At 40.5% G+C, this 52,622-nt stretch carries 46 protein-coding genes (1 of these 46 running past the window's edge); 22 read left to right on the top strand and 24 right to left on the bottom strand.

Features of this window, described 5'->3' with window-relative positions:
* Positions 1 to 86: IS3 family transposase (locus tag WA325_RS13435; protein WP_134980913.1), on the top strand; the 86-nt coding region annotated here is incomplete at its 5' end.
* Positions 87 to 193: 107 nt separating this feature from the next.
* On the opposite strand, the gene WA325_RS13430 is transcribed toward WA325_RS13435, so the two are convergent.
* Both WA325_RS13430 and cotG read right to left on the bottom strand, forming a co-directional pair.
* Positions 194 to 814, bottom strand: coding sequence for a flavin reductase family protein (locus tag WA325_RS13430; RefSeq protein WP_229044135.1), 621 nt, complete (start codon positions 812 to 814; stop codon positions 194 to 196).
* A 163-nt stretch (positions 815 to 977) separates the two neighbouring features.
* Positions 978 to 1,604 carry a spore coat protein CotG gene (gene cotG / locus WA325_RS13425; RefSeq protein ID WP_336183773.1) on the bottom strand — a complete coding sequence of 209 codons (627 nt, stop codon included), beginning with the start codon at positions 1,602 to 1,604 and terminating at the stop codon, positions 978 to 980.
* A 138-nt stretch (positions 1,605 to 1,742) separates the two neighbouring features.
* On the opposite strand from cotG, the gene cotH reads away from it, so the two are divergent.
* From cotH to WA325_RS13410, 3 genes are all read left to right on the top strand, one after another.
* A complete protein-coding gene (gene cotH / locus WA325_RS13420; protein WP_105990850.1) occupies positions 1,743 to 2,831 on the top strand; it encodes a spore coat protein CotH in 1,089 nt (362 codons plus the stop codon).
* A gap of 127 nt (positions 2,832 to 2,958) precedes the next feature.
* Positions 2,959 to 4,284 carry a spore coat protein CotH gene (locus WA325_RS13415; RefSeq protein ID WP_326327073.1) on the top strand — a complete coding sequence of 442 codons (1,326 nt, stop codon included), beginning with the start codon at positions 2,959 to 2,961 and terminating at the stop codon, positions 4,282 to 4,284.
* 62 nt (positions 4,285 to 4,346) lie between these two features.
* Positions 4,347 to 5,024 (top strand): DUF2642 domain-containing protein, encoded by a 678-nt coding sequence (locus WA325_RS13410; RefSeq protein WP_336183771.1) that lies wholly within the window; start codon positions 4,347 to 4,349, stop codon positions 5,022 to 5,024.
* Between the two features lie 66 nt (positions 5,025 to 5,090).
* Here the strand turns inward: WA325_RS13410 and WA325_RS13405 are convergent, their stop codons facing one another.
* Both WA325_RS13405 and alsR read right to left on the bottom strand, forming a co-directional pair.
* Positions 5,091 to 6,419, bottom strand: a complete 1,329-nt coding sequence (locus WA325_RS13405) for an arsenic transporter (protein WP_101864992.1) — start codon at positions 6,417 to 6,419, stop codon at positions 5,091 to 5,093.
* A gap of 210 nt (positions 6,420 to 6,629) precedes the next feature.
* Positions 6,630 to 7,538, bottom strand: coding sequence for an acetoin biosynthesis transcriptional regulator AlsR (gene alsR / locus WA325_RS13400; protein ID WP_059292399.1), 909 nt, complete (start codon positions 7,536 to 7,538; stop codon positions 6,630 to 6,632).
* Between the two features lie 158 nt (positions 7,539 to 7,696).
* Between alsR and alsS the strand changes: the two genes are divergently transcribed.
* The 3 genes from alsS to WA325_RS13385 all read left to right on the top strand — a co-directional run bounded on the left by alsS (position 7,697) and on the right by WA325_RS13385 (position 10,864).
* Positions 7,697 to 9,409 carry an acetolactate synthase AlsS gene (gene alsS, locus WA325_RS13395; protein WP_059292400.1) on the top strand — a complete coding sequence of 571 codons (1,713 nt, stop codon included), beginning with the start codon at positions 7,697 to 7,699 and terminating at the stop codon, positions 9,407 to 9,409.
* A gap of 62 nt (positions 9,410 to 9,471) precedes the next feature.
* A complete protein-coding gene (gene budA, locus WA325_RS13390; RefSeq protein WP_227598616.1) occupies positions 9,472 to 10,239 on the top strand; it encodes an acetolactate decarboxylase in 768 nt (255 codons plus the stop codon).
* A gap of 97 nt (positions 10,240 to 10,336) precedes the next feature.
* Entirely contained in the window at positions 10,337 to 10,864 is a 528-nt protein-coding gene (locus WA325_RS13385; RefSeq protein ID WP_336183770.1) for an NAD(P)H-dependent oxidoreductase, read from the top strand.
* Between the two features lie 41 nt (positions 10,865 to 10,905).
* Here WA325_RS13385 and WA325_RS13380 read toward each other — a convergent pair whose 3' ends face one another.
* From WA325_RS13380 to WA325_RS13345, 8 genes are all read right to left on the bottom strand, one after another.
* Positions 10,906 to 11,202 (bottom strand): DUF3892 domain-containing protein, encoded by a 297-nt coding sequence (locus WA325_RS13380; protein ID WP_105990854.1) that lies wholly within the window; start codon positions 11,200 to 11,202, stop codon positions 10,906 to 10,908.
* Positions 11,203 to 11,367: 165 nt separating this feature from the next.
* Positions 11,368 to 11,904: an SH3 domain-containing protein gene (locus tag WA325_RS13375; protein WP_024123075.1), complete on the bottom strand. Its 537-nt coding sequence runs from the start codon at positions 11,902 to 11,904 to the stop codon at positions 11,368 to 11,370.
* Positions 11,905 to 12,012: 108 nt separating this feature from the next.
* Positions 12,013 to 12,930: a ribose ABC transporter substrate-binding protein RbsB gene (gene rbsB / locus WA325_RS13370; RefSeq protein WP_336183769.1), complete on the bottom strand. Its 918-nt coding sequence runs from the start codon at positions 12,928 to 12,930 to the stop codon at positions 12,013 to 12,015.
* Between the two features lie 11 nt (positions 12,931 to 12,941).
* Positions 12,942 to 13,913, bottom strand: a complete 972-nt coding sequence (rbsC, locus tag WA325_RS13365) for a ribose ABC transporter permease RbsC (RefSeq protein WP_336183768.1) — start codon at positions 13,911 to 13,913, stop codon at positions 12,942 to 12,944.
* Between the two features lies 1 nt (position 13,914).
* Positions 13,915 to 15,396 (bottom strand): ribose ABC transporter ATP-binding protein RbsA, encoded by a 1,482-nt coding sequence (gene rbsA / locus WA325_RS13360; protein WP_095712872.1) that lies wholly within the window; start codon positions 15,394 to 15,396, stop codon positions 13,915 to 13,917.
* Between the two features lie 14 nt (positions 15,397 to 15,410).
* Positions 15,411 to 15,806, bottom strand: a complete 396-nt coding sequence (gene rbsD / locus WA325_RS13355; RefSeq protein ID WP_336183767.1) for a D-ribose pyranase — start codon at positions 15,804 to 15,806, stop codon at positions 15,411 to 15,413.
* Complete coding sequence (rbsK, locus tag WA325_RS13350) at positions 15,803 to 16,684, bottom strand: ribokinase (RefSeq protein ID WP_336183766.1); 882 nt, start codon at positions 16,682 to 16,684, stop codon at positions 15,803 to 15,805. Before rbsK ends, rbsD begins: the two co-directional genes overlap by 4 nt.
* Positions 16,677 to 17,666, bottom strand: a complete 990-nt coding sequence (locus tag WA325_RS13345; protein ID WP_105954049.1) for a LacI family DNA-binding transcriptional regulator — start codon at positions 17,664 to 17,666, stop codon at positions 16,677 to 16,679. Before WA325_RS13345 ends, rbsK begins: the two co-directional genes overlap by 8 nt.
* A 798-nt stretch (positions 17,667 to 18,464) precedes the next feature.
* Here WA325_RS13345 and pgsB point away from each other — a divergent pair.
* The 5 genes from pgsB (at position 18,465) to WA325_RS13320 (ending at position 22,853) form a co-directional block, all read left to right on the top strand.
* Positions 18,465 to 19,646 carry a poly-gamma-glutamate synthase PgsB gene (gene pgsB, locus WA325_RS13340; RefSeq protein ID WP_019715925.1) on the top strand — a complete coding sequence of 394 codons (1,182 nt, stop codon included), beginning with the start codon at positions 18,465 to 18,467 and terminating at the stop codon, positions 19,644 to 19,646.
* A 14-nt stretch (positions 19,647 to 19,660) separates the two neighbouring features.
* Positions 19,661 to 20,110, top strand: a complete 450-nt coding sequence (pgsC, locus tag WA325_RS13335) for a poly-gamma-glutamate biosynthesis protein PgsC (protein ID WP_010332116.1) — start codon at positions 19,661 to 19,663, stop codon at positions 20,108 to 20,110.
* An 18-nt stretch (positions 20,111 to 20,128) separates the two neighbouring features.
* A complete protein-coding gene (pgsA, locus tag WA325_RS13330; RefSeq protein ID WP_101865001.1) occupies positions 20,129 to 21,271 on the top strand; it encodes a capsular polyglutamate synthetase PgsA in 1,143 nt (380 codons plus the stop codon).
* A gap of 14 nt (positions 21,272 to 21,285) precedes the next feature.
* Positions 21,286 to 21,453 (top strand): extrachromosomal elements maintenance protein EdmS, encoded by a 168-nt coding sequence (gene edmS, locus WA325_RS13325; RefSeq protein WP_010332114.1) that lies wholly within the window; start codon positions 21,286 to 21,288, stop codon positions 21,451 to 21,453.
* Between the two features lie 158 nt (positions 21,454 to 21,611).
* Complete coding sequence (locus WA325_RS13320) at positions 21,612 to 22,853, top strand: C40 family peptidase (protein ID WP_227598620.1); 1,242 nt, start codon at positions 21,612 to 21,614, stop codon at positions 22,851 to 22,853.
* A gap of 35 nt (positions 22,854 to 22,888) precedes the next feature.
* Here the strand turns inward: WA325_RS13320 and WA325_RS13315 are convergent, their stop codons facing one another.
* Both WA325_RS13315 and WA325_RS13310 read right to left on the bottom strand, forming a co-directional pair.
* Complete coding sequence (locus tag WA325_RS13315) at positions 22,889 to 23,749, bottom strand: Cof-type HAD-IIB family hydrolase (protein ID WP_202853587.1); 861 nt, start codon at positions 23,747 to 23,749, stop codon at positions 22,889 to 22,891.
* 155 nt (positions 23,750 to 23,904) lie between these two features.
* Positions 23,905 to 24,873, bottom strand: coding sequence for an LCP family protein (locus WA325_RS13310; RefSeq protein ID WP_105954047.1), 969 nt, complete (start codon positions 24,871 to 24,873; stop codon positions 23,905 to 23,907).
* 330 nt (positions 24,874 to 25,203) lie between these two features.
* On the opposite strand from WA325_RS13310, the gene WA325_RS13305 reads away from it, so the two are divergent.
* Complete coding sequence (locus tag WA325_RS13305) at positions 25,204 to 26,577, top strand: sugar porter family MFS transporter (protein ID WP_044159562.1); 1,374 nt, start codon at positions 25,204 to 25,206, stop codon at positions 26,575 to 26,577.
* Between the two features lie 46 nt (positions 26,578 to 26,623).
* Here WA325_RS13305 and WA325_RS13300 read toward each other — a convergent pair whose 3' ends face one another.
* Genes WA325_RS13300 through WA325_RS13290 form a run of 3 tightly spaced genes read right to left on the bottom strand, consistent with a single transcriptional unit; the run spans position 26,624 to position 30,308 of the window.
* Positions 26,624 to 27,748 carry a Ger(x)C family spore germination protein gene (locus tag WA325_RS13300; RefSeq protein WP_336183763.1) on the bottom strand — a complete coding sequence of 375 codons (1,125 nt, stop codon included), beginning with the start codon at positions 27,746 to 27,748 and terminating at the stop codon, positions 26,624 to 26,626.
* Entirely contained in the window at positions 27,745 to 28,851 is a 1,107-nt protein-coding gene (locus WA325_RS13295; RefSeq protein WP_336183762.1) for a spore germination protein, read from the bottom strand. Before WA325_RS13295 ends, WA325_RS13300 begins: the two co-directional genes overlap by 4 nt.
* A gap of 5 nt (positions 28,852 to 28,856) precedes the next feature.
* The gene (locus WA325_RS13290; RefSeq protein ID WP_336183761.1) at positions 28,857 to 30,308 is read right to left on the bottom strand and encodes a spore germination protein; all 1,452 of its coding nucleotides are present in this window, start codon (positions 30,306 to 30,308) and stop codon (positions 28,857 to 28,859) included.
* A gap of 267 nt (positions 30,309 to 30,575) precedes the next feature.
* Here WA325_RS13290 and manA point away from each other — a divergent pair, with 267 nt between their 5' ends.
* On the top strand, positions 30,576 to 31,526 hold the full coding sequence (gene manA, locus WA325_RS13285) for a mannose-6-phosphate isomerase, class I (RefSeq protein WP_336183760.1): 951 nt from the start codon (positions 30,576 to 30,578) through the stop codon (positions 31,524 to 31,526).
* Positions 31,527 to 31,656: 130 nt separating this feature from the next.
* Positions 31,657 to 34,299 (top strand): glucosaminidase domain-containing protein, encoded by a 2,643-nt coding sequence (locus WA325_RS13280; RefSeq protein WP_336183759.1) that lies wholly within the window; start codon positions 31,657 to 31,659, stop codon positions 34,297 to 34,299.
* A 42-nt stretch (positions 34,300 to 34,341) separates the two neighbouring features.
* Here the strand turns inward: WA325_RS13280 and WA325_RS13275 are convergent, their stop codons facing one another.
* The 6 genes from WA325_RS13275 to WA325_RS13250 all read right to left on the bottom strand — a co-directional run bounded on the left by WA325_RS13275 (position 34,342) and on the right by WA325_RS13250 (position 41,243).
* Positions 34,342 to 36,201, bottom strand: coding sequence for a CDP-glycerol glycerophosphotransferase family protein (locus WA325_RS13275; protein ID WP_105990864.1), 1,860 nt, complete (start codon positions 36,199 to 36,201; stop codon positions 34,342 to 34,344).
* 18 nt (positions 36,202 to 36,219) lie between these two features.
* Complete coding sequence (locus WA325_RS13270) at positions 36,220 to 37,389, bottom strand: CDP-glycerol glycerophosphotransferase family protein (RefSeq protein ID WP_336183758.1); 1,170 nt, start codon at positions 37,387 to 37,389, stop codon at positions 36,220 to 36,222.
* A 3-nt stretch (positions 37,390 to 37,392) separates the two neighbouring features.
* Complete coding sequence (locus WA325_RS13265) at positions 37,393 to 38,418, bottom strand: ribitol-5-phosphate dehydrogenase (protein ID WP_059353651.1); 1,026 nt, start codon at positions 38,416 to 38,418, stop codon at positions 37,393 to 37,395.
* Entirely contained in the window at positions 38,415 to 39,128 is a 714-nt protein-coding gene (locus WA325_RS13260) for an IspD/TarI family cytidylyltransferase (protein WP_059353650.1), read from the bottom strand. The genes WA325_RS13265 and WA325_RS13260 overlap by 4 nt, the downstream gene beginning before the upstream one ends.
* A gap of 88 nt (positions 39,129 to 39,216) precedes the next feature.
* A complete protein-coding gene (locus tag WA325_RS13255) occupies positions 39,217 to 40,374 on the bottom strand; it encodes a CDP-glycerol glycerophosphotransferase family protein (protein WP_336183757.1) in 1,158 nt (385 codons plus the stop codon).
* A gap of 95 nt (positions 40,375 to 40,469) precedes the next feature.
* Positions 40,470 to 41,243 (bottom strand): WecB/TagA/CpsF family glycosyltransferase, encoded by a 774-nt coding sequence (locus WA325_RS13250; RefSeq protein ID WP_105990867.1) that lies wholly within the window; start codon positions 41,241 to 41,243, stop codon positions 40,470 to 40,472.
* Positions 41,244 to 41,760: 517 nt separating this feature from the next.
* Between WA325_RS13250 and tagD the strand changes: the two genes are divergently transcribed.
* The 6 genes from tagD to tagH all read left to right on the top strand — a co-directional run bounded on the left by tagD (position 41,761) and on the right by tagH (position 50,241).
* The gene (gene tagD, locus WA325_RS13245) at positions 41,761 to 42,150 is read left to right on the top strand and encodes a glycerol-3-phosphate cytidylyltransferase (RefSeq protein WP_059353647.1); all 390 of its coding nucleotides are present in this window, start codon (positions 41,761 to 41,763) and stop codon (positions 42,148 to 42,150) included.
* A gap of 95 nt (positions 42,151 to 42,245) precedes the next feature.
* Positions 42,246 to 43,430, top strand: coding sequence for a CDP-glycerol glycerophosphotransferase family protein (locus WA325_RS13240; RefSeq protein WP_105954036.1), 1,185 nt, complete (start codon positions 42,246 to 42,248; stop codon positions 43,428 to 43,430).
* Positions 43,431 to 43,455: 25 nt separating this feature from the next.
* Positions 43,456 to 44,796 carry a glycosyltransferase family 2 protein gene (locus WA325_RS13235; protein ID WP_336183756.1) on the top strand — a complete coding sequence of 447 codons (1,341 nt, stop codon included), beginning with the start codon at positions 43,456 to 43,458 and terminating at the stop codon, positions 44,794 to 44,796.
* 136 nt (positions 44,797 to 44,932) lie between these two features.
* Positions 44,933 to 47,635: a bifunctional glycosyltransferase/CDP-glycerol:glycerophosphate glycerophosphotransferase gene (locus tag WA325_RS13230; RefSeq protein ID WP_105954034.1), complete on the top strand. Its 2,703-nt coding sequence runs from the start codon at positions 44,933 to 44,935 to the stop codon at positions 47,633 to 47,635.
* Positions 47,636 to 47,810: 175 nt separating this feature from the next.
* Positions 47,811 to 48,638: a teichoic acids export ABC transporter permease subunit TagG gene (gene tagG, locus WA325_RS13225; protein ID WP_059353643.1), complete on the top strand. Its 828-nt coding sequence runs from the start codon at positions 47,811 to 47,813 to the stop codon at positions 48,636 to 48,638.
* A gap of 19 nt (positions 48,639 to 48,657) precedes the next feature.
* A complete protein-coding gene (tagH, locus tag WA325_RS13220; RefSeq protein ID WP_105990873.1) occupies positions 48,658 to 50,241 on the top strand; it encodes a teichoic acids export ABC transporter ATP-binding subunit TagH in 1,584 nt (527 codons plus the stop codon).
* A gap of 39 nt (positions 50,242 to 50,280) precedes the next feature.
* Here tagH and galU read toward each other — a convergent pair whose 3' ends face one another.
* Positions 50,281 to 51,159 carry a UTP--glucose-1-phosphate uridylyltransferase GalU gene (galU, locus tag WA325_RS13215; protein WP_044159515.1) on the bottom strand — a complete coding sequence of 293 codons (879 nt, stop codon included), beginning with the start codon at positions 51,157 to 51,159 and terminating at the stop codon, positions 50,281 to 50,283.
* Positions 51,160 to 51,518: 359 nt separating this feature from the next.
* Between galU and WA325_RS13210 the strand changes: the two genes are divergently transcribed.
* Positions 51,519 to 52,622, top strand: the 5' portion of a protein-coding gene (locus WA325_RS13210) for an alpha-glucosyltransferase N-terminal domain-containing protein (protein ID WP_336183777.1). 267 nt of this gene lie beyond the right edge of the window; only the first 1,104 of its 1,371 coding nucleotides appear in the window; the start codon lies at positions 51,519 to 51,521; its stop codon lies beyond the right edge, outside the window.

Raw genomic sequence — 52,622 nt, 5'->3', positions numbered from 1 at the left:
AATACATTTATTATTATAACAACATTCGTATTCAAACGAAACTAAACAGCCAATCACCGATAAGCTATCGGCAATTGGCTGTATAAAAGGTGTTTTGATCCCTGTCTCAAAAACAGGGGTCAGTCCCCATGCTGTGCCGGCTTTTAAAAAAACAGTGTCTTTTTGACTAGTTTCTTCTATATAAATAGTCCTTTTATGAACTCGGACGAATCAATGTAAATTCTTCACCGAGCTTTGCATAATGGTTTCCGGCTAATCTGGAAGCCGGCTTTAATTCGTCCGTCAAAATATACCCTTTTTCTGCGTCATACACCTTCTCATCGAGGTGAAAACAGACAACTCTGCCAATAAGCAGATCAGCCGTGGTCACACCATGATCATTGTCGAAGGTGATATGCCGTTCGAGCTTGCATTCAAAACGAATGCGGGCTTCTTGGATGCCGGGCACTGAAACAGCCGTGCTCTCTACAGAATGGAGAGAGGTGCGTGTCATTTCACTTTCGTCCGGCCCTAAACTTGCCGCCGTTTCATTGATGTCTTCAATGATGGCTTCATCACTGACATGGACGACAAATTCACCGTTTTTTATCGCGTTTCTGGCTGTGTCTTTTTGCCGGCCTTCTGATCGGTTAACAGAAATACTGAGTAGCGGAGGATCTGAGCTGACCACGTTATAGAAACTGAAAGGTGCCGCATTGATTGCCCCGCCTGAAGAAAGTGTTGTAACAAATGCGATCGGGCGCGGAATAACGGCTCCTGACAGCAGCTTATACGTCTCTTTGGCACTAAGCTCTTCAGCTTGAAATATGTACACAACAACACCGCCTTTATTGTAAGAGTACCATGATTATAACGAAATCCATTCAAGGAAACCAAATGATGCGGGTTGCATATGCTATGTCATGACATATAACTGATATAGGGGAATTAGAAAATAGGCTACCGTACGTATGCCGGAGCCTATGATGACAGTTTCATTATTTATATTTCTTTTTGACTACCCAGCAATTGCCGTCTTTCCAGAACTCTTTTTTGCTGTCGTAATCATCTTTTTTGCGATGATGATCATTTTTCCAGTGTTTTTTGCGAGAGCGGTACGACTTTTTGTAGCTGCGAGATTTTCTGTGTGAACAGAATGATTTTTTGTAGCTGCGAGATTTTCTGTGCGAACAGAATGATTTTTTGTAGCTGCGAGATTTTCTGTGCGAACAGAATGATTTTTTGTAGCTGCGAGATTTCTTGTGTGAGCAGTAGGATTTTTTGTAGCTGCGAGATTTCTTGTGTGAGCAGTAGGATTTTTTGTAGCTGCGAGATTTCTTGTGTGAGCAGTAAGATTTTTTATGGCTGCGAGATTTCTTGTGTGAGCAGTAAGATTTTTTATGGCTGCGAGATTTCTTGTGTGAACAGTAAGATTTTTTATGGCTGCGAGATTTTTTGTGTGAGCAGTAAGATTTTTTATGGCTGCGAGATTTCTTGTGTGAGCGGTGCGACTTTTTATGACTGCGTTTTTTTCCACGAGGCTCTTGGTATAAATAAGTTTTTAAACCTTCTTTTTTTGCGGATTTCACCGCTTCTTTGATATCAGAATGGGAATAGTGGCCCAATTGAAATCCTCCTTTTTTTAATTTGTTTAAGGATGAAGATCCTTACTACACACATAGTACGCACGATTGTAAAAAGTGTATAAGTGTTCCGCTGAGATCTCACAAAAATAAAAGCCTAATTTTGAAGGGGGACTACGGATGAAGAATCAATCAAATTTGCCTCTTTATCAGCTGTTTATTCATCCAAAAGACTTACGGGAATTAAAAAAGGATATATGGGACGATGAACCGGTTCCGGCTGTGTTGAAAGTGAATCAGAAAAGATTTGATATCGACATTGCTTATCGCGGATCTCATATTAGGGATTTCAAAAAGAAGTCGTACCATATTTCCTACTATCAGCCGAAAACATTTCGCGGCGCCCGCGAGGTTCACTTGAATGCGGAATATAAAGATCCTTCCATGATAAGAAACAAATTGTCTCTCGATTTTTTCTCAGAGCTGGGGACGCTGTCTCCAAGGGCAGAATTTGTGTTTTTAAAGGTAAATGGAAAGAATGAAGGAGTGTATCTTGAGCTTGAATCCGTGGATGAATATTATTTAAGGAAAAGGAAGCTGGCGGACGGAGCGATTTTTTACGCGGTTGATGATGATGCTAATTTTTCTCTTGTGAGTGATTTGGAGAGGGAAACGAAGAAGTCGCTTGAGCATGGGTATGAAAAGAAGACAGGGACCGAGGAAGACGATTTTTATTTACAGGATATGATTTTTAAAATTAATACTGTCCCTAAAGCCCAATTTAAAACAGAAGTGACAAAACACGTGAATATCGATAAGTATTTGCGCTGGCTGGCCGGCATTGTGTTCACCTCAAACTATGACGGGTTTGTCCATAATTACGCTTTGTACAGAAGCGGGGAAACCGGATTATTTGAAGTGATTCCTTGGGACTATGATGCCACCTGGGGCAGGGATATCCATGGAGAGCGGATGGCTGCAGATTACGTAAGAATTCAAGGATTTAATACATTGACCGCCCGCATTTTGGATGAAACCGAATTTCGCAAATCCTATAAGCATCTCCTAGAAAAAACACTCCAATCTCTCTTTACAATTGAATATATGAAACCAAAAATATTGGCGCTTTATGATCAAATCAGGCCGTTTGTCCTGATGGACCCATATAAAAAGAGTGATATTGAACGTTTTGACCGTGAGCCGGAAGTGATTTTTGAGTATATTAAAAATCGTTCACAATACATCAAAAGCAATTTAAGTATTTTGTGAATCCATGATTATAGGTATTCGCTGAAAATCAGACAATTAGGCTATTGAATTAGTTCAAGAAATAACTGTGACACGTATAAATGCAATATATTTATCATCTATGTATAAATGACTAGGAGGGTAATGAATGAGCAAGAGGAGAACTAAAAATTATTCAAATCATGATATATCTTACTATCATTTTTTGCATTCAATGCAAGATAAAATTGTCACTGTATATCGAGGAGGTCCCGAATCTAAAAAAGGAAAATTGGTAGCTGTAAAATCAGATTATATCGCTTTACAAACTGAAAAAAAAACCATTTATTATCAATTGGATCATGTAAAAAGTATTACAGAGGATACCAATAATAGCACAACAACAATTGAGACGGCAGAAATGGCTGATGCTGATGATTTTCACAGCTTAATCGGACAATTAATGAACCAATCCGTTCAATTAAATCAAGGCGGTCCGGAATCTAAAAAAGGAAGTTTGGTGTGGCTAGGAGATGATTACGCTGCGTTAAACACAAGTGAGGATGGAGTAGTTTATTTTAATATTCATCACATCAAAAGCATAAGTAAACATGAGTCCGCTTTAAATAAAGAAGGACATACGCCAAGTGTCTTGGAAGCTGATAACCTAAACGAAGTTTTTAAGAGTTTAACTCATAAATGGGTTTCGATTAATCGAGGAGGACCAGAAGCAATTGAAGGTATCCTCGTAGATAATGCGGATGGTCATTATACTTTAGTGAAAAATCAAGAAGTGCTTCGCATATATCCTTTTCATATCAAGAGCATCAGCTTAGGCCCAAAAGGCTCTTACAAAAAAGGTGATCAAAAGAAAGAACATGATGATAAAGAAGAAAGCAAAAATGATATAGACCAAAAACAAGAAAAAGAGGGGGACAGTAGCTCGTTAACATATTCAAAATCACATAGCTCATCAAGTTCGTCCAAATCAAATAAACGGTCACCGAAATCTTCAGATTATCAATCGTCAACATATGATCGTTCGTCAGATACCAGCAGTTCGTCCAAATCATATCGGTCACCAAGATCTTCAGATTATCAATCGTCAAAATATGATCGTTCATCAGACACCAAAAGTTCGTCCAAATCATATCGGTCACCAAGATCTTCAGATTATCAATCGTCAAAATATGATCATTCATCAGACACCAAAAGTTCGTCCAAATCATATCGGTCATCAAGATCTTCAGATTATCAATCGTCAAAATATGATCGTTCATCAGACACCAAAAGTTCGTCCAAATCATATCGGTCATCAAGATCTTCAGATTATCAATCGTCAAAATATGATCGTTCATCAGACATCAAAAGTTCGTCCGAATCATATCGGTCACCAAGATCTTCAGATTATCATAGCACCGGAAGCCAAAAGGAAGATTATAGCTATGAAACGATTGTCAAAACGATAGACTATCATTGGAAGCGCAAATTTTAATAGATAATGAAGGTGCATCAATAAAGTGATGCCCTTTTTCATTCAATTAAAGGGGGAGAATGGTGAAAGGTTTGAATCAATTTCTTGACACAGATGTTGATGTTGTCATTTCAGGAGATACAAGATTTGTTGGCACACTTATAGATATTGGACAGGATATTTTTGTTATATTTAATGGCTGCAATTATCTTTATATTCCCTTGCTGCATCTCCATCAAATGAACAAAGCAATAATAAATACGAATACTGGGAAACCAATTTTAAGAGATCCGGAAGATACAATAATGCAGGCGGAACATAATAGTTTTTCTTACAGAAACACATTAAACAATGTGAAAGGCAAATTTATTGAAGTTTATGTAACTGGGGATCGGTCGATACATGGATATGTTACCAGTGTTTTAAATGATTATATTGTATTTTTTTCACCTGTATTTAAAACACTTTTCATATCTATGCATCACTTAAAATGGTTTACCCCTTATTCAACAGAGCAAACGCCGTACACTCTTGACAACTCTCAATTGCCTGTCGTACCTTCCAGTGTTTCACTTGTACGTAATTTTGAGGAGCAGATCAAAAAATATGTTGGCCAATTGGTTATATTTGATATGGGGGAAGTGCCAGAAAAAGTCGGTCTATTAAAAGATGTATCTAATAATATCATTGAGCTTATTAACGCAAGTGGAAAGTCAATCATTTGGAAGTTAAATCATCTAAAGACAATGCATCTCCCCTAGCGTAGCCTCTACTGAAAATAAACTGCCCTCGAATAGCAGAAGGCAGTTTTTTTATTTCATACACTGCTAAAGAAATAACCAACTGATCCAAAAATATAAACATGTTAACGTAAAAAGAACAGTCAGCGGAATGATTAAAATGGTTGTTTTTAAATATTCACCCCAAGAAATACTTTCATCATGCTGTTTTAAAATATGCATCCAAATAAGTGTTGCTAATGTTCCTATAGGTAATAATAAGGAACCAATATCACTGCCAATAATATTTGCCAAGTAGATGATTTTTGCTGTTGAAGGATTCAGGCTCATTTCTGTTAAAGTAAAAGTACTGATCATTAAAGCCGGATGGTTGTTGAATAGATTCGAAAAAACAGAGGTAGAGATACCTGATACAAAAGTAGCGTAGGAGAGGCTTCCAGAAACTATCGGTTTGAAATGATTTACAATTAATTCAGTAAATCCTATATTGTGCAGTCCATAAATGAGGACATACATAGTAAAAGCAAAAATAAAAATGTGCCAAGGTGCCTTGAAGAACAAGTCTCTGGGAGAGGTTTTGAAATAAACCCATCTCCAGGCCAAAAGGATAATTGATCCGATGACAGCGACAAGAGGAACGGAGATACCGGTATATGACGCGGCAAATAAGCTGATTCTGACGAGAAAAACAAATGCGAGTACAAATAACATTATCTTTGTTTGATTTCGTTCCGGTATCGGAGCTGATGGCGAATGAAGGGGATGGTACCTTCTGTGTCGCAGAGACTGAAAATGGTTCGGTATATCCGGCAGGCTTTTAGGAAGACGTTTATAAAAGAAAATAAACAGTAGACAAGCCATAAAAATGAGTCCCATCATACTAGGGACAAACATCATGGCAGTGTGCAAATATAAATCCATTCCAATCATTTTGAGAGAAATTAAATTTACAATATTACTTACGCCGATCGGTGCGCTGGAGGCTGTAGCTATTAAAACGCCGCTTATGAGATAAGGGGTTTTTTGATGTTTTTTCAAACCTAAATATTTTAAAACCAGCAAAAGGATGGGGGTTGTGATCAAAACGCTCCCATCATTATTTAGGAAAATGGTCATTAAAAAGCAAAGTGAATTGGTTAACCAAAAAAGCTTGATGCCTGATCCCCTGGATTGTTGGAGCAGCTTTGCAGCCACCCAATAAAAGAACCCAAAACTTTCTAATGCAATGGCCATGATCATAGTGGCAAGAATTGTGACCGATGCACCCGTGACTTTTGATCCTATTTCTCCTAAGTCGGTCAATGACACACTTCCGCATAATAACACCATTAAAGCGCCTATTGTCGCGGGGATAGCTTCATTTAATCCTTTCGGTCTCCAGAAAATAAAAATCATTGTTATGAAAAAAGCGAGCAATGTTAATATACTCGTGAACTGTGTAATATATTTCACCTCTCTATCTATCATTCTAAAATCAAACGATTGTCATACGCTTACTAGTATCCTTGCCAACTATTTGTACTGTATGTATACGTATACTGATATGAAGTTGTACTAAGCGATTATATTATATTAATTAAAATTCCATGAGAATCCCAAAAGAAAAAAGAGTTTGCAAGTATCATTTCAGGTACTTGCATCACTCTCTTTAGTTCTTAACTGCTGACAATTTGAAATATTAATAAATTGCTTCAAAAGCGGATTTTGATTGTCTTTGCGATAGGCGATAACCCATTCGGCATTCAGCTGTATTTTATCTATTGTTCGATAAGTCACATCCAAGTTAAATAATTTTTTAGCTGAGGAAGGTACAAATGTAATCCCGATGCCGGCGCTGACTAATCCAATGACCATTTGATATTCAGTTGCTTCTTGTACAATGTTTGGCTTAAAGCCAGCCTGCTCACAAAATTGGATGAAATCAACGTATAAAGTAGGCCATGCTTCCTTGGCTACAGTAATAATCGGTTCATCTCTCAAATCTTCAATTGTAATGGCTTCCTTAGATGTTAACGGGTGTTGTTTAGGCAAAGCTAAAACACAAGGGCTGCTTTGGGCGATTTCAGTATGCAATGCTGTGTGCTGTAAAGGAGGATGAAGTATACCAATATCAATGTTGCCCTTTAGCAGCTCCTCTTGCTGCCTAAACGAGGATATTTCACGTAATTCTATTTTTACTGATGGGAATTTTTTACGATATTCCCGGACAATCGGCGGCAGAAATTCATATGTAGCTGATCCGACAAAACCGATAACGAGATGGCCGTGCTCGCCGCGAGCCGTCCGCTGTGCCAATTCAATCGCTTGATCAATTTGCATCAAAGCCGTGCGGCAGTGATTTAAAAATATTTCTCCGGCTGCGGTTAGTTCCACAAATCGTTTTGTCCTCTTCAGAAGCGTCACCCCGACTTCTTTTTCCAGCTGTTTGATCTGCTGGCTGAGAGGAGGCTGTGTCATGTTCAGCCGAAGCGCAGCTTTCCCGAAATGAAGCTCTTCGGCAACTGCGATAAAGTATTGAAGGTGGCGAAGCTCCATCAATCATGCATTCCTTTCTTAGGTTAATTATTCGTAATACATATTAATCATAAGTCGAATTGATATTGGAGGTCAATTTCCAAAGAGTGTATAGTGAAACGTATCACAAGATTTATTTAAATTTTTATGTTTAAAATGCATAATAAGGAGTGAGGGTGTTGACAAAAGCAACAAAAGAACAAAAATCCCTTGTGAAAAACAGAGGGGCGGAGCTTGTTGTTGATTGCTTAGTGGAGCAAGGTGTCACACATGTATTTGGCATTCCAGGTGCAAAAATTGATGCGGTATTTGACGCTTTACAAGATAAAGGGCCTGAGATCATTGTTGCACGGCATGAACAAAATGCGGCATTTATGGCGCAGGCTGTAGGCCGTTTAACTGGAAAACCGGGAGTCGTTTTAGTCACATCAGGACCGGGTGCTTCTAACTTGGCAACGGGACTGCTGACTGCAAACACTGAAGGTGACCCTGTCGTTGCGCTTGCTGGGAACGTTATCCGTGCCGATCGTTTAAAACGGACTCATCAATCATTGGATAATGCGGCGTTATTTCAGTCGATTACAAAATACAGTGTAGAGGTTCAAGACGTAAAAAACATACCGGAAGCTGTTACAAATGCATTTAGAGCAGCGTCAGCAGGTCAGGCTGGGGCCGCTTTTGTGAGCTTTCCGCAAGATGTTGTGAATGAAGTCACAAACACCAAAAACGTGCGTGCAGTGGCATCGCCAAAACTTGGCCCTGCACCAGATGATGCAATCAGTGCGGCTATCGCAAAAATCCAAACAGCAAAACTTCCTGTTGTTTTAGTCGGAATGAAAGGCGGAAGGCCTGAAGCGATTAAAGCGGTTCGCAAGCTTTTGAAAAAGGTTCAGCTTCCATTCGTAGAAACATATCAGGCTGCCGGGACTCTTACAAGAGAGTTAGAGGATCAATATTTCGGCCGTATCGGTTTATTCCGCAACCAGCCAGGCGATCTGCTGCTTGAGCAGGCTGATGTTGTTCTGACAATCGGCTATGACCCAATTGAATACGACCCGAAATTCTGGAATGTCAATGGAGACCGGACGATTATCCATCTGGATGAGATTCTGGCTGACATTGATCATGCTTACCAGCCTGAGCTTGAATTGATCGGGGATATCCCATCTACTTTGGATCATATCGAACATGATGCCGTAAAAGTGGATTTTGCGGAACGTGAGCAAAAAATCCTTTCTGATCTAAAAGAATATATGCATGAGGGAGAGCAGGTGCCTGCAGATTGGAAATCAGACAGACTGCATCCTCTTGAAATCGTTAAAGCATTACGAAATGCAGTCGATGATAACGTCACAGTGACATGCGATATCGGTTCACACGCGATTTGGATGTCCCGTTATTTCCGCAGCTATGAGCCGTTAACATTAATGATCAGTAACGGTATGCAAACACTTGGTGTTGCGCTTCCGTGGGCAATCGGTGCTTCATTGGTGAAACCGGGAGAAAAAGTCGTTTCTGTCTCTGGTGACGGCGGTTTCTTATTCTCGGCAATGGAGTTAGAGACAGCGGTGCGCTTAAAAGCTCCAATTGTACACCTTGTATGGAACGACAGCACATATGACATGGTTGCATTCCAGCAATTGAAAAAATACAATCGTACATCTGCAGTCGAGTTCGGAAACATCGATATCGTGAAATATGCGGAAAGCTTCGGGGCAACCGGTTTGCGTGTCGAATCACCAGACCAGCTGGAAGATGTTCTGCGTCAAGCCATGAATGCTGAAGGCCCTGTTATCATTGATGTCCCAGTTGACTACAGTGATAACGTTAATTTAGCGAGTGACAAGCTCCCAAAAGAATTTGGAGAACTGATGAAAACAAAAGCTCTCTAGCACTCTGCGCACCAAGACACTGTTTTCGAAGAACAGCACATTACTAAAGGAGTGAAGGGAATATGAAACAAGAAAGCAACATTCAAATGCTGAGCCGCGGCAAAAAAGAACAGCCCGTTAGCCAAGTTTATCAAGTATCAACAATGACTTCTCTTTTAGACGGGGTATATGACGGCGATTTTGAACTGTCAGATATTCCGAAATACGGAGACTTCGGTATCGGGACTTTTAACAAGCTTGATGGAGAGCTGATTGGATTTGACGGCGAATTTTACCGTCTTCGTTCCGATGGCACTGCGACGCCTGTGCAAAGCGGAGACCGCTCTCCGTTTTGCTCATTTACGTTCTTTACACCGGATATGACGCACAAAATTGATGCGAAAATGACACGTGAAGAATTTGAAAAAGAAATCAACAGCATTCTGCCAAGTAAAAACCTATTTTATGCCATCCGGATTGACGGATTGTTTAAAAAAGTGCAGACAAGAACGGTGGAACTGCAAGAAAAACCATATGTGCCAATGATTGAAGCGGTTAAAACACAGCCGATTTTCAACTTCGACAACATCAGAGGCACAATCGTTGGTTTCTTGACTCCTGCTTATGCGAACGGAATCGCCGTTTCTGGCTATCACCTGCACTTTATTGACGAAGGACGAAATTCAGGCGGACACGTCTTTGATTATGTGCTTGAGGATTGCACGGTTACGATTTCTCAAAAAATGAACATGAATCTCAGACTTCCAAATACAGCAGATTTCTTTAATGCCAATCTGGATAACCCGGATTTCGCCAAAGATATCGAAACGACTGAAGGAAGCCCAGAATAAAAAAGCAAGCCCGCACATGTGCAGGGCTTGCTTTTTATTTGGCACTTTACCTGATTTTAGTTAAAATAACATTAAAATGATAAAGGTGTGGGTCTCATTGAAAATACTGGTTTTGGCTGTTCATCCTCAAATGGAAACCTCAGTCGTCAATAAGGCGTGGGCAGAGGAATTAAGTAAACATGACAATATCACTGTACGGGAGCTTTATAAGGAATATCCGGATGAAGGCATTGATGTTGCCAAAGAGCAGCAGCTATGCGAGCAATACGATCGGATTGTTTTCCAATTCCCGCTTTATTGGTACAGCTCACCGCCGCTTCTTAAAAAATGGCAGGATCTTGTGCTGACATACGGCTGGGCCTTCGGGTCAGAAGGGAAAGCTCTGCATGGCAAAGAGCTGATGCTGGCTGTTTCCACAGGAAGCGAAGCGGAAAAGTATCAGGCGGGCGGAGGGAATCATTATTCGATCAGTGAGCTCCTGAAGCCGTTTCAGGCGACAAGCAATCTGATTGGCATGACATATCTCCCGCCATATGTGTTTTATGGCGTGAAATACGCAAATGCTGAGGATATTGCGATCAGTGCAAAACGGTTAGCTGATTATATTCAGCAGCCTTTTTCTTAAAAAAGAAACGCCCTGTCCGGATTGGGACAGGGCTTTCTCTATTAAAAATCGGGTAATTCAGATAGGTTATTATCCTTTATGCCGTCTGGTTCACTTCGTAAAATGTCACGTCCGTATTTATGAAATACATCAACGTGAGCGATCTTTCCCGCTTTTGCTTCTGATAGCGCAGTGGGATAGTCCAGTTCTCTTCCTGTGTTCGTTTTCACCGCAATAATATTGTCTTCCTCATTTCTTCTGACCGCGATAATTTCTTCTTTTCCGGACGTATCGACTAGCTGATCGATATTTGTTTGCTTGGATTTATACGATTCATAAGCAGCTTCAAATTGATCCATTTTTCCACCTCCATCCTTTAACGTAAACAAAAATGCTGTTGATCATGTATAGGTTTCGACACGGCATACGACAATATTTCCTGAGAAATATTTTGAATGCGACAATTCAATCCATAATTAGCGAAGAAAATAGGGATTCCGTTCTGTAAACGGAATCCCTTTCGGTTATTTTGTCATCTGCAGGTCCTTTGTTTTGATATAACCTGTCTTACCGCCGTAATCTGCATAGACCCAATCAAAGTCAAAGCCGCCTTTTTTTGTTTTACTCCAGCCTAAAAAAGATACGCTTGTGTTAGCCGGGAGTGTCTTGATGCTTTTTCCTTCAGCGGATGTATATGCTTTCGTCTTTGTTTTGGTTTTTACTGTTGTTGCTGCCTTTACAATGTAATGAGTGGAGACAAAGCCTGTCTTTCCGTTTTTGTAATGAACCTTTGCCCAATCAGCGTTTGAAAACGAAATGAGCTTTAAGCTGTCGCCCAGATGAAGGGTGTCGGCTTTAGCGCTTGAAGCGGAGGCCTTTGTTCTGACATTCAGAGCCTCTGCTGAAACCAAGTAGGAATCAATCGGATAGCTGTATAAATCATCAATGCTTACGTTTGTTTCTGGCTGTTGTGCATGAATTGTGTTTGCGCCGCCGGCAGAAGCCGCAGTTATTCCGGCTGCAAGTGCAAGTGTAGACAGTATTTTCGTGGGTTTGTTCATTGCGTTCCTCTCCTCACATAAGAGAAATAATCATTTCTATTATTCCTTTCACGTTTTGGCCGGTTGCTAAACATAAAAAAGGATCAGATAAAGATCTGATCCTTTGCATTATTTTTTCGTTTCCAGTTTCAGAGGCGCTGATATTGTTTTCTTTACTTTCTTTCCATGTAAAATCTGATCCGCTGCTTCCGTTGCCAGTTTACCGATCAATTCAGGCTGCTGAGCGACAGTGGCTGAGAGCTTACCGTCATTAATCGAAGAAATGGCATCCTTATTTCCGTCAAAACCGACGACTAAAATATCTTTGCCGGAGCTGTTAATCGCTTCGAGAGCTCCAAGCGCCATTTCATCATTATGAGCGAAAACCGCTTGGATATCCGGGTGTCCTTGGAGCAGGTTTTCCATGACAGTCAGGCCTTTAGTGCGGTCAAAGTCAGCTGATTGTTTTGTGACAACGTCCAGCTTTTGATCTGCGATTTTGTGAAAGCCTGAACCGCGTTCCCGTGTAGCGGAGGCACCCGGAACACCTTCAAGCTCCGCCACCTTAGCACCTTTTCCAAGCTTGTCTGCGATGAACTCTGCGGCCATTTCTCCGCCTTTTACATTGTCTGAAGCCACGAGGGTTTCTATTTTGCCTTGTTCAGCGGACCGATCGATGGAGACGACAGGCACACCGATCGAATTTGCAGACTCTACTGCCGTTGAAATAGCCGAAGAATCAGTTGGATTAATTAACAGGGCATCAACGCCTTGCTGAATTAAGTCCTCCACATCACTTGTCTGCTTGGAGGAATCATTTTGTGCATCGACGATGATGACCTTCATTCCGCGCTTTTCCGCTTCTTTTTCAATTCCCTTTTTTAAAGAAACAAAAAAGGGATTGTTAAGCGTTGAGATCGACAAGCCGATGGTAAATTCCTTTTTCTTATCTGAGTTTGATGGCTTCGCCCATTGGGGAGGCTGGAGCGAACAGGCGCTCAATACAAACAGTGACAGTGCCAAAATGACGGATACAGCCTTTTTCATGTAAAACCCTCCTATGCTGACTTTTTGCGGTCTAATAATACCGCGATTAAAATGACAATCCCTTTAACAACCAGCTGATAAAATGATGAGACGCCAAGCAGGTTGAGTCCGTTATTGAGTGTGCCGATAATCAGCACCCCGATTAACGTTCCGACAATGCGCCCGCGGCCCCCGGAAAGACTCGTTCCGCCTAAGACAACCGCCGCGATGGCATCCAGTTCATATGATTCTCCAGCTGTCGGCTGTGCTGAGTGGAGACGGGAAGTCAAAATCGCGCCGGCAAGGGCGGATAACAGACCGGCTAAAGCATAAATCATGACTTTTACACGTGTGACTTTTATGCCTGAGATGAGTGCCGCTTTTTCATTGCCGCCAATTGCGTATGTCCGGCGCCCGAACGGCGTTTTGTGTAGCAGCACCCAAAGGATAACAAAGGCGAGAACCATTGTAATTGCAGGTACTGGAATCCCTAAGAAATAACCGCGGCCGAACAGCTGAAAGGCATAGTTAGTGCCAAGCCCTGTGATCGGGTTTCCGTCTGTATACACAAGGGTAAGTCCGCGGAAGACAGTCATGGTCGCAAGCGTCGCGATAAAAGGGGCCATTTTCCCTTTTGTGATTAACAGTCCGTTGATCATCCCGAGAAGAGCGCCAATCAGACAGCCTATGATGATGGCGAGAATCGGGTCGACACCAGATACAATCATACCCGCGACTAAGGCGCTGGACAGGGCGAGAATAGCCCCGACAGAAAGATCAATGCCGCCAGTTAAAATAACGAAGGTCATGCCGAATGCGATCAATCCGTTAATCGCTACCTGCCGAAGCAGGTTTAAAATATTCAGAGGCTCCAGGAAGCTCGGGTTTAAAATCGATACGATCATAACGAGAATAAATAAACCGAGAAACGGGCCGAGCTTCTGCATGACGCCATCGAAGTGAATCTGTTTTTGTTTTGTTTGCTTCAGTTGTTCCGTTTTCATGTTACCGCCCTCCCGTGGCAAGTGTCATAATTCGTTCTTGCGTCGCTTCACGCGCTTCGATGTCTCCGCTGATTCTGCCTTCATGGACGACGATGATTCTGTCACTCATCCCAAGTATTTCCGGCAGCTCTGATGACACCATAATGATGCCGACACCGCGTTCAGTGAGCTCGTTCATCAGCGTATAGATTTCCCGTTTCGCACCCACATCCACGCCTCTTGTCGGCTCATCCAATATGAGCACTTTTGGGCCGATACCGATCCATTTGGCAATCACGACCTTTTGCTGGTTGCCGCCGGACAAATGGCGCGCGTGCGTTTCTGGTGAAGCCGTTTTGATGGTCAGGCGTTTTATGAGAAGGTCTACAAACTCTGCTTCCCGCTTGTGATCAATGATGCCCTTTGGAGAAAAACTGGCCAAATTGGGCAGCGCAATATTTTCCCGAATCGATGTGTCGAGCAGCAGTCCTTCATCCTTACGGTTTTCCGTAATAAAACCGAGCCCTTTTTTCACAGCATCATACGGATTTTTAATAGCAGTCTTTTTTCCTGCAATCCAAATCTCACCCGAATCGAGCCGGTCAATGCCGAACAGTCCTCTCATCATTTCGGTTCGTCCGGCTCCCATTAAACCGGAAACGCCGACAATTTCACCGGAACGGACATAAAAGCTGATATCTTCAAAGCTTCCTTTTGAGGAGGCGTTTTTCACCTCAAATATTTTGTCTCCGAGTGAAGGGACGCGTTTAGGATACCGTTCCGTCAGCTCACGTCCGACCATTTTTTTCACGACCTCGTCAAAATTGGTTTCTGAAATGTTTGTTGTATCAACGGTTTTTCCGTCACGCATAATGGTGATTCTGTCGCAAATCGTAAAAATTTCTTCCATTCGATGTGAGATGTATACAATGGAAACACCGTTCTTTTTTAAAGCTGTAATGACGTCAAACAGCTTGCTGATTTCCCGTTCAGTCAAAGCCGCGGTAGGTTCATCCATAATGATTACCTCGGCATTTGTCATGAGCGCTTTTGCGATTTCAATCATCTGCTGCTGTCCGACGGAGCATTCACCCGCTTCTTGATCAAGTGAAAGAGAGACGGATAGTTTATCAAATTGTTCTTTTGCTAGCGCTTTCATTTTTCTGGTTTGTAAAATACCAAATTTCGTTGACATTTCTTTTCCGATAAATAGATTCTCAAGTACGGACATGTCCGGCCAGATATTCAGTTCTTGATGGATGAAGGCGATTCCGTGCTGCTCGGCTTCCTTTGGGTTGGAGAAATACGTCTCGTTACCATTTATGGTGATCCGTCCTTTGTCCAGTTTGTGCAGACCAGTCAGAATGTTCATCAGGGTGGACTTGCCGGCGCCGTTTTCTCCCATCAGTGCGTGAACTTCGCCGGGCTTGAGCTGAAAGGACACACCTGAAAGCACCTGGTTTTTTCCGAATGCTTTATGAATGTCATTCATTTCGATTTGCATATCGGTCCTCCTTTCTAGAAAAGCACACCCGCCTGCAGGATGCAGTTGGCGTATGGTGTGAATTCTCCTGTTCGTATGACAGCTTTAGCTTCTTTAGTCAGCTCCTTAAATTCCTCGTGGGGAAGGCAGTCAACCGCCTCTTCAGAAAAAAGGGTTTCTATAAAACTCGCATTCTCTGGATTGGATACCTTTATTTCGGATGCGACAATTACTTTTTCAACCGCCATTTCATCTGCCAGCACTGCGGCTACATCCCGGAAAGCCGGGAAACCCGGCTTCAGTGAGAGATCAATTTTCAGGACGCCGTCAGGAACGGGCAGCCCTGGATCAGCGATGACAATTTTGTCAGTATGGCCAAGGTCAGCCAATAGCTTGGCAAGATGACTGTTCAGTATACCGTGTCTTTTCATGACAGCAGCTCCTCTACTTCTTTTCTGGACGGCATCCCGCCTTGAGCGCCGAAAGAACATACAGATAGGGAGGCGGCGCGGTTTGCGAACCGTAATGCAGCTTCAATATCTTTTCCCTCCGCCAGGGTCACTGCAAGAGCCGCGTTAAACGTATCACCCGCCCCGGTTGTATCGACAGGCTCAACAGGGAAGGAAGGGATGATCCGCTCTTTGCTGCCGGATGAATAGCGCACGCCTTGTTTGCCTTCAGTGATAAAGAGCTTCGCCGGATAAAGCGCCAATGCTTCAGAAACCGTCAGCTCCGGAAATAAGATCGCCGCCTCATGTTCATTCGGCGTAAGATAGGTGGCATGGTCAATGGTTTCCTGCTTCAGCGGGCGGGCCGGTGCCGGGTTAAGCATGATCGGGATGTCGTGAGAATGGCAGTATCTGCACACTTCATCAACCGTTTCTTCCGGAATTTCCTGCTGAATCAGAACCATATCGATATTTTCAAGTTTTTCAAGAGCGTCTATCGCATAAGATGGGGTGATCCCATCATTTGCGCCTTTAACGACGACAATACTGTTATCACCTTCGGCAAGCACGATGTGGGCGGTGCCGCTTTCTTTATGTGTAACCGGTTTCATATGGTCGGTGCGTACACCGTTTGCTTTTAAATTATTCATGATGGCTGTTCCATAATGATCGTCACCAACCTTGCCAATCATAAAAACATTGGCGCCGAGTCTGGCGGCGGCAACAGCCTGATTCGCGCCTTTACCGCCCGGCACAGTTTGAAATGAAGTACCCAGTACGGTTTCGCCCGCGTTTGGGCGTTTGTCTGAGGTGACCACCAAATCCATAGAACAGCTTCCAATCACACAAATATTACGCATCGTTTTCTTCCTTTCTTGTCGTGTTTCTTCTTATATACATGACGGGCATTTGAATCGCCGTTTCTGCGAGAGGCTGTTTTTTTATGAGGCTCAAAAGAAGTTTAGCCGCTTCTTTACCCATGTCATATGCCGGCTGTTTAATCGTTGACAGCGGCGGAAACAGCAGCTCGCTTTGGGGAATATCATCGTAGCCGATAATTTGAATATCCTCGGGCACTTTTTTCCCGCGCCGCAAAGCTTCATGCAAAACAGCCGCTGCTTGAATGTCATTACTGGCAATTACCCCGTCTGTCTCAGGATATAAGACAAACAGCTCCTTTGCCAGTGCCTGTGCATCCTTAAAAGAAAAGGACGCCGTCTCGATGATCTGAAAATCAACACCCGCCTGCTGTAATACCTCTAGAGCGCCGTGAAAGCGGTCTTGGGCAGTCGGCAGGTGAGCAGGGCCCTTCAGGAGCGTAATGTGTTTGCTTTTTCCATGAACAATTGCTTCCGCTGCTAATTTTCCTCCGGTATGTCCGTCACTGGATACAGAAGGAGCGCCTTCAGGTGTTCTGTCCAGGAAAACGACTGGCTGATCAATGCCGCTGTATTCCTCAAGATGCGGATAATTTGTTGCAGCAATAATACCTGCGACATGATTTTGTTTAAAGGTTTGAAGGTATTCAAGTTCTTTATTTAATTCCTCGTCACTGTTGCCGAAAATAAGCCGATAGCCTTCCCGGTTCAATTCATCCTCCGCGCCGCGGGCAAGCTGGGGGAAGAAAGGGTTTGTAATGTCCGGAAGCAAAAGCCCGATCAGCCTGGATTCTCTTTTATAAAGAGATCTGGCGACTTCGTTCGGATAATAGTTCAGCTTCTCCATGGCGGCCATCACACGTGTTCTCGTTTCTTCATGTACATAGCCGTTGTCATTCAGGACGCGGGAGACCGTTGCAACTGAGACGCCTGCGGCTCCCGCGACATCTTTAATTGTAGCCAACACAGCTCCTCCTCATTTGTGTAACCGTTTACATAGATAGATTATCATGAACATTCCGTTATTGGCAATAAGAAAAAAATAAAACATGGCGATATAGCAAACCGAACTGTAAATGGTGTATAAATATGAGAATTTAAAGATAATCACGCTTTTTTTGACAAAGTCTTCACAAATCTGGATGAACATTTCATGAACGAATATTAAGTTTTATTAAAATTGTTTCAAAGTCATGCGTTTAGGCCTGTAAATAGGATGAAACAGATTAGACTATCCACCCAGAAAATGTTTAATTATGTTAGAGAACCTGGACCTGTTTGTTTGCCGTTTTTATTGCAGGGGCCATTAGTCAATTTGGAATGGGACTAATATTGTCTATTCCGTGCAGAAAGGATGACATTATGACCTTATCCTTAAGAAACAGGCAGAAATAATTTTATGTTCATAAGAACCGGAAACATGCATTGTATCAGCAAAAGCCTGATATACCGGGCCGGAAAAAAGATTGATTTGAAATGCATATTAAACTGAACATCCAAGGTGTGACTAAACGTCCAGAAGGAAATCATTTGGTAAATGAAAGCGCATTCGTTTTCAGTATTGAAAAAATCGATAAGATGTAAGTCCTGTCGATTTCCAAAAATAGAAAACACTTTGTAGGTACAAAATCTCTTTCAAAAGAGAAGTTTGGCTCAGTAGATTAGGGGAGATTATGTTACATAATGCCGATTGAGAATTCATAGTGATTCTATATACTGATGAATGAATTTACAACAATATAGAAGGAGATGTCGATAAGCAATGTGGTTACTCATTATAGCCTGTGCTGTCATACTGGTCATCGGAATATTAGAAAAACGGCGACATCAGAAAAACATTGATGCCCTCCCTGTTCGAGTGAATATTAACGGCATCCGAGGAAAGTCCACTGTGACAAGGCTGACAACCGGAATATTAATAGAAGCCGGTTACAAAACTGTCGGAAAAACGACAGGAACGGACGCAAGAATGATCTATTGGGATACACCGGAGGAAAAGCCGATTAAACGGAAACCTCAGGGACCGAATATCGGCGAACAAAAAGAAGTCATGAGAGAAACGGTAGAAAGAGGAGCCAACGCCCTCGTCAGTGAATGTATGGCCGTTAATCCGGACTATCAAATTATCTTTCAGGAAGAACTTCTTCAAGCTAATATCGGTGTCATCGTAAACGTGCTGGAAGATCATATGGATGTCATGGGGCCGACGCTTGATGAAATTGCAGAAGCGTTTACCGCTACTATTCCTTATAATGGCCATCTTGTCATTACAGATAGTGAATATACCGAGTTCTTTAAACAAAAAGCCAAAGAGCGAAACACAAAAGTCATCATTGCTGATAACTCGAAAATTACTGATGAATATCTTCGTAAATTTGAATATATGGTATTCCCTGATAACGCTTCTCTCGCACTGGGTGTGGCTCAAGCACTCGGCATTGATGAAGAAACAGCGTTTAAAGGAATGCTGAATGCGCCGCCAGATCCGGGAGCAATGAGAATTCTTCCGCTGATCAGTCCGAGCGAGCCTGGGCACTTTGTTAATGGGTTTGCCGCAAACGACGCTTCTTCTACTTTGAATATATGGAAACGTGTAAAAGAAATCGGTTATCCGACCGATGATCCGATCATCATTATGAACTGCCGCGCAGACCGTGTGGATCGGACACAGCAATTCGCAAATGACGTATTGCCTTATATTGAAGCAAGTGAACTGATCTTAATCGGTGAAACAACAGAACCAATCGTCAAAGCTTATGAAGAAGGTAAGATTCCTGCAGACAAATTGCATGATCTAGAGTACAAATCAACGGAAGAAATTATGGAATTGTTAAAGAAAAGAATGCACAACCGTGTCATATATGGCGTCGGCAACATTCATGGTGCCGCAGAGCCGTTAATTGAAAAAATCCACGAATATAAGGTTAAGCAGCTCGTAAGCTAGGAGGAAATGCAGACATGTTCGGATCAGATTTATACATTGCACTAATTTTAGGTGTACTACTCAGTTTAATTTTTGCGGAAAAAACAGGGATTGTGCCGGCAGGGCTTGTTGTACCGGGGTATTTAGGACTTGTGTTTAATCAGCCGGTCTTTATTTTACTCGTATTATTAGTCAGCTTGCTCACCTATGTCATTGTGAAATTCGGTTTATCCAAGTTTATGATTTTGTATGGACGCAGAAAATTCGCTGCCATGCTGATCACAGGGATCGTCCTGAAAATTGCCTTTGATTTTCTATACCCGATTGTACCATTTGAAATCGCAGAATTTCGAGGAATCGGCATTATCGTGCCAGGTTTAATTGCCAATACCATTCAGAAACAAGGATTAACAATTACGTTCGGAAGCACGCTGCTATTAAGCGGAGCGACCTTTGCTATCATGTTTGTTTACTACTTAATTTAATGTAAGGTGTGTCAAACGATGAAAAAAGAACTGAGCTTTCACGAAAAGCTGCTGAAGCTGACAAAACAGCAAAAAAAGAAAACCAATAAGCACGTATTTATCGCGATTCCGATCGTTTTTGTCCTCATGTTTGCTTTTATGTGGGCAGGCAAAGCAGAGACGCCAAAGGTTAAAACCTATTCAGATGACGTTCTTTCAGCCTCATTTGTAGGCGATATTATGATGGGGCGCTATGTTGAGAGAGTAACGGAACAAAAAGGGGTAAGCAGTATTTTTCAATACGTTGAGCCTATCTTTAAAGCATCAGACTACGTAGCCGGAAACTTTGAAAACCCGGTAACTTATAAAAAGAACTATAAGGAAGCAGAAAAAGAAATTCATCTGCAGACAAACAAGGAATCCGTAAAAGTCCTGAAGGATATGAATTTCACGGTCCTTAACGGCGCGAATAACCATGCCATGGATTACGGCGCACAGGGTATGAAAGATACACTTGAAGAATTTTCGAACCATAACCTCGATATCGTTGGGGCTGGATACAGCTTGAGCGATGCGAAAAAGAATATCTCATATCAAGAAGTAAATGGGGTAACAATCGCAACCCTTGGATTCACGGATGTATCCGGCAAAGGTTTCGCGGCTAAAAAGAATACACCGGGCGTGCTTCCCGCAGATCCGGAAGTCTTTATCCCTATGATTTCAGAAGCGAAAAAACATGCTGATGTCGTAGTTGTACAGTCACACTGGGGACAAGAGTATGATAATGATCCGAATGACCGTCAGCGCCAATTGGCAAGAGCTATGTCTGATGCAGGTGCCGATATTATCGTCGGCCATCACCCGCACGTCCTTGAACCGATCGAAGTCTATAACGGGACTGTCATCTTCTACAGTCTGGGGAACTTTGTGTTTGACCAAGGCTGGACAAGAACGAGAGACAGTGCGCTGGTGCAGTATCATTTGAAGAAAAACGGAACGGGACACTTTGAGGTAACGCCGATTGATATCCATGAAGCGACACCTGCCCCGGTTAAAAAAGGCAGTCTGAAACAGAAAACAATTATTCGCGAACTGACGAAAGACTCTAATTTCGCATGGGAAGTAGAAGACGGAAAACTGACTTTTGATGTCGATCACAGTGACAAACTAAAATCTAAATAATGGAGTGATATAAGATGAAATTTGTCAAAGCCATCTGGCCGTTTGTTGCCGTTGCAGTCGTGTTTATGTTTATGTCAGCTTTCAAATTCAACGATCAGCTGACTGATCAGGAAAAGCAGAAAATCGATACAGAAATTCATAAAATTCAACAGCAGGAAGAAACGGCAAACGCCGCTAAATAACACAATAAAAAAAGAGAATGTCTTACGAGACATTCTCTTTTTTTTATTTGCCATTTCGAAAGCCAGCATATTCATTCTGTAAAAATATCAAAAAGTCTCTTAACATATCTAGAAAAATACCGATGTTAAAACTGCAAATAGAGGAGGAGATAATAAAAGTGAACACACTGGCAAACTGGAAGAAGTTTTTGCTTGTGGCCGTTATGATTTGTTTTTTGGTTCCTATTATGACAAAAGCGGATATTGCGGAGGCTGATGCAAAATCTGACCTGATCATCAGTGAAGCAAAGAAACTGCTTGGGTATAAGTATAGATACGGCGGTGAAACTCCGAAAGAAGGCTTCGATTCATCTGGATTGATTCAATATGTTTTCGGTCAGGCTGATATTCATCTGCCGAGATCTGTGAACGACCAGTCAAAAGTCGGAACGGCAGTAAAGCCGGCAGATCTAAAACCAGGTGATATTTTATTTTTCAAAAAAGAGGGAAGCAGCGGGACTGCACCGACACACGCCGCTCTTTACATTGGAGACGGGCAAATGATTCACAGCACCCTATCAAAAGGGGTTATCGTCACAAACTACAAAAAAAGCAGCTATTGGAGCGGCTCTTACATTGGAGCGAAACGAGTCGCTGCCGATCCGGAGACTGCTGATGTGGCTGTTGTGCAGGAGGCCGAAAAATACCTCGGCATTCCGTACGTTTTTGGCGGAAGCACACCGTCAGAGGGCTTCGATTGCTCAGGGCTTGTGCAATATGTCTTTAAACAGGCGCTTGACATCTATCTGCCGAGATCAGCAGAGCAGCAGTGGGCAGTAGGCGAGAAGGTGGCGCTTCAGAACATTAAACCCGGTGATGTCATCTATTTCAGCAATACGTATAAAACAGGAATTTCGCATGCCGGCATTTATGCAGGAGGCGGAAGGTTCATTCAGGCGAGCCGGTCTGAAAAAGTAACCATTTCCTACTTATCAGAGGATTATTGGAAATCTAAGATGACAGGCATCCGCCGGTTTAACAACCTGACGATTCCGAAAGAAAATCCGATTGTGTCGGAGGCGACGCTCTATATCGGGGAAGTTCCTTACAAAAAGGGCGGGGTTTCTCCAGAAACAGGATTTGATACTTCTGGCTTTATCCAATATGTTTACCAGAAAGCGGCAGGCATTTCACTGCCCCGATACGCGACGAGCCAGTATAAAGCGGGAACAAAGGTTGATAAGGCTGACCTGAAACCGGGAGACATTGTCTTTTTCCAATCAACAAGCTTAAACCCGGCCATCTATATCGGAAATGGCCAAGTCGTTCATGTCACATTAACAAACGGTGTAACCATTACCAATATGAATACGAGCAAGTATTGGAAAGATAAATACGCGGGAAGTATTCGGGTGCAATAAAAAACAAAGACTCCAGAATCTCTGGAGTCTTTTCTTTATGCATATTGGCCGGATAGAAGCTGATCTATAAAGTGGGCCACACCATTTTCATCATTGCTTTTCGTCACGTAAGTGCTTTTTTCTTTCAGTTCATCAATCGCATTTTCCATGGCGATTCGGTGTCCTGCCACTTCGAACATGGATAAATCATTCGGACTGTCACCAATCGCATAGATATCTTGCGCCTCAATTCCGTATTTGCCGGCAAGCTCAGTCAGCGCGCGCCCTTTGCCGGAAGAGGCTGGGAGAATTTCGATAATGTGCTTTCCTGAAGAGGTTTGCGCCAGTTTTTTATGATGCTTCAGTTCTTCCTTCGCATGTCTCAGTTTTTCCATATCAAAGGAGAAGCAAAGGAGCTTGTAAATGTTTTCGCTGCCGTCGAAAATCGATTCGATATGCGGGATCGGTTTGATGCCGAACTGCTTGAACTGGGTCATGGCCCCTTTCCACAATTCATCCATGTTTTCATCTGGATTGGCGCTCCTTAAAATGTCAAGCTCTGCTTGAAGCTTAGATTCGCCGTCAAAAGGAGAAAGCAGATGGTCATCTGTATAGACCTCGAAGTAAATATTTTTTGAGAGCAGGTAATCAGCGATCGCTTTGCCGGCCTCTTGATCCATTAATGTCCGGCTGATCAGGCGGTAGCCTTTGTCATGAACCGTTCCGCCATTTGCCGCGATGATAGGGATATCCAAGCCTTCCAGCAGCGCTTTAACATCAAACGTTGCTCTTCCTGTGCAAATGGTAACGAGGATACCCGCATCAAGCGCCCGCTTGATAGCCGCTCTGTTTTCATTAGAAATGATGCTTTCCTTATTCAGCAATGTTCCGTCTAAATCAATCGCTATTAATTTCATATGTAGGGGAAACCTCCTTAATAATGAAGCTGCTTCGTGTAGTATGTTCAGCTTTCATACGAAAGATAAACCATATAGGACAAGGCTAAACCTTACGAACCTATTTTTCAACAATGAAATATGTAAAACGGGATGGCTGCACGCCATCCCGTTCATTATACACCTAAATCGTTTTGCAGCTCTTCTTTCACTTCCTGCAGTTTTTCCTGATTCAATCTGAAATAGTAGACGCCGCCAGGCTCATAGTCATAGCCTGTCAGCTGGATGGATTCAACCGACTTCAGTGAAGTGATAAATGGGAACAAGCCAATGGCATCTTTAAGAGATAGATTCATTTTTAAGTTTTCTCCCATTGTATCCACAATATCATCATAAGCCGGAATGGAGCTAAGTGATTTTGATTTATCGATAATGGCTTTCAGCACTTCCATTTGTCTTTGTCCGCGTAAAAGGTCACTGTCAGCTTTACGTGTTCTTACGTAAGCCAGCGCTTCCTCTCCATCAAGCGTGTGTGTGCCTTGTTGAAGGACAACTTTTCCTTTTGTATCCTTTTTGATTTGCTGGATGACTTTATCGCTTTTTACGTTGACTGTAACGCCATTCAGCTCATTTACCACGTCTTCAAACGCAGTGAAGTTGCTTTCGACTACATAATCAACGGGAATATCAAACATTTCTTCAACTGTTTTCACACTTAGATCTACGCCGCCATAGGCGTGGGCATGCGTAAACTTATCATAGCCATGGCCTGGAATATTCACATAGGCATCGCGCGGAATGCTCAGCATTTTGGCTGTTTTTTCTTTGCGGTTAAAGGTAATCAGTACATTCGCATCACTTCTGGCCTGGTCTACCGTCTCACCGTTTTTCTCCCTGGCATCAATACCTAAGAGCAATACAGAGAAAGAATCCTTTCCAGGATCAAACTCTTTAATCCGTTTTACAGATTGTTCTCCGCGAGCAAGACTGACGTGAGCTTCTTTAGAAGCGTTGTTCAGTTTGACATAAGCGTATGTGCCGACAGAACCTGCGGCAATGATGAGAAAAGCCATTACACCGGCTAATAATTTCACCCATTTTCTTAGGCGTCTCTTTTTCTTCTTATGTTGTGATCGTTCTTCCATATCAATACCTCACGTTTCATTAATATTTGAAGCGTACCATTCAATTTGCCATAGGGCAACTGCTGATAAGACAATATTCGATAAAAATTCCTATATTTATATGTTTTTGTTTTTAGAGATTGATGATGATGTGCTGAATCACCTTCTATTGGACGCCACTGGGGAAAAAAATGTTTCGGTGCAGTTGAAAAAAACGCCAGTAAATTAATGGATATTAGATGTCTGTACGTCTGCATAGGTTTATTTGCCAGAAAAATAGGCTAAAAGATTTCTAAAAAACTCCGTGGACAGTACCATTGGATTACTGATTGGAGAAAGGGAGTCATTTCTATGAAGAAGCAGTCAAATATATGGCTTTATTTTTTCGGCGCTCTTGGTGGCGCTTTATACGGCTATGATACCGGCGTCATTTCGGGAGCCATTTTATTTATGAAAAAGGATTTAGGCCTCAACGCCTTTACAGAAGGACTTGTTGTCAGCTCTTTATTAATCGGAGCGATACTCGGTTCCGGAGCGGCTGGCAAGCTGACGGACCGTTTTGGCAGGAAAAAAGCGATTATGGCTGCCGCGCTGCTGTTTTGTATAGGAGGATTGGGAGTTGCGCTTGCGCCAAATACAGGAGTGATGGTGCTCTTTAGAATCATTCTGGGACTGGCAGTCGGAACATCGACAACGATCGTGCCGCTGTATTTGTCTGAGCTGGCGCCAAAAGAGAAACGGGGTGCGCTGTCGTCCCTCAACCAGCTGATGATTACGGTCGGTATCCTGCTTTCCTATATCGTCAATTACATATTTGCCGATGCGGAAGCGTGGCGCTGGATGCTTGGATTGGCTGCCGTACCATCATTGCTCCTGCTCATTGGTATTTTGTTTATGCCTGAGAGCCCGCGCTGGCTGTTTACAAATGGTGAAGAGGGCAAAGCGAAGAAAGTTCTTCAAAGATTGCGGGGAACAAAGGATATTGATCAGGAAATCCATGATATTAAAGAAGCGGAAAAAGAGGACGAAGGCGGTCTGAAGGAGCTGTTCGATCCGTGGGTGCGCCCGGCGCTGATTGCCGGATTGGGACTGGCGTTTCTGCAGCAATTTATCGGTACGAACACAATCATTTATTATGCGCCGAAGACCTTTACAAACGTCGGGTTCGGAAACTCCGCCTCTATTTTAGGAACGGTCGGAATCGGAACAGTGAATGTTCTTATGACTCTTCTCGCCATTAAAATCATTGATAAAATCGGCAGAAAGCCGCTGCTGTTATTTGGGAATGCCGGGATGGTGATCAGCTTGATTGTCCTGGCTATGGTGAATCTCTTTTTCGATAACACCCCGGCCGCATCATGGACGACAGTCATTTGCTTAGGCGTGTTTATCGTTGTGTTTGCCGTCAGCTGGGGCCCGGTTGTCTGGGTGATGCTTCCTGAACTATTTCCGCTTCATGTGAGAGGCATCGGGACTGGAGTCTCCACCTTGATGCTGCACGCTGGAACTTTGATTGTTTCACTAACCTATCCAATTTTAATGGAAGCGATCGGCATCAGCTATTTATTCCTGATTTATGCTGCGATCGGCATTATGGCGTTTCTATTTGTCCGGTTTAAAGTGACAGAGACGAAAGGAAAAAGCCTTGAAGAAATCGAGCAGGATTTGCGCGATAAAAACGGCCAGGGAGGATCGGCAGGTAAACAGCAGACAGCGGGAACGTAAATCATATTCAAAAGGGTGCTGCCAACAGGCGCACCCTTTTTGCTGCTTACCTCCCAACTGTTCCAAAATTAATGATTTTGAACGAAATATCGTATGTGAACTCTGCCTCAGTGAACGTTTCATCCCAATGCCCTTTTACTTTATTCCAGTAATCCGGGTATTGAATCCGAACGTAGTCAGATAAAAAGATAGGGTCTGCTTTATACGTATGCTGCAGCTGATCCATAATCTGCTTGATATCGTGTTTCAGCTTTTTCTCAAAAATGTTTTCCAGCTTGCGCAAATAGCTCTCGCTAAAAGAATTTTCTCTTGGACTTTGATCTTCTGTCAGAATGCCTGATGTTTTGACAGAAATATGAAAGACAGGCTTTCCATTTTGAATGGCAGGTTTGATTTTTGATTTGGACTTCTTAATCTCAAATGTAATCGGAGATCCTTTTTCTTCCGCCGGCATGACGCCGCCTTGGATCGTCCCCATTACCCATGTCAGCGCTTGTGTTTCATCCGCTGAAAGAAATCCGACGAGTTTATTGCTGCCGCTTTTAATAATGCCAGCCCCGTCATACTTTGCTTTTCCCTTTTGGTTTTTCACGGCTTGAATGAGAAAACTGTAGCCGTTTTGGCAATAGATAGAAGCTCTTCCGATCCGAAGCGGCATCATAATTTTCCCGTTATATCCGCTGTTATTTGTCAGATCAATCAGCTTTTCGGAAGGCATCGGCAGCTGCTGATTTGGACTTCCTTCCGTGAAAATTTCTCCAGCTTCTCCTTTGGCTGCCATCAAATAGCTGCTTCTCCTCAGCTCATCATCCCGGATAAAATGGTTGAACAATTGATCCATATTTTGATTTTTCATTAGCTTTTCTCCCAAAAGAATCACTTTCAAATGATCGCTATAGATAGGAGGGTCCTTGATGGATACATCACTGACCGCTTCGAGAATGGTTTTCCCGCGGGAGGTCACATTGACAAATTCCGGTTTTCCTGATGCTTGGCTGTCTTCACTTTGGGGAAGAAGGTTTTGATAGGTTAATTTATACTGATGGTCATCAGTTTCATCGATTGCAAGTCCCCTGGCGAAAGACAGTTTTTCAATATTTTTGACATCCCAGCATCCGCAAAGCAGCTGCAGCATCAGAACCATTGCCGCAAGCTTTATTATTGTTTTCATTGCAGCTGCCCCCTCCCCAGCTTCTTCTGTACCCAGCTCAAAAACCAGATGAGAAATGGTATGATAATGACACCTAAAAATGCATATCCGAGAAGTGAACCGTAATAAAACACGGCATTCAGATCGTCAGGAAGCATTGTGAAGAAAAATGTAACAGCCAGCAGTGCAGCAAGCAGCCACGGATTGTTTTTATTTTTTAGGTGAAAGACATCTGTTAATCCGATATGCGCGCCTTTAAAGGAGCCGAGCATACATGCAAATTGCTGAGCTGTCCAAGTCAACTGTAAAAACAGGTCAAATCGTTCAATAAAAATCCCTGGGATTTCTAATGCGTGGATGAGTGAAATGGTCGGCCACGTCACTGTTTTAGCTTCAGCCATACTCATACAGCCAATGACAATAAACAAAGTAATGCTGTAGAAAACAGTTGAGGTTGCAATGCCCAAAGCGACAGCTTTTTTAACCTTCTTCGGATCTTTCATAAAGGGAATGAGATAAAAAATGACTTCAAATCCTGAAAAATATAAAAGGGTTTTAGGAAATAAAGAGAAAAAACTTTGATAGCCGCCTTCAAATACGGGTCGGATAAAATCTAACTGAAACAAACGAAAGCTAAACATCAGAAGCATCAGAAAAATAATAATAGTAACAGGAAAGATATACGCATATACCTTCGCAATGGGGTAAACGCCTCCGGCCACATGATAGATGGCAACTGCCAGAAAAATAATGACGACAACCGCCATCGGCGTGTTTTTTAATAGAAAGAATGCGACAACCTCTCCCAAGACCCGGGCTTGAAAGCATACGATACCGATAAAATAAAGGGTAATAAATACATTCAAAAAGAAACCGATCAATTTTCCGGCTGCAATGCTGTTGAGCTCAAAAATCGTTTTTCCGCTGTTTCGTTGAAGAAAAGGCAAAAAAAGCAGAGCATAAATAATAAAAATAATGCCCTGCAGCAGGATCATAATCCATCCGCTCGGACTTTCGGTTTCAGCGGCTGAGCGGGGAAGGGTTAAGACACCGGCACCGATCATTGTACTGCTTACCATAATAAGCGTCTGCATAAATGTAAGCTTGTCCTCTGATTGCATCATAGCCATCACCTTTGTCTGATTTTATCTTTTGTGTCTTTACGGGTAGGTCTCCTTTTTAAAAATAGGGTAGGGATGCGAATCACAGTGTCCTTTAAATCTTGTCCGGGCTGTGCCATTATGGGAATAATGTAATCTTGGCCAAAGCTTTTCAGTCGCATCAAGTGGCCGATCACAAACAGAAAGACCATGATGACGCCATACATGCCAAGCATCGCGGCACTTATCATGCCCGCAATGCGAATAATCCGCAGCGGAAAGTTAAAGGCGTATGAAGGAACGGTAAAGGATGCCAATGCGGTAATTGATACAACTATGACCATCAGTGCGCTGACGATTTGCGCTTGTACGGCTGCCTGTCCAATGACAACGCCTCCAATAAGCCCAATCGTCTGCCCGATCGGTTTTGGCAATCTTAAACCGGCTTCCCTGATCAGTTCTATCGTAAATATCATAATAAAGGCTTCGACAAAAGGCGGAAAGGGCACATTCAGCCTGCTGCCCGCAATCGAAATGGCCATTCTCGTCGGCAAAAGACCGGTGTGGAAGGAAACGAGAGAAATATATAAGCCGGGCAAATAAATGGTAATCAGGATGCTTGAATAACGAAGCAAACGAATAAGAGACATTGTAATCCAGCGCTGGCTGTAATCATCTGGTGAATGAATAAATTCATCCACCGTTGCCGGTACAATCAATGCAAATGGTGTACCATCTACTAATATGGAGACCCGTCCTTCTAACAATGAGCTTTCTACACGATCAGGCCGTTCAGTGCTTAAGATCGTGGGAAAGATTGAAAAGGGTTCATCTTCAATGAGCTGTTCAAGTGTGCCTGATTCCGGCAAATCATCTGTCGTGATGGATTTCAGCCGTTTAAACACTTCTTTTATGACATAATCAGGTGCAATATCCTGAATATAAGCGACAGCTATCTTTTTTTTCGTCCTTTTGCCTATTGTCATTTCTTTTATGACGAGATTAGGGTCACTCGTCCGCTCTCGCAAAAGCGCCGTGTTTGTCCGCAGTTTTTCAATAAAGCCTATCTTCGGCCCGCGTTCCACGATTTCTGAGGAAGGCTCTTCAAGGTTGCGCGTCATTAACGTTTTCGTATCAAATGCCAGCCCCGCGCTGTAACCATCGGCCAGCAAAATGGTATGTCCGGTAAAAATGAGCTGCTGTATTTCTTTTATTGTAGAAACAACGCTGTGATGATAGCCGAAAAAGAATGCTGATAAATCTTCAATCAAGCCTTCTTTTTGAGCTAACGCTTCTTTTTGTAAAGGAGAAATGACGTATTGCGCCAGAAGCTTATTTTCTGTCAAACCGTCAATATACAGCAGGCAAGCCTTCTGTCTGCTGTCTCCGAAAGAAAACGTATAAAACATGATATCGTCGTTTTGCCCCAATTTTTTTTTCAATGTTTCTACATTGTGCTGGAGATCAGAGTCGATTTGCATAGTTTCTCTCCTTTATAAAAACATATTGACGGTTTTTCTTAATTTGTATCAAAAAAGGAGAATTATTCTTCATAAGGAAAAGGCTGAAACAAACCTTCTTGTGAAAGTGATATAATAAAAAGGAAGCGTTTTCTCAAAAAGGGGTCATTGATACATAATGCTTTGTACATATGTTGTCAGTGAAAAGCAGACAGACATAGGGGCGTTTGTAAGGGGCACGCATCGGGAAAATAATGATCAGCCATTTAAAGGGGAGGGGTACGGATCATGACGCAATCACCGATTTTTTTCAAGCCAGTGTTTAAAGAAAGAATCTGGGGCGGCACCGCTTTACGCGATGTCTTCGGGTATGACATTCCATCAGAAACAACAGGGGAGTGCTGGGCCATTTCCGCTCATCCAAAAGGACCGAGCACTGTTGCGAATGGCCCGTATAAAGGAAAGACATTGACCGAGCTTTGGGATGAGCACCGGGAATTGTTCGGAGGCGTGGAGGGAGACCGGTTCCCGTTATTGACGAAGCTGCTGGACGTAAAAGAAGATATGTCGATTAAAGTCCATCCCGATGATTATTACGCTGGAGAGAACGAACAGGGAGAACTCGGCAAGACGGAGTGCTGGTATATTATTGACTGCAAAGAAAATGCAGAAATCATTTACGGACATACAGCGCGTTCAAAAACTGAGCTTGTCACAATGATTAACAGCGGTGACTGGGAAGGCCTGCTGCGAAGAATCAAGATTAAGCCGGGTGATTTCTATTATGTGCCGAGCGGTACGATACACGCTTTATGTAAAGGGACGATTGTGTTAGAGACCCAGCAAAATTCAGATGCCACATATCGGGTCTACGACTATGACCGTCTCGAAACAAGCAGCAAGCCAAGGGAGCTTCATTTTGCAAAAGCCATTAACGCGGCGACCGTTCCCCATGTGGACGGATATATAGACGAATCAACCGAATCACGAAAAGGAATAACAATTAAAACGTTTGTCCAAGGGGAATACTTTTCCGTCTATAAATGGGACATTAATGGAGAGGCTGAGCTTTCGCAGGATGAGAGCTTCTTGATATGCAGTGTAATAGAAGGAAGCGGTTCGCTTACGTATGGAAAAGAAACATGCCCGCTTAAAAAGGGCGATCACTTTATTTTGCCTTACAATATGTCCGACTTCACAATTAAAGGCACATGCACACTGATTGTGTCACACATGTAAACTTAATCTCACTTAGAGATTAAGTTTTTTATTTTTCAAAAATGGAATGGATTGACCTATAAATAGAGCATACGCGTGCCGATAAATAAACTAGTTTTATATACTCATTGAATAAGAAAGAGGAGAAGGAATGAAAAAGAGATTAATCGCACCGATGCTTCTGTCCGCCGCGTCCCTTGCCTTTTTTACCATAACCGGCTCTGCACAGGCTGCAGCGTATACGGATTACTCGATTTATAAGGTGGAGCCGGCAAAAACATTCAGTACAGAAAGCCAAGCCTCTCAGGCCGCCGCCAAATTGGAAAAAGACACAGGCTGGGATGCCTCCTATCAGGCTTCAGGCACAACAGCAACCTACCAAATTACCGCTACAGGCATACATAGCGAAGCACAAGCTAAAACCGTGCTGAGCGGACTGACAAAACAGACAGCCATTACAGGCACATCCAGTCCAGTCGGCAGCAAACAGCCGTATATGACCATCACGTCCGGCGCAATACCAAGTGAAAAACAGGCCAACACCCTGCTGGCCAAACTTAAGCAGGAAACAGGGGTATCCGGCGCTGTGAAGATGTCCGGCACAGCCCAGTTTTACATGAACGTGGTTACCTCGGAAATAGCAGATGAGATGAAGGTCAAGGAGCTTATCCAAGGCCTGACAAAGAAAACGGGGATAAAAAGCACGTATCAGCCCGTTACTCATGAAGTGTCTGTAACAAGCATTCAATCAGGCGCTATTATCGGAGACAGCAAGGCTGCGCAAGTCAAAAACGCATTCCAAAAAGAATCGGGACTGAAGGCATCATTAAAAGAAACAGCGAAAGGACAAGCCTATTACACGTTTACAACAGCCTCTATATCAGGTGAAGCCAATGCCAAGACTTTGTTACAGCAGCTGAAACAAAGTACCGGAATTACGGGAAGCTACAAGTCAATCAATCAAAAAACAACAGCAGACGTATACAATGTCCAATCGGCTTATTTCAGAGGGCTAAATACAGTGAAGGACGCCATCAGCCAAATCAAGAAAAACACTGGGGTGTCCGGGTATTATCAAAAGGTTGGCAAAAGCACATCATATACGGTAAACATGAAGAATTTGACAAAACAGCAGCTTCAAAAGGTCGACGCATTTTTCAAAAAGAAAAAATGGCATTACACGTCATCTGCCGTGAAAAAAACGGCAACGTCATCTGCCTATCAAATTACGACTGCACAGATTTTAGGTGAGCAGCAGGCCAACAAAGCTGCGGCCTTCTTCACACAGAAAAAAGTAAAGGCAACGAAAAAAGCGACTGGAAAAAAAGCCGAAAACCAATATCAGCTCATTTCTGAAGAAACAACAGACCAAGCAAAAGTTACAAAAGGTTTGAACGTTTTAAAGAAGAATAAGCTAAGTGCTGCAGCAAAAACAGTAAAAAAACAAACTGCCAACACGTTTAAAATTACAACTGAATCTCTGCTGGATGCGGCAAAAGTCAATGAAGCCATCACGTTCTTTAAATCGAATCAGATTTCAGCCGCAAGCAAAAAAACGGGTCAGACAGCAGGAAGTAAATATCAAATCACCACTGAGGCGATCATCAGCCAAGAGGACATCGATCGTGTACTTGCTTTTTTCAAAAAAAATAACGCCTCTGGCACAGCCGCGAAAACAGGCGCGACAGCATATACACAATACAAAATCCTGACATCTCAGCTCAGCAGCAAAACAGCATTGAACAATGGACTGAACTATTTTAAAGCTCAGCAGTTAAGCGCGAACTACACGACCAAAAGCAACACGCTTTATAAAATTAGCCTTAACGAGCAATTCACAGGCAATAGCGCAGCTTCAGCGGCATCAGCGAAGCTGAAACAATTATATGGATGGACATCATCCACTGTAAAAATAAAAAACGGTCCGCAAATCATGAAAACGAATTATAATCTCTCGCTTCGTGATATGGTTCAAAAACAAATGAAAGTCAGCCCGCAAACTGACGGTGCAGCTTACGTATCCCTCGCGTATATCAATACAGCAACCTCAACGGTTACAGCTGATGTACTCAACATCCGGTCAACGCCGGCAGTCAGTCCGACGAACGTCATCGGCCAATTAAAAAAAGGCGATAAAGTGAAAATCATCGGCCAGACAAACGGCTGGGCTAAAATCAATATGGGATGGAGAAACGCTAGCAGCGATGAAGTAGGACAATACGTTGACCCGAACAACTTTTCCAAGGACAGCAAATACTACTTCCAATTTCTTAAGCTGTCACAGACAGCCGGCCTCAGCGTTGCCGAGGTCAATCAGAAAGTGCTTGCGGGCAAAGGCATCCTGACAGGGAAAGCAAAGGCATTTATCGATGCCGCAACTAAGTACAGCATCAACGAGCTATACTTAATCTCACATGCTCTCCTTGAAACAGGCAACGGGACATCCGATTTGGCCAATGGTTTAACCTATAACGGAAGGACCGTTTATAACATGTACGGAATCGGCGCATACGATAGCAATCCGAACTATTACGGCGCCAAATACGCATACGAGCAAGGCTGGTTCACACCAGAAGCCGCCATTATCGGGGGCGCCAAGTTCATAGGCTCATCCTACATTCATAACACAGCCTACAATCAAGACACGTTATACAAGATGAGATGGTCAGCCACAGCTGCACACCAATACGCAACAGACATCGGCTGGGCGTACAAACAAGTAAACCGCATGTACAGCCTGTATTCATTACTGGATGGATACACACTGTATTATGATGTTCCGGAGTATCAATAAATAAAAAAACACCTTTTGCCGCGGCAAAAGGTGTTTTTATTATTATCTTTTAAGAACTTTATCCTCTAACGGTTCCTCTTCCTGAGGGAAGACAATTTGATCAATGACACGTTCACTTGCTTTCCCATCCAGATCATCAAAGAAATAATGTACAAATGAATCAATTTGATCGAAGTTATATTTCTCTTCTTTAATAATAGAAATCATTTGCTCAGACGTTTTCGCAAGCGGGCCTGGGATAAAGTCAAAGTAATCGTAATAGAAATCACGTTTCCGAATATAATCATCAACATCATAGCTGAAGAAGATCATCGGTTTATTTAATAAAGCATACTCAAAGCATACTGAAGAATAATCCGTAATCAGAACATCCGTCACAAGCAATAGCTCATTGATTTCTCTGAAAGAAGAGAAATCATAAAAGAAATCGCTGTACTGATAAGGGATATTGGCGTCGTTCCGAACGAACGGATGTATTTTAAATAAGAAAATATATTCATCCTTTAATTCATGATACAGACGGTCAAAATCAAGTACCTCAAAAGGATAATGGGCTGATTGCTGTCCATTTCCGCGGAAAGTAGGCGCAAAGAGGATAACCTTCTTATCTTTAAGGAATGGATATTCCGTATAAAGACGTTCCTTCACAAATGCTTTTTTCGCTTCATCAAAGAAGAAGTCTGTTCGCGGAACACCGGTAGCAATCACATTCTCAATGTCCACGCCAAAGCCCTCTGCATAGTGCTTCCGTATATTTTCAGAGCTGACAATAACCTTCGTGTAGTTTCTGTGGTTTTTCGAATGCGGTGACGGTCCTCCCGGCAGTCCGATTCGGCTGTAGCCGAATGTCTTAAAGGCGCCGACAGCATGCCACAGCTGGACAAGATCAGCATTTTTACGGATTTTTAACGGATAAATAATCGGATAAAAATCATCTATAAAAATGATCTTGCTAGTCGCAAAATGATAAGCCATTGACATTAGTTCAGACAGGCTTTTTCTGTCACGTATGCTGCTCTTTAAGAAAAATTTAAAATCAAAGTTTTCTTCCCGTTTCAGCAGTTCCTCGTAAACAAATTCAAAGTTGCCTGTTAAATCAAGACGGCTGTCAGAAGCAAAGACGATCTTGTTCGACTTAATTGGAAGCAGGCGGAACACATCATAAGCAAAATGGAACAAGCTCGTATTCAGCTTACGCAAAAAGCGGTTTGCTTCTTTTCCGGTATCAAGCTCCAAAAGGCTCGGATCAATTTCCTGCAGTTTGTTGCAAGACAAATTAATCGTCTTTTCGCTCTCATCATAGTTCACGATCAAATTAAACTTCATGAGCTTTTTAGCTGAATGAAATTCCATCTTTGTCGCATATACATCATTAGAGAGGAAACTGCTGACATTTCCGACCGTGTGCACTTCCTGGTGTTTGATATTTTGGTCATCGACTGCCTCGATTTCGAGAAACAGCTTATACTCGCCTTGTGGAAGAGGCTTGTCATTCATCAATTTAGAAAAGTTAATCTGTTGTGAAAATCCTGCCCATTTATAGGCTTCAGGCACATTTGAAGTATTGATCGATAACTGCTCTACAGGACAATCGCGCAACGAAACAGCTGTAAATAAAACACCATTGTTCACCAATAATAAACGTTTGCGGACCTGATCCTCTTTTTGCAGAGGCAAACCCTTAATATACATATAACCTGCAATCTTAAGGATCGACCCATTCCAAGAAAACTCAGAAATTTTTCTGACAGGCACTTGCTGATTTTCTTCGACACGCTTCGTTTTATCAAAAAGAGAAAAGACTCTGTTATCTGTTGGATGAACGATCAGAGCTGTATTTTCTTTTTTCGCTTTCTTTTTTGATCTGAAAAGTCTGTTCTTAATCTTTCTGGCAAGCTTCACTTTGTACCTCACTTTCTCCTAATCGGCACCAGATGTTAAAAATGATGAAATAAAATCGGCTACCCGCTCTGAAGATTTGCCGTCTTGATGGGTAATAAACTTCTGCGAAAAAGCTTCAATCCGCTTCGTATCAGCTTCATGCACATTCTCGATGTCTCGTACAAGCGATGTAACGTCTTTAGAAATCGGCCCGGGTACAAATGATTCAAATGGATAGTAGAAATCTCGTTCTTCTAAATAGTCTTCTAAATCCGGGCAGTAAAAATACATCGGACGCTTCAGCAGGCTGTATTCGAAAATGACTGAAGAATAATCGGTTATCAGTCCATCAGAGATTGCCATCAAATCATACAAAGAGTACGAATCGGATAAATCCAGCACAAAATCATCCTCTTCCGGACGCGCGTGCTGGCGCATATACGGATGAAGATGGAGCATGACGACATAATCTTTATGGTTTAGCGCTGATTTTAATTGTAGCAGATCAAGCGGGGTAGCGTAACCCTCTTGATGATGTCCGCTGCCTCGAAAGGTAGGAGCATACAAAAGCTTTTTCTTATGCTTAAGTTCAGGATAAGCCCGATCAAACTGATCTTGAACAGTGCGAATATGTTCCTGATCATAAAAATAATCTGTTCTCGGTATACCAAGAGGCAAAATCTGCTCTTGCTCCATTTGAAAAGCTTCAGCAAAATGCGGAACGGCAGCGGGTGCGCTGACAATCGCATAGTCATAGTTAGAATGCACAGGAACGATCTTCAGGTAATCGGAAGAAGGTCCAAACGGCTTGTTCACAATGCTGTAGCCAAATTTTTTAAACGCACCGCAAGCATGCCAAAGCTGGATGGCTACTGTTTCCTTTCGTTTGGGAACAACGTACAAAGGAAAATAATAATCATCCAACAACAGCACACGGCATGTGGCAAGATGATATAAAGAGCTGAAAAGATGAAGCAAATACGAAGCTCGTCCGCTCAACCCCTTATCCATCTTGCGAAATAGCAGGGTAATACGAAGAGACGGATCTTGCTCCAGCTTTTCATAGACTGCTTTGAAATTATCACTTAAATGATCCTCACGATAGGAAGCTATGACAACTTTGTTATGCTGTACTGGTAATAAAGCGCTCAATAGTTTATAAGCAGTGCCGAATACTCCTTTTATAATTCGTGTAAGGAATGTTTTCACTGTTTAAATGTCCCATTCAATAACAGTTTTTCCCCAAGATGAAGTCAAATCTGCTTCAAATGCATGTGTAATTTCCTCAATACTGCGTACCGGGAAGCGTCCGCCGACTAATGTTTCTAAATAATCAACGACTTCTGGGTATTGAGCTAAAAAGTCTACAGTACGGGCAAAATCCTCGCGTCCGCTGCGGCTGCTGCCGATCAGCGTAATCCCTTTTTCAAGCACCATTCTTGTTTCAATTTCAACTGGGTATTCCGATACGCCTAAGAGCGCTACACATGCTTCAGGATGAACATGGGCGATGATTTGTTCAATCGCGCTTTCACTGCCGCGTCCGCCTACACATTCAAAGGCATGATCGATTCTCACATCCTCAGGAATGTCGTTGATTTGATAAGCTGCATCAACAAAAGAGAAATGATCAAGTTTATAAGGCGTTTTTCCGAAAATAAACACTTTGCTGTCCGGGTATTTCTTCTTCAAAAGAAGCGTCATGATAAATCCGAGGTTTCCGTCTCCCCAGACACCAAATGTGTCACGCTTCTTATGCGCCATCCGTTCAAATCGGGAAAGCGCATGGACTGCAATGGTGATTAGCTCGGTAAAAGCTGCTACATGCGGGTTAATGCTGTCCGGAAGTTCAACGAGCCGATCCGCGGCCATAAACATGTAATCCTGCATGAAACCGTCATAACCGCTGGAACGGAATCTGCTGGACCGCAGATAATTTTCCGCAATCACTTCATGCTCTTCAACCGGTGTATTCGGCACCATGACAACCCGTGTTCCGACTTTAAAAGTGCCGGTCGGATCAAACATCACTTTTCCGATTCCTTCATGGATCAGGGCCATCGGCAGTTTTTTATCCATGGCTTCTTTGCCGCGGGAACCAGTGTAATAACGCTGGTCGGCAGCACAGATGGATAAATGGGTAGGCCGGACGACGACCTTATCTGAATGGACAACTTTATCTTTATACGTCACTTCAAATTGTCGGGCAGAAACTAAACGATACGTTTGATTAATCATTGTGAAATTCGCTCCTGTAAAATGGCATTTGCCACTTTTAAGTCATATGGTGTCGTTACTTTAATATTAAAGACTTCACCGCGAACCAGCTTCACTTTTTCACCAGCTAACGAACAGATTTTACAAGCGTCAGTCAGTACGGCTTTTTGATCATCTGAGAGCTGATTATAAAGTTCGACCAATTTGCTGATGCGGAAGCTTTGCGGTGTTTGTCCCTGATACATATTATCGCGTACAGGAATATCAGAGATAAACTCTTGGTCTTCTGAAGCGATAATTGTGTCAATGGCTGATATGACTGTGTCGACAGCGCCATATTGAAGAACAGCATCAATGTTTTCCTCGATAATACGATGAGTCAAAAATGGGCGCACAGAATCATGGGTAATAATCACGTCATCATCCTGAATGCCAAATTCTTTTTCGATGTAACGGATACCGCTCATAATTGATTCATTGCGGTCGCTTCCGCCTTCCACCACGACCAGGCGATCATCGTTTCCAATGAATTTCTTTAAAATATCTTTTGTATGGTTAATCCACTCTTTAGGTGAAACGATTAAAATCTTATCGAAACGGTCATTTAATAAAAATTTTTCAACCGTATGAATAATAATAGGACGTTTATTTAACGGCAAAAACTGTTTTGGCATATTGACATTCCCCATGCGGGAACCTTTTCCACCGGCTAGAATCTCAGCATAAATCATAAAATGACTCCTTCCTTACCACAACTCATAATGTTTTATAAAGGGTTTTCATATTATTTGCAATACCGATCTTTATTATATATAAAGATCAGTATGATTTCTCGTTTATATAGCGTAAAAGCTGCTTGCTGGCATTTCCTTTAGAGTACAGATTCCATTCATGGGAAAAACGCTCCACTTCAGATTGAAGCTTGTTTATATCTTGCATCTGTTCTAGGAGCATTTCTGAATCAATGCAAGGCACCCCAGGTATCATCTCTGTATAATTTCTAATCAAACCGCGTGTTTTGTCGTAAGCAACCATATCATACGCATAAAACATAATGGGTTTGTCCAACAGAGCAAATTCAAAAGGAACTGAAGAGTAATCCGATATTAACAGATCGCTCATTTTTAAAAGGTCTGCAAGAGGGAGATCTGATACATCTTTTATCCACTCATTATTGACAGGTAAATCTGCGGATTGTTTCATAACAGGATGCAATTTTACCGCAAGCAAAAATTCTCCTTTTAAATCATATGCCAGCTGTTTTTCTGAAAATGGCAGCGAAAAGCTTTCAAACTGATGATCCCTGAAAGTCGGGGCATACAGAATGATTTTTTTCCCTGCCGGCAGATGGTGTTTGCATTTTAGTTCATGACCGTTTTTGCCGGCCTCATAGTAAGCATCAGTTAATGGCACGCCAAATCGAAGAAATTTATCCTCTGTGATATCGAAAAATTCCTTGAATATGTCGGCCATGTGTTCAGAACCGACGACAATCCGGTCAAATGAAGCATATACCTTACGAAAGCGTCTCACGTCAGACCGGGAACGATTCTGAGTATTGATATCCTTTAAACCAAAGCGCTTAAACGCTCCGTTCGCATGCCAGACTTGTATGCACTCAATATCCGGCCGGCTGGCCAAAACAGTTGTTAAAACAAAATAGTTATCAACAACCACGGCTTTACTGCTCAGCATAGAAAAGACCGCTTTACATATATGAAGCGGGTGTTTTTCATTAATAACTGAGACGGAGAGTGCCGGAAATTCATCTGCCAGTGATTTGGCGTGCTGGGTAAGCAGCACATTAATGTTAAAGGAATATTGTCCCTCCTGATATTCCTTTAACAGAGCACGGGCATTATCAGGAAAAGAGACAAGCAGGGTCAGTTGATTCCCCGGTTTTACCCAAAAGAGTAAAGCGCCAATGACTTTTATGAACAAAGAATAAAAAAACGCAAACAAAGATTGAGGGTTCATCCTGTCATCAGCTCTAATGGGCTGTCAAAGATTATCCGCAGATACAGCGAATGATTCATATATATCATTTAAACCATAGCTCCTTTAAAGACCGTTTACAAATGGCGTGATTGATCTTTAACCTGCCCTGTATATTGCGGCTTGGCTGAAGCTCGTTCATGCTTCAGCACGGCTGTAACATATTTAGGAATGCTCAGCATTCTTCTCCAGCGCGAAGGGTTGGTGATCAGCCTGTACATCCATTCAAGGTGAAAACGGATAAAAAACGACGGCGCTCTTTTTACATTGCCGCTAAACACATCAAAACTGCCGCCAAGCCCTACAGCTACAGCTTGAGGGAATAAATGCCTGTATTTATGGATAAAGAACTCTTGAACAGGGTAACCTAACGCGACAAACACCATATCCGGCTTTGCAGCAGCAATCTTGTCTGCCACTTTACTTTGATCCTTGACATAGCCGTCAGAGTATCCGGCAATTTCAACTCCAGGATAATCACGGCGGACTCGTTCAATTGTTTGCTCAATAACATGTTTTGCTGCACCGTAAAAGAAAACACGCTTTTTCTTTTGGTGAGCCTTATCCAACAGGGACGTAAACAAATCATAGCCGGCTATTCTGGATTGAAGAGGCCTTCCGATTAACTTGGAGACCATAACAACACCAATACCATCCGGCAAAATAAAATCAGCAGATGAAAGAACTGTTTCATATCGCGGATTCTGCATCGCTTCAAACCCGATTTCTGGATTTGCCGTAACAATAAACGCTCCTTTGGCCTGATCCAAATATGAAGTTTCCAAATGGGATATAAATGAAGACAGTTCACCGTCTACAAAATCTAATTGATTAATGGGTTTCGTTTGCATTATGTCAACCCTCCTTTTCATCTATATGTCTATAAAAAACATGTGTCATTCGTATAGTTTGTGTAAAGACCATAATTCATCACTTTACCTGAAAACATCTTACCCTATCATACCACAAAAATCTTTAGGAACTTTTAACATTCACATTACAATTCCTTCACGTTTTGACGATGAATTAATATGAGGAGGGTGTACAAAATAAATGACGTAACACAAAGCAAATCGTTTCACTCAAATTGATGACAAAAGAATCGATGTTTCCATAAACGAAAGCTTGGTATAATGAAATGAGATAAGGCATTAGACCTGTAAATTTTATACATCAACATAGATTTATCCCAAATATTATTAGCAATTGACATTTTTAAAGAGCCTTAACTTTTATAGGAACTTATGCTATTATTGTTCATTATTAATGGTACGTAAAATTTATGTCGAAATTATAAACAGTTTGTTAAGTTTTTTGGTTTTTATCTGGCACTCTCAGTTGAAAACGGTTGGAAGGTGATGTTATCTAATGAAGAAAGTGATAACGTACGGAACATTTGATTTATTTCACTATGGACATATGAAGCTGCTTGAACGAGCAAAAGACCTTGGAGATTACTTAATCGTAGGCTTGTCTACAGATGAGTTTAATTTGCAAAAACAAAAAAAATCGCATCATTCTTATGAACATAGAAAACTCATTTTAGAAACAATCGATTTTGTGAATGAAGTCATTCCAGAAAAAAACTGGGAACAAAAAATCTCAGATATCAAAAAGTACGGAATTGATACGTTTGTCATCGGTGATGACTGGAAAGGGAAGTTTGACTTCTTAAAGGAATATTGCGAGGTCATATACCTTCCAAGAACAGAGGGCATTTCAACTACTCAAATCAAAAAAGACATGGCTAGTCTATAGAAGTACTAATTAAAAGAGGCTTGAAGTAATGTTCAGTTGCTTCTTTTTTTCTTGTGTGCGTGAATTATAAATTTTTGCTCTTTAAGGAGTTTATGATGAAATCGTTTATTTTAAATAAATGCAGAAGTTTATTAATTAAGGTATATTCGGTGCTGTTTCAACTTTTTGCTCTTCTGCCAAGAAATAACAAATTAATTTTATTTGAAAGCTATTCTGGCAAACAGTTTAGCTGCAATCCCAGAGCAATCTACGAATATCTTCAGGAAAATAAAGATAGATATGATTATAAGTTAATATGGAGTATTGATAAGCGTTACATGTCGGCATTAGAAGGTGTGGATGCAGCATATATTAAAAGGTTTTCTTTCAAGTGGCTTTGGTACATGGCTACTGCGAAATATTGGATAACAAACAGCCGCCTCCCTTTATGGATTCCAAAACCCAAAAAAACATTGTATGTGCAAACGTGGCATGGCACTCCGTTAAAAAAGCTTGCTAATGATATGGATGAAGTGCATATGCCGGGGACTACAACTGAAAAATACAAACAAAATTTTCTGCTGGAAGCTAGCAAATGGGATTATTTAATTTCTCCTAATGCTTACTCTACGGAGATTTTTAGAAGTGCGTTTCAATTTAACAAAGAAATCATAGAGGCTGGTTATCCGAGAAATGACATTTTGTATTCTTCAAATAAGGAATCATTAATTAAAAAGGTAAAGCAAGAGTTAGGAATTAATGAGGATAAAAAAGTTATTTTATATGCACCAACATGGAGAGATAATGAGTTTAAGAAGGTTGGCCAATATAAATTTAAACTCCAATTTGATTTAGAAGAAATGAAAAGAGAACTTGGAGAGTCTGTAGTAATTCTTCTAAGAATGCATTATCTAGTTTCAGAACAGTTTAATTTAGGCAAATATAATGATTTTGTTAAGGATGTTTCTTTATATAAAGATATAAGGGATCTGTATTTAATTAGTGATTTGTTAATAACAGATTATTCTTCTGTTTTTTTTGATTATATAAACTTAAAAAAACCCATTGTATTTTTTGTGTATGATCTCCCGATTTATCGAGACTCTATTAGAGGTTTTTATTTTGATTTTCAACAAAAAACCCCAGGAAGCTTTGTGCAAACAAGTGAAGAACTTATTAAGACAGTTAAAGATTTGCTGCATAACCCTTATATAGATCATAATTACGAGCTTTTTTACAATGAATTTTGCAACTTAGAAGATGGACAGGCTTCTAAAAGAGTTATTGAGACGATTCTTTAAAACTTCTATACAAAGAGGTACTAACATGTTTTCTATAATTATGCCAATATATAACTCCGAGAATTACTTGAAGGCTTCAATAGAGAGTGTTATCAAACAATCAATCGGTTTTAAAGAAAATATAGAACTTATATTAATAGACGATGGTAGTGTGGACCGCAGCTCTCAAATTTGTGAATTATATAAAAAAACATATCCGAATAATATCAAATTTTTTAAGATTGAAAATTCGGGGCCTTCTGCCGCTAGAAATTGTGGATTGTTGAATGTAAGTGAAAAATCTAAATTCATTGGTTTTCTAGATTCAGATGATGTACTCTCTAAAAATGCTATACAAAGTGTTTATAATTTTTTTTGCAATTGCGGAAAAGATACAAATATAGCTGTTTTGCCAGTTTATTTTACAGGTGAAAAAAAAGGTGATCATAAGTTAAATAATAGATTTGAAAAAGGGACCAGGATTATAAACATTCTTAAAGAGTATAAATCTGTCCATTTTTATATTGGAGGAACTTTTTATAGAAGGCAAATTATTAATCATAAGGTTCTGTTTGATGAATCCATGGATTTCTGGGAAGACGCCATATTTATCAATCAGTTATTGCTAAATGAAAAAAGTTACGGGGTAGTTGCAGAAGGGAAATATTTCTATAGAAAGCGGAAAGAAAAGAATTCATTAGTGGATGGTTCATGGTTAAACAAAAATAGGTATTCTTATTTGCTGGATGTAAGCTATATGACTTTGTTTATGAAGTCAATCGAAAAATACAATGCTATTCTTCCTTATATACAATATTTGATTATTTACCATATAAAATTGTTTTTGTATCCTAGTTATCGAGAGATTTATAAGACGGTTTTAAATAAAAATGAGCAAAGAGATTTTATTCATTCTTATATTAATATTCTTAAACATATCGATACGCAATATATAAACGAACAAGATATGCCTATATATTATAAAGAATTTATGTTTTTTCTAAAAGAAGAAAATACAGAAGGTCTTGAAAGAATAAAAAAAGAAAAAATATTTCAAAGTTCCTGCACTGTTACTAAAACAAAGATTAAAGGGTGGAAACTCGAATTAACTGGACACTTTATTAACCAGTATTATGAAATGCAAGAAAGTGATTTCATATATGTAAAGTACTTTAAAACGTTAAAAATATGCAAGCGCAAAGAATTGAAAAAATATATTGAAGTATGGGGATATAAGTTAAGAGATTTTAAATATGCTGGCTTTGTTGTTGAAATACCAATTTGGGCCTTTGCTTTCGAATTTATTTTAAAAACATCAGATAGTGCTATAAAGCTTAATCATGTAAACATATTTAGAAGTTTACTCGTGAAAATTTTCAAAAGATAGTTAAAGAAGATAATTATATTCATATTACCAAAATATTGATTTTTATTCAAAGGATTAAACAATTTATTCACAATGTTTTTTCTATCTATTACCCGGATTCTTTTTAATATAAACATTTTGTTAGGAGTAAATTTGTATGGAAGATAAGAATTATAAATTTGATTTTAGTGTAATAATGCCAATTTACAATGTGGAAATGTATTTAACTGACGCTATAGAAAGCGTGATTAATCAGACTTTAGGCTTCAATAACATTCAATTAATACTTGTTAATGATGACAGCCCTGACAAAAGTGAGATCATATGCAGAGAATATGAACAAAGGTATCCAAACAACGTAGTTTATGTAAAGAAACAGAACGGCGGAGTTAGCAGTGCGCGAAATTTCGGATTAAAGTATGCTGAGGGGAGATATGTTCAATTCCTTGATCCGGATGATTTAGTTTCAAAAGAAACATTTGAAAATGTTTTAAACTTTTTTAACCAACACAAAGAAGATATTGATATTGTAGCAATACCAATATTTTTCGAAGAAGGAAGAACTGGAGAACATAACCTTAATAATAAATTTACTTCGACAAGAATTTTGGATGTGGAAAAAGAGCCACAACATATATTAACCCATTGCTGTTCTACTTTTATAAAAAAAGATGCTTTAACAAATATTTGTTTTGATGAGAACTGTAGAATCGGGGAAGACGCCAAGCTGGTTAATTTAATTATATCAGGTAAAAAAAAGTACGGTTTAGTTAAGGAAGCTAAATATCACTATAGAGTAAGAGAAGACGGTTCGTCTGCAATGCAGAATGCTAAAGCAAATAAAGATTGGTTTAACCATTCACTTATTACATTTTCTAAGAGTTTAATTAATATGACAAAGAATCAAGAAGAAAAAATACCTCTGTTTCTTCAATATATGATTATGCATGATCTGAAGTGGAAATTATTAATTAGGGATATTAGTGAAACACCTTTAAATCAAAATGAATATCAAGAATTTTTAAAATTAATTCGAGAAGTACTTTCATATATCGATGATAATGTCATTATTGAAGCAAAAAGTATAAGCCATTTTTATCTTTATCATGCTTTAAAAATAAAATATGGTGAAAATTATAATAAGTATGTATATGAAATAGAAACTGACCAAGATTTTTATTTGTACAGAGAAGATGAAATTGTATCTAAATTATCAAATCAAACTCTAACTATTGAAATCTTAGAAGAATATAAGGATTCTATTCATATAGAAGGTTTTTGGAGCTCGCTATTTAAAGCAAAAGGTTTTGGTTTTTATGCTAAAATTGGTGAAAAAAGAGTAAAAGCAAAGATTATAAAAAGACAGCATAATGATTATGTTAGTTTAGGAGAAGTAATCAAAAAATACCCTGGTTTTTCTATAAACATTCCTAAAAAATATCTTACAGGCAATCACCATATAGAATTTTTTATCACTAAGGGCAATAAGAGAAAAATGACAAAGCTTCGTTTCTTTAAGTATTCAGGTTTATCAAATGAATTATTTAATTCCTATGCCGCTAAACGAGATTATATTTTTTATTACAATTATAAAAAATTATTGTTCGAACAAAACAACTTTAAAAATAGATTTATAAAAGAATTTCGTTTCTTGAAAACTCTTAATAAAATAAGCGGTAAGTCAAAGAAACGAAAATCAGCAATTAAAAAGGCTGTATTGGCACGAGTGGCACATCATGTGTTCAGTTTTTTTAACAAAAAACCAGTATGGTTATTCGTAGATAGACAAGACAAAGCTGATGATAATGCCGAACATCTTTATAAGTATGCTATCACTCAGAACGATGGTGTAAAAAAGTACTTTATTATAAAAAAGGACAGCAAAGATTATGACCGAATTAAAAAATATGGAAAGGTAATTCCCTATCGATCTCTCAGACATAAAATTTTGACTTTGGCTTCCTCCAAAGTAATATCTACACATGCAGATATATGGGTTGTGAATCCATTTTTCAATATGGAGATATATTTTAGAGATCTATTTAAATTTGAGTTTGTCTTTTTGCAGCATGGAATAACAATGGCTGATCATTCAGAGTGGTTAAATAAATATAGTAAGAATATTAAATTGTTAATAACATCAGCAAAACCTGAATATCGTTCTATTATTAAAGGGAATTACAATTATAAAAAAGAAAATATCTTTTTAGGCGGATTTCCGAGATACGATAATCTAAAGAAGAGTGAAGGGGAAAAGCAGCTTTTAATAATGCCTACATGGAGAAAGGATATTGTATTACCAAAAGATCAGGCAAAGGGAGTTAGACCTTACAATCCAAAATTTAAAGAGAGTGAATACTTTGCAAGGTATAATGCATTAATTAATGATGATAGACTAATTGAATTTGCTAAAAAAAACAACTATAAAATAACCTTTTTTCCACACCCAGACATCCAACAACAAATCAAGGATTTTAAAAAGCATGAGTACGTAGAGTTTGCTGATTATAACAGCAGCTATCAAATGCTATTTAATTCATCAAATATAATGATTACTGATTTTTCATCTGTAGCTTTCGATTTTGCATACGAGAAAAAGCCGGTAATCTATTATCAATATGAAAATTCATATCATTTTAAACTTGATTACTATGATTATAAGAAAATGGGCTTTGGAGATGTAATAAATAATCATGATAGCTTAATTGATAAAGTTATCTATTATATGAAGAATAATAGTCGTATGGAAGATAAGTATAGAAAAAGAGTAGACAACTTTTTTGCATATACTGATAAAAATAACAGAAACCGCATTTATAATGCTATTCTGCAATTAGACAATAATAAAGTTGCTAAATAAGTTTTGTTTTATATAGGCATTAAAAAACTAATGAAAGGAGAAGTTCAACTTGAACTTCTCCTTACTATTTAAAAAGTGAAAAAAAACTCAACATCTGTTACAATAATCTGCGGTGCTTTCAAATTTCTTTAACCGAAAGATCCCAAAAATCATTTAAGTCTAAGGAAGATAAACAATGAATGCATTAGTAAGAATCGTAAAAGAGCAAGTGACATCGTTTCCTTTAATTTTGCGCTTGGCTTCGTATGAGACAAAGTCTCAGTATCAGATGAATTATCTTGGTGTATTATGGCAGTTTTTAAATCCCCTCATTCAAATGCTGGCGTACTGGTTTGTATTTGGTATGGGAATTCGTAACAGTAAGCCGATCATAACGGGTATCGGAGAAGTGCCTTTTATTGTTTGGATGCTGGCTGGTTTGATTCCATGGTTTTTTATTAGTCCGACGATTCTTGATGGATCAAACAGTGTGTTTAAGCGGATCAATATGGTCGCGAAAATGAATTTTCCGATCAGTTCGCTGCCATCTGTCGTGATTGCTTCAAATTTATTTAGTTATTTTGTGATGATGGGTGTTTATGTCATAGTTCTGTTAGCAAGTGGTATTTACCCAAGCTTGCATTGGATACAATATATTTACTATTTAATCTGCATGATTGTATTTATGTTTTCGTTTAGTTTGTTTAACTCTACAATCAGTGTGCTTGTCAGAGATTATCAATTTTTGCTGCAGGCCGTTACCAGATTGTTGTTCTTCTTGCTTCCGATTTTTTGGAATATATCAGAGCAGCTTGGAAAAAATCATCCGAACCTTCTGCCTGTGCTGAAACTGAATCCGATTTATTATTTGATAGAAGGATTCCGGAACAGCTTCTTAGACGGGAAATGGTTTTTCCAAGATATGAAATACACGCTGTATTTCTGGCTGTTCACTTTTCTTTTATTAACAGTAGGTTCTATCCTGCACATGAAATTCAGAGACAAGTTTGTTGACTTTCTTTAATACGTAAGGAGATTGTACGATGAAACTAAAAGTTTCGTTTCGAAATGTTTCAAAGCAGTATCATTTGTATAAAAAACAATCGGACAAGATTAAAGGATTGTTTTTTCCGGCTAAGGATAATGGTTTTTTTGCTGTGCGGAATGTCTCCTTTGACGTGTATGAGGGAGAAACAATCGGCTTTGTAGGGATAAACGGGTCAGGGAAATCGACTATGTCTAACCTGCTGGCTAAAATTATTCCGCCGACCAGCGGTGAAATTGAAATGAACGGCCAGCCGTCGCTGATTGCGATTGCGGCCGGTTTAAATAATCAATTAACGGGCCGGGACAACGTCCGGCTCAAGTGTTTGATGATGGGTCTAACAAATAAAGAAATTGATGACATGTATGACAGTATCGTTGAATTTGCGGAGATTGGCGATTTTATTAATCAGCCGGTTAAAAACTATTCCAGCGGGATGAAATCTCGTCTTGGTTTCGCGATTTCCGTTCATATTGATCCGGATATTTTAATTATTGATGAAGCGCTCTCCGTAGGAGACCAAACGTTTTATCAGAAATGTGTAGACAGAATTAATGAGTTTAAAAAACAAGGAAAAACCATTTTCTTTGTCAGCCATTCCATCGGCCAGATTGAGAAAATGTGTGACCGCGTTGCTTGGATGCATTACGGCGAACTTCGGATGTTTGATGATACAAAAACCGTTGTGAAAGAGTACAAAGCATTTATTGACTGGTTTAATAAGCTCTCGAAAAAAGAAAAAGAAACATATAAAAAAGAGCAGACGGAAGAGCGCAAGAAAGAAGATCCTGAAGCTTTTGCCCGTTTCCGCAAAAAGAAGAAAAAGCCAAAATCACTGGCCAACGCAGTACAAATTGCGATTTTATCTATCTTGTTAGTTTTTGTTGCGGGCACGATGTTCTTTGATGCCCCGCTTCGAACGATTGCTTCGTTTGGCGCAATTCCGCAGAATGAAGTCAAGAATCATCATAGCGATGCAAAGGGCAAGATGGAGGAAAGCCTCACTGCAATGAATAAAAAAGGCTTTATAGCTGATGAAGAAGTGACAGTCTATAAAGACCAAGATCTGAAAAAGAAGGCCAGTGTTACACTGCCTTTCGGTACTGCAGTGACGGTAAGCGCAAAAGGCAAACAAGCAGCAAAAGTTAAGTTTGACGGACATTCTTATTTTGTGAAGCAGAATGCTGTTGCGACTGATGTGAAGAAGGCGGAATTGCCGGCTTCTGCTTTTACACCTCATGTCCAGCAAAACGCAGCAGCCTCCTATGAATACTTCCTGAAGTTCCTCGGAGACAGCAGTGACAGTATTCAATCGAAACTGAACGGCTTTACAGAAGGAGAAACAGCTGACGGCAGAAAGACTTTGGATTTTGATTATGAAAAGATCAGCTATGTATTGGAAAATAATAAAGCTTCACAGCTTATCTTTCACAACATTTCTCCCGTTACTCCAGCGTCATTATCATTAAGTGATGGTGATGTATTGTATGACAGCAGCAAGAATCGTTTTCTTGTGAATACAGCAAATCAGATCTTTACAGTTGATAATGAAGAGCATACGTTGACCTTGATGTCGAAATAATAAAAGGCTATTGGATGAATGTCCAATAGCCTTTTATGTTTAGATTTCTTCTTTGTTTAATAAGTTTTCCATGAATGGAACGAGCTGTCCGCGGAGTTCTTTATCTTGCATCGCAAATTCAAGAGTTGTTGTGATAAAGCCAAGCTTTTCACCAACATCATAGCGTTTGCCTTCAAAATCGTAAGCAAACACTCTTTGAATTTCATTCAGCTTTTGAATGGCGTCTGTCAGCTGAATTTCTCCGCCTGCGCCAACCTGCTGCTCCTCTAAGTACATAAAGATCTCAGGCGTAAATACGTAACGTCCTAAGATGGCAAGGTTAGAAGGTGCTGTGCCTTTAGACGGCTTCTCAACAAAGTTTTTCACCTGGTAACGGCGGCCTTCACTTGTCAGCGGATCGATAATACCGTAGCGGTGAGTTTCTTCTTCAGGCACTTGCTGAACACCTATAATAGAAGAAAGTGTTCTTTCATACTCATCCATTAACTGGCGCAATCCTGGTTTTTCTGCCTGAACAATATCGTCTCCAAGCAGAACCGCAAAAGGTTCATCGCCGATAAAGTTACGCGCGCACCACACAGCATGTCCAAGTCCTTTAGGCTCTTTTTGGCGGATGTAGTGGATGTCAGCCAGATTAGAAGATTTTTTCACTTTTTCAAGGAGTTCAATCTTTCCTTTTTCTTCAAGGTTTCTTTCAAGCTCAGGAGAGTAATCAAAATGATCCTCGATCGCACGCTTGCTTTTACCTGTTACAATAATAATGTCCTCAATACCGGACTCAACAGCTTCTTCAATTATGTATTGAATGGTTGGCTTATCTACGATAGGAAGCATTTCTTTCGGCATTGCTTTCGTAGCCGGCAAAAATCTCGTTCCGAGACCGGCTGCAGGGATTATGGCCTTACGTACTTTTTTCACTTTCAAAGCACCTTCCTTAAGAACAGATTTAGGTTCAGCTTTATGAAATGCTGAGTATTTAAAATTTTGGAGTTTCTTTTTTCTCAGTACCCTATTTTCAATCTGTTAAACACATTTAATCATATAAGAAAAACCAATATTAAACAAGGGTCAATTCAGTAGGATTTAGATCTGGAAAATATAGAAAATACAAAAAATATCATTAGTTAATTTTCAGTAACAGATAGAGGTTATCGGCTTAACATGTTCCAAAAAGTTCTTGAGATTTAACTGTTTCTTCATTCTAGAGCCAGCTGATTAAACATGATATAATGTACTTCTGAAAATGACTGTACGATTTTAGCGAAAGGTAATTATAAATTATGACGATTAAGGTTTCTCATCCTAAATTAGCATATGTTTGTTCAGGGCTTCACTCTGCAAAAAAAAACAACATTAATTCAATTGATTGGAATTATCCAATGGACATTGTCACTTTAAACCATGAGCCTAATGAACCTTCCTTTTTTAAAGATGCTGCTGTTATCAATTTGTACAGCTTCTTTAAAGGGCCTGAACCTCAGAAACATAAAATAGAGCATCAGGTTGAAGAAGAAGGTTTAACGTATGTTCAAGAACAAGACAAACCAATATTTCGATATTACCGTGACGGGCGTTATATAAAATATCAAAGATTTACAGCAGGGGGAACACTTGCTGTCGCGGATTATTTTAATGATAATAGGCAAAGGTTTAAACGAGAGGAATATGATGCAAACGGCTATGTACACAGCTTGATGTACATGGACTTGGAGACCAACAAACCAAAGCAGCATCTCTTTTTGAGGGCTGACGGTACCTGTTATATGACTAAGTGGTATAAGCATGATGGATCGACTGAAAAAATTATTATTTTTGACGAAAAAGACAGTATAGAGGGTGTATTATATTCAGAAAATGAACTTTCCCAGTATTTTCTGAGCCGCTTGATACATGAAACGGACTATCTGCTGTTAACTTCAGAAATGAAAATTTATTCAATGCTGAAGCTTCTTTCAGCGAAATATTCGACAGCGTACTTAGGTTTTATAGAGACGAATGATATTTTGGACAACCCTGAAGAAATAAACTATCTTGATGCTTACGTAGTCCCTTCTTTGACGAGATATAATGACACGATTGAAAGAACGGGACCCCGTTCGAACATTTACTATGTTTCTGAAGAACCGTTTGCCCGCAAACGTTTTGTGGACAAACTTATTGATCAAGTGCATTTTAACAATAAATTGAGAGATATGAATGTTGAGCTGTTAACAGCAGAATGGCGATCAAAATCTGACTTGTACTTGTCAGCAAAGGCAGCATTTAAAGGTGAAGTTCCGGCCCATTCCGTTGGTCGTAATAAAATGTACTGGAAACTAAAAAATAAGAAGAGCGGCACCGAATGTACGTTTAGCGCTCAGGTAAACAGAGAGGTAGATTTA

This window comes from Bacillus sp. 205(2023) (assembly GCF_037027485.1).
Classification (GTDB): Bacteria; Bacillota; Bacilli; order Bacillales; family Bacillaceae; genus Bacillus; species Bacillus halotolerans.
Note: the sequence above shows the minus strand (reverse complement) of the source record. Positions and strands in the feature narration are given on the sequence as shown.

Coding starts and splice junctions, on each gene's coding strand:
- WA325_RS13250 (WP_105990867.1), bottom strand. CDS start 41,243: ATGCAAACGAAACCCATTAATCAATTAGATTTTGTAGACGGTGAACTG.
- WA325_RS13280 (WP_336183759.1), top strand. CDS start 31,657: ATGAAAAAGAGATTAATCGCACCGATGCTTCTGTCCGCCGCGTCCCTT.
- pgsA (WP_101865001.1), top strand. CDS start 20,129: ATGAAAAAAGAACTGAGCTTTCACGAAAAGCTGCTGAAGCTGACAAAA.
- WA325_RS13310 (WP_105954047.1), bottom strand. CDS start 24,873: ATGGAAGAACGATCACAACATAAGAAGAAAAAGAGACGCCTAAGAAAA.
- budA (WP_227598616.1), top strand. CDS start 9,472: ATGAAACAAGAAAGCAACATTCAAATGCTGAGCCGCGGCAAAAAAGAA.
- rbsK (WP_336183766.1), bottom strand. CDS start 16,684: ATGCGTAATATTTGTGTGATTGGAAGCTGTTCTATGGATTTGGTGGTC.
- tagH (WP_105990873.1), top strand. CDS start 48,658: ATGAAACTAAAAGTTTCGTTTCGAAATGTTTCAAAGCAGTATCATTTG.
- edmS (WP_010332114.1), top strand. CDS start 21,286: ATGAAATTTGTCAAAGCCATCTGGCCGTTTGTTGCCGTTGCAGTCGTG.
- cotH (WP_105990850.1), top strand. CDS start 1,743: ATGAAGAATCAATCAAATTTGCCTCTTTATCAGCTGTTTATTCATCCA.
- pgsC (WP_010332116.1), top strand. CDS start 19,661: ATGTTCGGATCAGATTTATACATTGCACTAATTTTAGGTGTACTACTC.
- WA325_RS13315 (WP_202853587.1), bottom strand. CDS start 23,749: ATGAAATTAATAGCGATTGATTTAGACGGAACATTGCTGAATAAGGAA.
- manA (WP_336183760.1), top strand. CDS start 30,576: ATGACGCAATCACCGATTTTTTTCAAGCCAGTGTTTAAAGAAAGAATC.
- WA325_RS13305 (WP_044159562.1), top strand. CDS start 25,204: ATGAAGAAGCAGTCAAATATATGGCTTTATTTTTTCGGCGCTCTTGGT.
- WA325_RS13300 (WP_336183763.1), bottom strand. CDS start 27,748: ATGAAAACAATAATAAAGCTTGCGGCAATGGTTCTGATGCTGCAGCTG.
- rbsA (WP_095712872.1), bottom strand. CDS start 15,396: ATGCAAATCGAAATGAATGACATTCATAAAGCATTCGGAAAAAACCAG.
- alsR (WP_059292399.1), bottom strand. CDS start 7,538: ATGGAGCTTCGCCACCTTCAATACTTTATCGCAGTTGCCGAAGAGCTT.
- rbsB (WP_336183769.1), bottom strand. CDS start 12,930: ATGAAAAAGGCTGTATCCGTCATTTTGGCACTGTCACTGTTTGTATTG.
- WA325_RS13255 (WP_336183757.1), bottom strand. CDS start 40,374: ATGAACCCTCAATCTTTGTTTGCGTTTTTTTATTCTTTGTTCATAAAA.
- pgsB (WP_019715925.1), top strand. CDS start 18,465: ATGTGGTTACTCATTATAGCCTGTGCTGTCATACTGGTCATCGGAATA.
- WA325_RS13415 (WP_326327073.1), top strand. CDS start 2,959: ATGAGCAAGAGGAGAACTAAAAATTATTCAAATCATGATATATCTTAC.
- rbsC (WP_336183768.1), bottom strand. CDS start 13,913: ATGAAAACGGAACAACTGAAGCAAACAAAACAAAAACAGATTCACTTC.
- tagG (WP_059353643.1), top strand. CDS start 47,811: ATGAATGCATTAGTAAGAATCGTAAAAGAGCAAGTGACATCGTTTCCT.
- tagD (WP_059353647.1), top strand. CDS start 41,761: ATGAAGAAAGTGATAACGTACGGAACATTTGATTTATTTCACTATGGA.
- WA325_RS13260 (WP_059353650.1), bottom strand. CDS start 39,128: ATGATTTATGCTGAGATTCTAGCCGGTGGAAAAGGTTCCCGCATGGGG.
- WA325_RS13235 (WP_336183756.1), top strand. CDS start 43,456: ATGTTTTCTATAATTATGCCAATATATAACTCCGAGAATTACTTGAAG.
- WA325_RS13295 (WP_336183762.1), bottom strand. CDS start 28,851: ATGATGCAATCAGAGGACAAGCTTACATTTATGCAGACGCTTATTATG.
- WA325_RS13265 (WP_059353651.1), bottom strand. CDS start 38,418: ATGATTAATCAAACGTATCGTTTAGTTTCTGCCCGACAATTTGAAGTG.
- rbsD (WP_336183767.1), bottom strand. CDS start 15,806: ATGAAAAGACACGGTATACTGAACAGTCATCTTGCCAAGCTATTGGCT.
- WA325_RS13375 (WP_024123075.1), bottom strand. CDS start 11,904: ATGAACAAACCCACGAAAATACTGTCTACACTTGCACTTGCAGCCGGA.
- WA325_RS13290 (WP_336183761.1), bottom strand. CDS start 30,308: ATGCAAATCGACTCTGATCTCCAGCACAATGTAGAAACATTGAAAAAA.
- WA325_RS13380 (WP_105990854.1), bottom strand. CDS start 11,202: ATGGATCAATTTGAAGCTGCTTATGAATCGTATAAATCCAAGCAAACA.
- WA325_RS13230 (WP_105954034.1), top strand. CDS start 44,933: ATGGAAGATAAGAATTATAAATTTGATTTTAGTGTAATAATGCCAATT.
- WA325_RS13240 (WP_105954036.1), top strand. CDS start 42,246: ATGAAATCGTTTATTTTAAATAAATGCAGAAGTTTATTAATTAAGGTA.